General features: G+C 70.7%; 30 protein-coding genes and 2 pseudogenes. 18 read left to right on the top strand and 14 right to left on the bottom strand.

What is annotated here, in order from left to right; all coding sequences use genetic code 11:
• The first annotated feature begins 27 nt into the window (after positions 1 to 27).
• Positions 28 to 978 carry an aldo/keto reductase gene (locus ACWDSL_RS27485; protein ID WP_450489778.1) on the top strand — a complete coding sequence of 317 codons (951 nt, stop codon included), beginning with the start codon at positions 28 to 30 and terminating at the stop codon, positions 976 to 978.
• A 75-nt stretch (positions 979 to 1,053) separates the two neighbouring features.
• On the opposite strand, the gene ACWDSL_RS27480 is transcribed toward ACWDSL_RS27485, so the two are convergent.
• Entirely contained in the window at positions 1,054 to 1,830 is a 777-nt protein-coding gene (locus ACWDSL_RS27480) for an SDR family oxidoreductase (RefSeq protein WP_450489776.1), read from the bottom strand.
• 252 nt (positions 1,831 to 2,082) lie between these two features.
• Here ACWDSL_RS27480 and ACWDSL_RS27475 point away from each other — a divergent pair, with 252 nt between their 5' ends.
• Together ACWDSL_RS27475 and ACWDSL_RS27470 are read left to right on the top strand one after the other, a co-directional pair.
• Positions 2,083 to 2,433, top strand: a complete 351-nt coding sequence (locus tag ACWDSL_RS27475; protein ID WP_450489774.1) for an ArsR/SmtB family transcription factor — start codon at positions 2,083 to 2,085, stop codon at positions 2,431 to 2,433.
• A 239-nt stretch (positions 2,434 to 2,672) separates the two neighbouring features.
• Entirely contained in the window at positions 2,673 to 5,888 is a 3,216-nt protein-coding gene (locus tag ACWDSL_RS27470) for an alpha-L-rhamnosidase (protein WP_450489772.1), read from the top strand.
• A gap of 69 nt (positions 5,889 to 5,957) precedes the next feature.
• On the opposite strand, the gene ACWDSL_RS27465 is transcribed toward ACWDSL_RS27470, so the two are convergent.
• Positions 5,958 to 7,121, bottom strand: a complete 1,164-nt coding sequence (locus tag ACWDSL_RS27465; RefSeq protein WP_450489770.1) for an acyl-CoA dehydrogenase family protein — start codon at positions 7,119 to 7,121, stop codon at positions 5,958 to 5,960.
• A gap of 350 nt (positions 7,122 to 7,471) precedes the next feature.
• On the opposite strand from ACWDSL_RS27465, the gene ACWDSL_RS27460 reads away from it, so the two are divergent.
• From ACWDSL_RS27460 to ACWDSL_RS27435, 6 genes are all read left to right on the top strand, one after another.
• Complete coding sequence (locus tag ACWDSL_RS27460; RefSeq protein WP_450489768.1) at positions 7,472 to 8,425, top strand: LysR family transcriptional regulator; 954 nt, start codon at positions 7,472 to 7,474, stop codon at positions 8,423 to 8,425.
• A gap of 77 nt (positions 8,426 to 8,502) precedes the next feature.
• Positions 8,503 to 9,345, top strand: a complete 843-nt coding sequence (locus ACWDSL_RS27455; RefSeq protein WP_450489766.1) for an alpha/beta fold hydrolase — start codon at positions 8,503 to 8,505, stop codon at positions 9,343 to 9,345.
• A 30-nt stretch (positions 9,346 to 9,375) separates the two neighbouring features.
• A complete protein-coding gene (locus ACWDSL_RS27450) occupies positions 9,376 to 10,248 on the top strand; it encodes a hypothetical protein (protein ID WP_450489764.1) in 873 nt (290 codons plus the stop codon).
• Positions 10,249 to 10,517: 269 nt separating this feature from the next.
• Positions 10,518 to 11,258 (top strand): polysaccharide deacetylase family protein, encoded by a 741-nt coding sequence (locus tag ACWDSL_RS27445; RefSeq protein WP_450489762.1) that lies wholly within the window; start codon positions 10,518 to 10,520, stop codon positions 11,256 to 11,258.
• A 101-nt stretch (positions 11,259 to 11,359) separates the two neighbouring features.
• On the top strand, positions 11,360 to 11,515 hold the full coding sequence (locus ACWDSL_RS27440; protein WP_450489760.1) for a hypothetical protein: 156 nt from the start codon (positions 11,360 to 11,362) through the stop codon (positions 11,513 to 11,515).
• Between the two features lie 186 nt (positions 11,516 to 11,701).
• Positions 11,702 to 12,490: an IclR family transcriptional regulator gene (locus ACWDSL_RS27435; RefSeq protein ID WP_450489758.1), complete on the top strand. Its 789-nt coding sequence runs from the start codon at positions 11,702 to 11,704 to the stop codon at positions 12,488 to 12,490.
• A gap of 30 nt (positions 12,491 to 12,520) precedes the next feature.
• On the opposite strand, the gene ACWDSL_RS27430 is transcribed toward ACWDSL_RS27435, so the two are convergent.
• Genes ACWDSL_RS27430 through ACWDSL_RS27420 form a run of 3 tightly spaced genes read right to left on the bottom strand, consistent with a single transcriptional unit; the run spans position 12,521 to position 16,028 of the window.
• Entirely contained in the window at positions 12,521 to 13,690 is a 1,170-nt protein-coding gene (locus tag ACWDSL_RS27430; protein ID WP_450489756.1) for a mandelate racemase/muconate lactonizing enzyme family protein, read from the bottom strand.
• Positions 13,687 to 14,583 (bottom strand): SDR family NAD(P)-dependent oxidoreductase, encoded by an 897-nt coding sequence (locus ACWDSL_RS27425; RefSeq protein WP_450489754.1) that lies wholly within the window; start codon positions 14,581 to 14,583, stop codon positions 13,687 to 13,689. Before ACWDSL_RS27425 ends, ACWDSL_RS27430 begins: the two co-directional genes overlap by 4 nt.
• A complete protein-coding gene (locus ACWDSL_RS27420; RefSeq protein ID WP_450489752.1) occupies positions 14,580 to 16,028 on the bottom strand; it encodes a sugar porter family MFS transporter in 1,449 nt (482 codons plus the stop codon). The genes ACWDSL_RS27425 and ACWDSL_RS27420 overlap by 4 nt, the downstream gene beginning before the upstream one ends.
• Positions 16,029 to 16,163: 135 nt before the next feature.
• Between ACWDSL_RS27420 and ACWDSL_RS27415 the strand changes: the two genes are divergently transcribed.
• Positions 16,164 to 17,075 carry an aldose 1-epimerase family protein gene (locus ACWDSL_RS27415; protein WP_450489750.1) on the top strand — a complete coding sequence of 304 codons (912 nt, stop codon included), beginning with the start codon at positions 16,164 to 16,166 and terminating at the stop codon, positions 17,073 to 17,075.
• Here the strand turns inward: ACWDSL_RS27415 and ACWDSL_RS27410 are convergent.
• Genes ACWDSL_RS27410 through ACWDSL_RS27400 form a run of 3 tightly spaced genes read right to left on the bottom strand, consistent with a single transcriptional unit; the run spans position 17,059 to position 19,917 of the window.
• Positions 17,059 to 18,570 carry an aldehyde dehydrogenase (NADP(+)) gene (locus tag ACWDSL_RS27410; protein ID WP_450489748.1) on the bottom strand — a complete coding sequence of 504 codons (1,512 nt, stop codon included), beginning with the start codon at positions 18,568 to 18,570 and terminating at the stop codon, positions 17,059 to 17,061. The genes ACWDSL_RS27415 and ACWDSL_RS27410 overlap by 17 nt on opposite strands.
• A 28-nt stretch (positions 18,571 to 18,598) precedes the next feature.
• Positions 18,599 to 19,108: a nuclear transport factor 2 family protein gene (locus tag ACWDSL_RS27405; RefSeq protein ID WP_450489746.1), complete on the bottom strand. Its 510-nt coding sequence runs from the start codon at positions 19,106 to 19,108 to the stop codon at positions 18,599 to 18,601.
• Positions 19,105 to 19,917, bottom strand: coding sequence for an RraA family protein (locus ACWDSL_RS27400; RefSeq protein WP_450489744.1), 813 nt, complete (start codon positions 19,915 to 19,917; stop codon positions 19,105 to 19,107). The genes ACWDSL_RS27405 and ACWDSL_RS27400 overlap by 4 nt, the downstream gene beginning before the upstream one ends.
• Positions 19,918 to 20,194: 277 nt before the next feature.
• On the opposite strand from ACWDSL_RS27400, the gene ACWDSL_RS27395 reads away from it, so the two are divergent.
• The 3 genes from ACWDSL_RS27395 (at position 20,195) to ACWDSL_RS27385 (ending at position 23,709) form a co-directional block, all read left to right on the top strand.
• Positions 20,195 to 21,547, top strand: coding sequence for an MFS transporter (locus tag ACWDSL_RS27395; protein WP_450489742.1), 1,353 nt, complete (start codon positions 20,195 to 20,197; stop codon positions 21,545 to 21,547).
• A 25-nt stretch (positions 21,548 to 21,572) separates the two neighbouring features.
• The gene (locus ACWDSL_RS27390) at positions 21,573 to 22,397 is read left to right on the top strand and encodes a fumarylacetoacetate hydrolase family protein (RefSeq protein WP_450489740.1); all 825 of its coding nucleotides are present in this window, start codon (positions 21,573 to 21,575) and stop codon (positions 22,395 to 22,397) included.
• A gap of 121 nt (positions 22,398 to 22,518) precedes the next feature.
• A complete protein-coding gene (locus ACWDSL_RS27385; protein ID WP_450489738.1) occupies positions 22,519 to 23,709 on the top strand; it encodes an L-talarate/galactarate dehydratase in 1,191 nt (396 codons plus the stop codon).
• A 30-nt stretch (positions 23,710 to 23,739) separates the two neighbouring features.
• Here the strand turns inward: ACWDSL_RS27385 and gcl are convergent, their stop codons facing one another.
• The 4 genes and pseudogenes from gcl to ACWDSL_RS27365 form a co-directional block, all read right to left on the bottom strand.
• Positions 23,740 to 25,518 (bottom strand): glyoxylate carboligase, encoded by a 1,779-nt coding sequence (gene gcl, locus ACWDSL_RS27380; RefSeq protein WP_450489736.1) that lies wholly within the window; start codon positions 25,516 to 25,518, stop codon positions 23,740 to 23,742.
• A gap of 100 nt (positions 25,519 to 25,618) precedes the next feature.
• Positions 25,619 to 26,533 (bottom strand): annotated as a pseudogene (locus ACWDSL_RS27375) (2-hydroxy-3-oxopropionate reductase); the annotation flags it as partial.
• A gap of 69 nt (positions 26,534 to 26,602) precedes the next feature.
• Complete coding sequence (locus tag ACWDSL_RS27370) at positions 26,603 to 27,433, bottom strand: hydroxypyruvate isomerase family protein (protein ID WP_450489734.1); 831 nt, start codon at positions 27,431 to 27,433, stop codon at positions 26,603 to 26,605.
• Positions 27,433 to 27,822: an allophanate hydrolase-related protein gene (locus ACWDSL_RS27365; RefSeq protein WP_450489732.1), complete on the bottom strand. Its 390-nt coding sequence runs from the start codon at positions 27,820 to 27,822 to the stop codon at positions 27,433 to 27,435. The genes ACWDSL_RS27370 and ACWDSL_RS27365 overlap by 1 nt, the downstream gene beginning before the upstream one ends.
• A gap of 241 nt (positions 27,823 to 28,063) precedes the next feature.
• Between ACWDSL_RS27365 and ACWDSL_RS27360 the strand changes: the two genes are divergently transcribed.
• The 3 genes from ACWDSL_RS27360 to ACWDSL_RS27350 all read left to right on the top strand — a co-directional run bounded on the left by ACWDSL_RS27360 (position 28,064) and on the right by ACWDSL_RS27350 (position 30,416).
• Complete coding sequence (locus ACWDSL_RS27360) at positions 28,064 to 28,330, top strand: DUF3311 domain-containing protein (RefSeq protein ID WP_450489730.1); 267 nt, start codon at positions 28,064 to 28,066, stop codon at positions 28,328 to 28,330.
• Complete coding sequence (locus ACWDSL_RS27355) at positions 28,327 to 29,823, top strand: sodium:solute symporter family protein (protein ID WP_450489728.1); 1,497 nt, start codon at positions 28,327 to 28,329, stop codon at positions 29,821 to 29,823. The genes ACWDSL_RS27360 and ACWDSL_RS27355 overlap by 4 nt, the downstream gene beginning before the upstream one ends.
• A gap of 272 nt (positions 29,824 to 30,095) precedes the next feature.
• On the top strand, positions 30,096 to 30,416 hold the full coding sequence (locus tag ACWDSL_RS27350) for a class I SAM-dependent methyltransferase (protein ID WP_450489726.1): 321 nt from the start codon (positions 30,096 to 30,098) through the stop codon (positions 30,414 to 30,416).
• On the opposite strand, the gene ACWDSL_RS27345 is transcribed toward ACWDSL_RS27350, so the two are convergent.
• Positions 30,359 to 31,852 (bottom strand): MBL fold metallo-hydrolase, encoded by a 1,494-nt coding sequence (locus ACWDSL_RS27345; RefSeq protein WP_450489724.1) that lies wholly within the window; start codon positions 31,850 to 31,852, stop codon positions 30,359 to 30,361. The genes ACWDSL_RS27350 and ACWDSL_RS27345 overlap by 58 nt on opposite strands.
• Positions 31,853 to 32,084: 232 nt before the next feature.
• Positions 32,085 to 32,327, bottom strand: a pseudogene (locus ACWDSL_RS27340) (ATP-grasp domain-containing protein); the annotation flags it as partial.
• 214 nt (positions 32,328 to 32,541) lie between these two features.
• Between ACWDSL_RS27340 and ACWDSL_RS27335 the strand changes: the two are divergent.
• Together ACWDSL_RS27335 and ACWDSL_RS27330 are read left to right on the top strand one after the other, a co-directional pair.
• Entirely contained in the window at positions 32,542 to 35,406 is a 2,865-nt protein-coding gene (locus ACWDSL_RS27335) for a LuxR C-terminal-related transcriptional regulator (protein ID WP_450489722.1), read from the top strand.
• A gap of 58 nt (positions 35,407 to 35,464) precedes the next feature.
• A partial coding sequence (locus ACWDSL_RS27330; protein WP_450489720.1) for an SDR family NAD(P)-dependent oxidoreductase occupies positions 35,465 to 42,676 on the top strand: 7,212 nt, incomplete at its 3' end.

Here is a 42,676-nt window from a genome sequence, read left to right as displayed (position 1 = left end):
CCCGGCGGGCAGGCGGTCGCTCCGCCCATCCGCACACTCGGCCGCAGCGGCGTCCCGGTCACCGCGCTGTCCTTCGGGTCCGCGCCCATCGGCCACCTGTTCACACCGGTCGGCGACGAGCAGGCGTACGCCACCGTGGACGCCGCGTGGGACGCGGGCATCCGCTACTTCGACACCGCGCCCCACTACGGCGCCGGCCTGGCCGAGCGCCGCCTCGGCCGGGCCCTGCGCACCCGTGCCCGCGACGGCTATGTGATCTCCACCAAGGTCGGCCGCCTGCCGGAGCCCGCGGAGCCGGGCCGGGACGGCCTCCCCGCCCACCGCCGCGTCTGGGACTTCAGCGCGGCCGGTGTCCGCCGCTCGATCGAGGACAGCCTGAACCGCCTCGGTCTCGACCGGGTCGACATCGTCTACCTCCACGACCCCGACGACCACGCCGAGCAGGCCTTCCGCGAGGGCTATCCGGAGCTGGAGCGGCTGCGCGGGGAGGGCGTGATCGGCGCGATCGGCGCCGGGATGAACCAGGCCGGAATGCTCACCCGCTTCGTCCGGGACACCGACGTCGACGCCGTGCTGTGTGCGGGCCGCTACACCCTCCTCGACCAGCGCGCCGGCGCCGCCCTGCTGCCCGCGGCGCGGGAACGCGGCACATCCGTGGTCATCGGCGGCGTCTACAACTCCGGGGTGCTGGCCGACCCCCGCCCGGGGGCGATGTACGACTACGCGGCCGTCCCCCCGAACCTGCTGGACCGCGCCCGCCGTATGCGCGCCGCGGCCGAGCGGCACGGCACCACGCTGCGCGCCGCGGCCCTCGCCTTCTCGGCGGCGCCGGACCCGGTCGCGAGCGTACTCGTCGGCGCGCGCTCACCGGGCGAAGTCGCCGACGGGGCAGCGCAGTTCAGGGCTCCCGTGCCCGCGGACTTCTGGCGGGAGCTGCGCGCGGAGGGGCTGCTGCCCCAGGACGTACTCACCCCCTGACCGAACCGTTGTCGTCACGGTGGCGGACCAGATCCGGGAGAGCTGACCCGGGTCTCCTCCCGCGACCGGTGGCGGTCAGCTGGTCTGGGCGGTGGGCATGATGGTGACCTGCTGGAGGTTGGCGCGTGGCGGGAGGCTCGCGATGAAGCCGATGGTCTGCGCGATGTCCTGAGGGGTGAGCCATTCCACCGTCTCTTTGGAGCTCTCCAGCCATGCGAGGGCTCCGTCGTCGGTGACGTGGTTCTGCAGTTCCGTGCCGACGATGCCTGGCTCGATGGCTGAGACGCGTACGTTCTTGGGGCCCAGCTCGACCCGCAGATGGCGGGAGAGGTGGGTGACGTATGCCTTGGTGGCGGAGTAGACGGCGAAGTTCGGAAAGACGCCCTGGGCCGCGATCGACGAGGTGTTGATCAGGTCGGCCACTCCGCGCTCCCTCGCGGCTTTGACGAGCTGGGGGGTGAAGGCGCCGATGGTGTTCATCAGGCCGGTGATGTTGAGGTCGATCTGGCGCTGCCACTGGTCGGTGGCCAGCTCCTCGATCGGTGCGGGAAGCATGACGCCCGCGTTGTTGAACAGCAGATCGGCACCGCCCAGCTCGGTCGCCACCTGCTCGGCGGCCGCCCGTACCGCCGCGGTGTCGGTGACGTCGACCGTCAGGGCCAGGGCCTGGCCGCCGTTCTTCTCGATCCGGGCGACCAGGTCGTTCAGCCGCTCGGCGCGCCGGGCCAGGACGGCGACACGGGCGCCCAGCCAGGCCAGGTGTTCGGCAGACGCCTCGCCGATGCCACTGGAGGCGCCGGTGACGACCGCCACGCGGCCGGCGAGGGGACGGGCGGGAGTCTGCGTGGTCATGGTGCACACCTTTCATGAGCTTTCATGAGCTTTTTGGGATTCCATGAGCTTTCAGAGGAAGTGGCACGAGGAGCGCGGCGTCCACAGCCGCTCGCCACTTGCCTCACGGGGAAGTGGGACTCCATGAACGCATCGTCTCCGGGGAAGCGGGCCGCCGCCTCTCGGGGAGCCCGCCAAAATTTGACGCTCATCGGCATTCGACGTACGTCGTACTATGACCTGAACACGCAGAAGTCGCCCCCAGGAGTCACCATGGCCCGCCCCCGCACCTCTTCACGGACGGTGGAGCACCCTGCCATGGCGGAGGTCTCGTTGCAGCAGGTGTTGGACGCCCTGGTGGATCCGGTGCGGCGCGCCGTGGTGTCCCAACTGGCCCGCGCCGACGAGGACATCAGCTGCGGCACCTTCGACGTGTCGGTGTCCCGGTCCACGCTGACGTACCACTTCAATGTGTTGCGGGAGGCGGGGGTGATCCGGCAGTACTACGTCGGGACGACGAAGATGAACACGCTCCGCACGGACGACATGGAAGAGCGTTTCCCGGGCCTGCTGTCGGCGCTGGTGGCCGCATCCGCTCCGGAGGCAGGGGTCTCAGCCCACTGAGACATCGGGTCGCAGTCGCTTCCGGCCAGTCGCTGTGCAAAGCATTGACACGATTCAACTCTGACGCGACAGTGAACGTCGCTGCCTCCGGGCGTCAAAGGTGTCCACCATTGTCGTGTAGTACTCACATGGGTGTGCGAGCGTGAGCCGCAGTGCGCCCCATTGTTGAATCGTTTCATATCTCGGATATGTGCAGCCTGCCCTGCTCTTGCCAAGCCCTCCTCACCCGGGAGACGCATGTGATCAGCAGAAGGAACCTCCTCGGCACCGCCACCGCCGCGGGCCCCGCCCTCACCGGCCTGACCGCCCTCGCGGCAACCACCGGGAAAGCCGAGGCGGCCGAGCCCGGATACGGTGGGCTCCGGGTCGAGAAGACCACCGTGGAATACGCCGACCGCCCGCTCGGTCTGGACACCCCGCATCCTCGCCTCAGCTGGCAGCTCGGCTCGGACCGGCGCAACCAAGCGCAGAGCGCGTATCAGGTGCGCGTCGCGACCTCCCCGGGCCGGATCGGCGCCCCGGACGTCTGGGACAGCGGCAAGGTGAGCTCCCGCCAGTCCGTGTCGGTCCCGTACGACGGCCCGAAGCTGCGCGCCCGGACCCGTTACCACTGGGCGGTCCGGGTCTGGGACGGCCAGGGCAAGCCCTCGCCCTGGAGCGAGCCCACGTGGTGGGAGACCGGGCTGGGCACCGAGGACCAGGGGGCGGCGAAGTGGGTCGCCGCGCCGGACACGGTGACCCGCGGCCCCGACCTGGCCAAGGCCGACTGGGTCTGGTACCCCGAGGGCGACCCGGCCGCCGGCGCGCCCGCCGGGACCCGGTACTTCCGGGGCTCCCTCGACGTGTCCGGAAGTGTGCGGCTCGCCCGTCTGGCACTGGTCGCCGACGACGGGTTCACCGCGTGGGTCAACGGCACCGAGATCGGGGGGCGCGCTCCCGTCCAGGAGAACTGGCGCCATCCGGTGGTCGTCGATGTCACCGCCCTGCTCCGCGAAGGGGCCAACACCATCGCCGTCGCCGCGGTCAACGCCTCGTCGAGCCCCGCCGGACTGCTGGGCGTCCTGGAGCTGACCGATGCGGACGGTGTCCGTTCCCTCACCACCTCCGCCACCTGGAAGGCCACCGACGCGGAGCCGTCCGGTGACTGGCATCTGCCCGGATACGACGACGGCGGCTGGCCCGCCGCCAAGGTGCTCGCCCCATGGGGCGGCGGGCCGTGGGGCAGGGTGCGGGCGGCACAGCGGCCCGCCCTGGTACGCCGCGACTTCCGGCTCGCCGCGAAGCCCGTCGCGCGGGCGCGGCTGTACTCGACGGCACTCGGTCTTTACGAGGCCGAGATCAACGGCCACCGCGTCGGCCGGGACCAGCTGGCCCCCGGCTGGACCGACTACCGCAAGCGCGTCCAGTACCAGACGTACGACGTCACCGATCTGCTCCGGCGCGGCGCCAACGCCATCGGTGTGATCCTCGCGTCCGGCTGGTACTCCGGCAGCGTCGCCTGGTTCGGGCAGGAGCAGTACGGCGAGCGGCCCGCCCTGCGGGCGGAGCTCGAGGTCACGTACGCCGACGGCAGCGCCGACCGCATCACCACCGACGCGGACTGGCGCTGCGCCACGGGCCCGATCCTGACGGCTGACCTGATGGCCGGGGAGGAGTACGACGCCCGACTGGAAGTGGCCGGCTGGTCCTCTGCCGCGTTCGACGACGCCCTCTGGAAATCCGTCGACGCCGTACCGGCCGACACCACATCCGCCGTGTCCGTGGTGGCCCAGGCGGATGCCCCGATCCGGGTGGCGAGGGAGCTGGCCGCCGTCCGCGTCACCGAGCCCAAGCCCGGTGTGTACGTCTTCGACCTGGGCCAGAACATGGTGGGCTCGGTGCGGCTGCGGGTCCGTGGCGAGGCCGGGCGGACCGTGCGGCTGCGCCACGCCGAGGTCCTGGACAAGGACGGCATGCTCTACACCGCCAATCTGCGCACCGCCCAGGCGACCGACTCGTACACCCTGAAGGGCTCGGGGACGGAGACGTTCGAACCGCGCTTCACCTTCCACGGCTTCCGCTATGTCGAGGTCACCGGCTACCCCGGCACCCCGGACACCAAGGCCGTCACCGGGCGCGTCATGCACACCGGAGCCCCCTTCACCATGTCGTTCACGACCGATGTGCCGATGCTCAACCAGCTGCACCGCAACATCACCTGGGGCCAGCGGGGCAACTTCCTGTCCATCCCCACCGACACTCCGGCCCGCGACGAACGGCTGGGGTGGACGGGGGACATCAACGTCTTCTCCGCCACCGCCGCCTACACCATGGAATCCGCCCGCTTCCTCGCCAAGTGGCTCCGAGACATGCGCGACGGGCAGTCCGACGCCGGGGCGTTCCCCGATGTCGCGCCCCGCATCGGCAACCTCGGGGAGGGCACGGCCGGCTGGGGCGATGCCGGCGTCACCGTGCCGTGGAACCTCTACCAGGCATACGGGGACCGGCAGGTACTGGCGGACAACTTCCCCGCGATGCGCGCCTGGATCACATATCTGGAGCAGCACAGCAGCGGGTATCTGCGGCCCGCCGAAGGATACGGCGACTGGCTCAACGTGGACGACGAGACCCCCAAGGACGTCATCGCCACCGCCTACTTCGCGCACAGCACACAGCTGGTGGCCAAGGCCGCCCGGGTGCTTGGCCACGACCCCGCGCCGTACGACACGCTGGCCGCGAAGATCCGCGAGGCGTTCAACCGGGCGTATGTGTCCGCCGACGGCACCATCAAGGGCAACACCCAGACGGCATACGTTCTGGCGCTGTCCATGGACCTGCTGCCGGACAGCGCGCGAACACCCGCCGCCGACCGGCTCGTCGAGCTGATCCGGAGCAAGGACCGGCATCTGTCCACCGGCTTCCTCGGCACTCCGCGCCTGCTGCCCACGCTCACCGCCACCGGCCACACCGACGTCGCCTACCAACTGCTGGAACAGCGGACGTTCCCCTCCTGGGGATACCAGATCGACCGGGGCTCGACGACGATGTGGGAGCGCTGGGACTCCCTCAGACCCGACGGGAGCTTCCAGGACCCCGGCATGAACTCGTTCAACCACTACGCCTACGGCTCGGTCGGCGAGTGGATGTACCAGAACATCACCGGCATCGGAATGGGCGAGCCCGGCTTCCGCGGCATCGTCATCCGGCCCCGCCCCGGCGGTGACGTACACGAGGCGAACGGACGCTACGACTCTCTCTACGGCCCGATCACCACACGGTGGACGCGGGCGAGCGACGGCGCGTTCACTCTGGACGTGTCCGTGCCGGTCAATACGACCGCCGAGGTATGGCTGCCCGCCGCCACCTCCCGCGCCGCGTCCAGGATCAGCCACGCCGGGGCGACCTTCCTGCGCCTCGACGACGGCTGCGCCGTCTACGGCGTGGGCTCCGGCTCGTATCGCTTCACCGCCCCTTGATACAGCGCTCGCCCGGGCCGAGGACGGCGGCCCGGGCGAGCGCCACCTCCGAGAGCAGGCCGGCGATCCTCATCCCAGCCCCCCTCGCTTGACGAGCTGAGCCGCGATGACGTTGCGCTGAATCTCGTTGGTGCCCTCACCGACGATCATCAGGGGTGCGTCGCGGAAGTAGCGCTCCACGTCGAACTCGGTGGAGTAGCCGTAACCACCGTGGATGCGGACGGCGTTGAGCGCGATCTGCATGGCGGTCTCGGAGGCGAACAGCTTCGCCATGCCCGCCTCCATGTCCACGCGCCGGCCCGCATCGGCCTCGCGCGCCGCGTACAGGGTGAGCTGGCGTGCCGCGGTCAGCGAGGTGGCCATGTCGGCGAGGTAGTTACCGATCGACTGGTGTTTCCAGATCGGTGTGCCGAACGACTCGCGCTCCTGTGCGTAGGCCAGCGCGTCCTCGAACGCTGCCCGGCCGACCCCGAGCGCACGGGCGGCGACCTGGAGCCTGCCGGTCTCCAGCCCCTTCATCATCTGGGCGAACCCCTTGCCCTCGACACCGCCGAGCACGGCGTCGGCCGGTGCCCGGTAGCCGTCGAAGGAGAGCTCACAGCTCTCCACGCCCTTGTAGCCGAGCTTGGGCAGATCGCGGGAGACCGTCAGCCCGGGCCCGTGCTCGGCCAGCAGGATGGAGATGCCCTGGTGCGCGGGGGCGGCATCGGGGTCGGTCTTGCACAGCAGGGCGATCAGCCGGGAGCGGCGGGAGTTGGTGATCCAGGTCTTCGAACCGCTGACCACATAGCCATCCGCCTCCCTGCGGGCGACAGTGCGCATGGCCTGCAGATCGGAGCCGCCGCCCGGCTCGGTGAGCGCCATGGTGGCCCGGATCTCGCCGGTGGCCATCTTCGGCAGATAGTGGCGCTTCTGCTCCTCGGTGCCGAAGTGCAGCAGCAGCTTGGCGACGACGGTGTGGCCGCCCATCGCGCCCGCCAGGCTCATCCAGCCGCGGGCGAGTTCTTCGGTGATCAGGACGTAGCAGGGGGTGGAGACGGGGGTGCCGCCGTACTCCTCGGGGACGGCGAGCCCGAAGACGCCGAGCCGTTTCATCCGCTCGATCAGGGCCTCGGGGTAGGTGTTGGCGTGTTCGAGCGCCTGGACGACCGGTTTGACGTCCCTGTCGACGAAGTCGCGCACCGTACTGACGATGAACTGCTCGTCCTCGGAGAGGATATCGAGGGTGCTCATGCTGTGAGGCTCCTGGAAGACGGGGTGTGTGCGGGCGGACGGTTCAGATGACGCCCTCGGCCCGGAGGGTGTCGATATCGGCGGCGCTGTGTCCCAGCCCGCCGAGTCCAGCAGTTCCATCGAACACATCGGCCTCGCCCAGCAGCCGCTCCAGGATGTCCCGGCCTCGGGGCCGCCACCGCCTGCTCGACGCTGACGACGGTGATGCCGGAGAGCGGCGGCTCGGTCATGGGCGACCTCCAGACAACTGACTGACCAGGACTTGTCATCATGGACACTCATGATGTTGTTCGTGTAATAACAATCTGTGATGCGGCCATGCCGGGTCAGAATGGCAGGGAGCGCGGGCGGTGGACGTCAAACAACTCAAGGCACTCGTCACGGTCGCCGAGGTCGGCAGCGTCACCCGCGCCGCGGAGCTGCTGCATCTGGTGCAGCCCGCGGTCACCCGGCAGATCCGCACCCTGGAGCAGGAGCTGGGCGTCGCCCTCTTCGAGCGGACCCGGCAGGGCATGCGGCCGACCGAGGCCGGCGCCATCATGGTCGACCGCGCCCGCCGGGCCCTGAACGAACTGGAGCGCGCCCGTGCCGAGGTCCAGCCGACCCCGGGCGTGGTGACCGGCATCGTCACCGTGGGCCTGCTGGAGAGCACCACCGAGCTGCTGGCGGAGCCACTGGTGTCCGCGCTCGCCCGCGACCATCCCGGGATCGAGCTGCGCCTGATGACCGCGTACTCCGGACACCTCCAGCAGTGGCTGGACGGCGGTGACCTCGACCTGACGCTGCTCTACAACCTGGCCGGCACCCCGTCGCTGAACGTCCGCCCCCTGGTGCGCGAGCGTCTGTGGGTGGTCGCGCCCCCGTCCGACGGGCTGCGCGGCGAGCGCCCCGTCCCCCTCGCGCGGGTCGCCGAGCATCCGTTGGTCATGCCCGCGGCCGGACACGCCCTGCGCAGCCTGATCGACGGGGCCGCCGGCCGGGCCGCGGTCGAGATGGACATCGTCGTGCAGACCAACTCCATGCGGCTGCAGAAACAGCTCGTCCGGGCCGGCCACGGCTGGACCATCCTGCCGGGGGTGGGCATCGCCGAGGACGTGGCCGATGGCACGCTCAGCGCGGCCCCGCTGTGCGACCCGGACGTATGGCGCTCGATCGTCCTGGCCACACCACCCAACGGGCGGACACCACCCGCGGCCGAGGTCGTCGCCCGGGAGCTGGTCCGCCATATCGCCTCGGCCGTGCAGCAGGGGCGATGGCCCTCCGCGCAACCGCACGCGCAGATCGCCCGCACCGACGACATATGACGCGCGGGCCGGGGAACAGCTCGCCGGACACCCCGGTGAGAACCGGACAGCTCAACGAGGAAAGGCAAGAAACCCGCATGACACCCACCGACGGCCACCAGCCGAACGGCCACGCCCGCGCACTGGACGGCACCCTCCTCGCCTATCAGCGCCAGGGCACCGGACGGCCGCTGGTGCTCCTGGCGGGCCAGGCGAACAACCACCACTGGTGGGACGGGCAACGCGCGGACTTCCACGCCACGCACACCACCCTCACCATGGACTGGCGTGGCACGGGGGAGAGCGGCAAACCCGATGAGCCCTACTCGACACCGGGCTTCGCCGACGATGTGATCGCCGTCCTCGACCACTTGGGGATCGAGCGCGCCGACCTGTACGGGACCTCCATGGGCGGGCGGGTCGCCCAGTGGGTCGCCGCCCGCCATCCGGACCGGATCCGGCGGCTCGTCCTCGGCTGCACCTCACCCGGCGGGCCCCAGGCGCAGGAACGCGATATGGCGGTGCGGCGCTCCCTGGCCCAGGCCGACGCGCGGGCGGCGAGGGAAGCGCTGACCGACCTCATGTACACCCCGACCTGGCGGTCCGGACACCCCGGGCCCTATACGACCCTCGGCGACCCCGCCATGCCGCCGCACGCCCGGCGGCGCCACCTGGTGGCCAGCAACGAACACGACGCCTGGGACGCACTCCCGCTGATCAGCGCGCCCACGCTGATCCTGCACGGAGCGGAGGACCGGCTCACCCCCGCCGCGAACGCACCGCTGCTCGCCGCCCGCATTCCCCGGGCGCGTACCCATATCTTCGAGGGCGCCCGGCATGGATATTTCGAAGAGTGCCGCCCGGCGGCCGGGGCGATCGTGGCGTCGTTCCTGGCGGAGCCGGAAACCGCGCCGCTCACCCGCCAGGCCCCGCTCACCTGAGGGCCGCCGAGCCGCACGCAAGGACAGACCATGCCAGCCACCCCGCCCCCGATCGGCTCCTACGTCACCTCGTGGCGCCCCGCCCCGGCCACCGACGGGGACCCCCTGAACCCGGGTCCGGTCAGCGCCGTGTCCGCACTTCTCGATCTGTCCGACACGGTCGCCGGAACCGGGGATCCGCTGCCACCCCTGTGGCAGTGGTTCTACTTCCTGCACTGGCCCGCCCAGCACGAACTGGGCGCCGATGGCCATCTGCGCGACGCCCGCTTCCTGCCGCCCATCCCCGACCGGCAGCGCATGTTCGCCGGGGGACGCTGCGAGATCAGCGAACCGCTGCGCCTCGGCGAGCCCACCGAACGCGTCAGCAGCCTGCGCTCGGTGACGCCCAAGCAGGGCCGCACCGGCGAGCTGCTGTTCATCACCGAGCGCCAGGAGTTCCGGCAGTCCGGCCGCCTGTGCGTGGTCGAGGAACAGGACATCGTCTACCGCTCGGGCCGCGGCCCCGGCGGACAGCATCCGACCGCACTCGACGACCGGGCCACCGCCACGGCCGAGGGCCCGTGGCGGCTGAGCCTGCAACCGGACCCCACGCTGCTGTTCCGGTTCAGCGCCCTGACCGCCAACGCGCACCGCATCCACTACGACGCCCCGTACTGCCGTGACACGGAGGGCTATCCGGGCCTCGTCGTCCACGGCCCCCTGCTGGCCCTGCTCATGCTCGAACTGGTCCGCGGCAACGCCCCCGAGCGGCGTGTACGTGCCCTGTCCTACCGGCTGTGGCGACCGGTCTTCGCCGGTGAGCGCATCCTGGCCGACGGCACGGCCGCCGACGGGCGGGCCGAGCTCCGCATCGCCACCCACCGGGAGGCACGGCACGCCACCGCCGAGGTGACATTCGCATGAGCGCTCCGCACGGCGGCCGTGAGCAATGCGCACCGGCGCAGCGGATTACCGGAAATTTTTCGGGCCGGTCCACCTCAAGATCCTCATCGCTACCGGGTGCCTCTGACCCATGCTGAGAACACACAGTTCAGAAGGTCATCGGCGAAAGCGAGGAGGCGAGTTCCTTCCGGAATAATTCCGGAAGGAAGCGTTGACGTTGTATCGGTCTCGCAGCATACTCCGACCGCGTAACACCGCCCCTCGCCCGAACCCGCGCTCAAGGAGGAAGAATGCTCGGAAACGCGCGCAACTGCTTACGGATCGCGCTCATCGCCGCGGCCACCGCCGCGATGGCGGCGTTCTCGGTGGCTGTATCCCCGGCGACGGCCTCCCTGGCGGCCACGCCCGGGGAGGCACGCACCGACGCGGCCTGGGCCAACTGCCCCAACGGGTACGTGGGTCTGACGTACGACGACGGGCCGAACCCCGCATCGACGCAGGCCCTGCTCAACGCTCTGCGGGCAGGCGGGGTCAAGGCCACCTTCTTCATCTGGGGGCAGCACGCCGAGCAGTACCCGGACCTGCTCAAGGCCGAGCAGGCGGCGGGCATGTGGATCGCCAACCACACCGCCACCCACGCCCACCTCACCCAGATCGGCGAACCGGCCGCGTACAACGAGATCGCCACCGCCCAGAACACCATCAAGCGCATCACCGGACAGTCCCCCACCCTCTTCCGGCCGCCTTACGGGGAGACCAATGCGCAGGTCAAGGCGGACGCGGCCCGTCTCGGGCTGACCGAGGTCCTGTGGAGCGTGGATTCCCAGGACTGGAACGGCGCCAGCACCCAGCAGATCGTCCAGGCCGCCGCCACCATGCGGGCGGGCAGCATCATCCTCATGCACGACGGTGGTTACCAGACCACCGTCGGCGCCGTGCCGCAGATCCTCAGCGGCCTCGCCGCACGGGGACTGTGCCCCGGCCGGATCACCGCCGGAGCCGGCGGTGGCGCGGTCGTCACCGCTCCCTGAGTCCGTCGCCGGCCGAGCCGACACCGGGTCAGATGAACCGGTGGCCGCGGAAACCTTAACAAGCGGCCACACGTGCCGCGTTCTTGTCGTATGTTTCACAGATGAGCTCACATGACCTGGAGCCCCGAACTCCGTCCACACTGGTGGGAAAGATAGACAACGCCCTGGCGGTGCTGATCATCATCGGGATCGCCTACGGGCTTTACTGGCTGGTTTCCGCCCTCGTCTCGTCCTACATAGGATTCTTCACCAAATAGGCGTGTCGAGTCGGCCCTGGTCGCGGGGGCGAGGGTGACCTCGTATCCCTTCCGGCCAGGGCTCCGGGCGACGGCGGCGCCCGGGCGGGGGTCTGCATCGGAGGGGTCGAACGGCGGACGGTCGAACGGCGGCGCTCCGCGATGTAGTCTCATTGATTGACACCGCGTTTCACTCACGGAGGCTGTATGACCTCGCCCGCCACCACCTCCTCTGTTCTCGGGCCGGGCTCCGGCGCTCTGGACCGCGGTCTGGCCATCCTCGACCACATGGCTGTGGCCCGCACATGCTCCACCCAGGACCTCGCCGCGACGCTGGGGCTCAGCCGCAGCACCGCCTACCGGCTGGTCGACCGCCTTGTCGAGGGCGGCTGGCTCGCCGTGGAGCAGGGGAGCGGGCTGTTGCGGCTCGGACCCTCGGCCACGCGACTGGCCTCCGCCGCGGTGAGCTCGACGGATCTGACCGCCACGGCGATGCCGATCATCTCCCGGCTGATGCGGGAGACCCGGGAGACGGCCAGCCTCGGGGTGCCGAACGGTGTGAACATGGTGTTCGTCCATCGCGAGCGCGGTCCGCGCCCGGTGGCGGTGACGAGCGAACTGGGGGCGGGGCGGCCACTGCACTGCACCTCGCTGGGGCGGGCCTACCTGGCGGCTCTTCCGGAGCAGGCGCTGGAGGAGAAGCTGGCGGAGCTCGTGGCGTCGGGCGAGTCCCCGGTGGATGAGGACTCGGTCGGCGATCTGCGGAAGATCCTCCAGGAGACGCGGGACCGCGGCTGGTCGGAGGACCGGCGGGAGTTCGACGAGTCCAGTTGCTGCTGTGGGGCCGCTGTTTACGACCACACCGGTATGCCCGTCGCGGCGATCAGCGTCGCCGGAGTGGCGGAGCGCATGGAACGGATCCTGGGTGAAGTCGGTCCGCTGGTGGCCGAGGCGGCCGCCGAGATCTCAGCGGGCCTCGGCCACGTACGGCGCTGAGCGCCGGCCCGCGGCACGGGGCCATGAAGGTCAGTGCGCCCGGACCAGGACGCTGTGGTCCTCCAGCCGGCGGGCGCGTACCCATTCCTCGTCGACGGTGACCCCGATACCGGGGCCGTCAGGGATGGCCACGGTGCCGTTCTCCGGTGTGAGAGGCGTTGCGAGGACGCCCTCACGCAGCGGGTTCTCGCCCCGGTCGAATTCGAAGATCAGCGGCTCTCCGCCGGCCATGCCGAAGGGCGCCCGGGGTGTCGCCGACAGCAACTGGAGCGTCGCGGCCTGGGCGACCCCGGTGCCCCAGCAGTGCGGCGACAGCCGCAGGTTGAAGGCCGCGGCGAGCTGGCGGATGGCCTGGGCCTCGGTGAAGCCGCCGCATTTGGCCAGGTCGGGCTGGACGATATCGAAGCGGTGCTCGGCGATGGGGTCGCGGAAGCCGTAGCGGGTGTAGAGGGCTTCGCCACCGGAGAGCGGTAGATGCACATCGCGCAACTCGCGCCAGCCGACGCTGTCTTCGGGCGGCAGCGGCTCCTCCACCCAGTACGGGTCGAGGTCCCGTATCCGGGCCAGGGAGCGGCGGACGGTCGCGACGGTGCAGTTGGCGTTGTAGTCGACGATCACCAGGCCGTCGTCGCCCATGGCCGCGCGGGCGGCGGCCGTACGCTGCCGGTCCTCATCCGGCGTCAGCCCGATCTTGATCTTGACGGCGGTGAAGCCCTCGGCGGCGTGGGCGGCCATCGTGTCCCGGAATTCGCCGGGGTCGCGGGTGGCCGTGACATAGCCGGAGGAGGCGTACGCGTCGACCCGTTCGTGGAGCCGGCCACCCAGAAGGTGGGCCACCGGTACGCCGAACGCGCGGGCCTGCGCGTCCCAGAGCGCGATGTCGATACCGCTGGCGGCCGCCACATGAGGGCCACCGGCGGTGAGGTGGTAGCCGAGGGAGAGCCGGTCCAGGATGCGGTCCTCCCGGATGTCGGAGGGCTGCCCCACCAGCGCCTGGGCCTGGTCGGCGAGGAACGGGGCGATCAGCCGCGGCGGGCCGAAGGACTCGCCCCAGCCGACGGCGCCGTCCGAGGTGGTGACCTTCACCAGGGTGGCGACGCGTACCGGCAGCCGGACCTTCGAGGCGCCGTAGCCGCCGTCCGGCAGCTGCGCCTCGAGGGGGAAGGTCTCGACTTCGGTGACGACGGTTCGTGTGCTCATGCCCGCCTTTCCAGGGTGGCGTCGTAGTCGTCGATGTTCCGGGGTGTCCACACCGGGCCGTTCTCGGTCTGCGGCGGACGGGCCTGTGCCGCCATGCCGCCGTCGACGTTGAAGACCTGCCCGGTGACCCACTGCGACAGGTCGGAGGCGAGATAGACCGCGCTGGTGGCGATGTCGTCGGGGGTTCCCTCGCGGTTCAGGGGGATCTGCGCGGCCCGGAAGTGGCGGGCCTGCGGGTCGGGGTCGCTGGTGTCGACCTCAACGGAGCCGGGGCGCAGCGCGTTGACCCGGATGTTCCAGGGGGCGAGGTCGACGGCGACGGCCCGGGTGAAGGAGTCCACACCGCCCTTGACCGTGTCGTAGGGGATGTGGTTGCGGTGGGCGCGGGCGGCGGCGTGGGAGCTGATGTTGACCACGGTGCCGGGCTTTTCCGCGTCGGCGAGCGCCCTGGCCATGCGGTGGGTCGGGTGGAACAGCAGCCCCAGATTGACCCGGTGGAACTCGTCCCACACCTCCCCGGTGAGCCGCAGGAAGGGGCCGAAGGCGCGCGCGTCCACGCGTGCGTAGGCGTTGTTCACGAGGGTGTCGACGAGGCCGAAGTGGCTCTCGGCGGCGGCGAACGCCTCTTCGGCGCCGGCTGCCGTGCACAGGTCGGTGACGACGGCGAGGGCGTCTCCGCCACTCGCGCGGATGTGTTCCACTGTGGCGTCCGCCGCGTCGGCCGCGGTGTCCGCGACCACGACCCGTGCGCCCTCGGCGGCGAAGCGCAGGGCGATACCCCGACCGATGTTGCGGGCGCCCCCGGTGACCAGCGCCGTCCGCCCGCGCAGCAGGCCGTATCCGCGGGGCGGGCCGCCGCTGTGCCCGGCCTTGGGATCGAGGGGGTGGTTCATGAGGTGCTTCCGTTCTCGCTCTGAGCGCTCTTGTCCTGCTGCTTGCGGTCGTACCGCTCGCGCAAGTCTTCCTCGATCTCCTCCAGGGTGCGGCCCCGGGTCTCGTGCACGAAGAACTTGCAGAAGAGGAGGCCGAGGACGTTGCCGCCGACGAAGAAGATCATGGTGTTGGTCAGGCCCCAGGCGTCACGCATGACGGGGAAGCCGAAGGTGATGCCGAGGGTGGCCAGCCAGGTGACCATGCCGGCGACACCCATCGCCGCGCCCCGGACCCGCAGCGGGAAGATCTCGCCGAGGACCACCCAGTTCACCGGCCCCCACGTCAGGGAGTAGCTGACGAACATGATGCTCATCGCGGTGAGCATGGCGCCCGGACTCATGGCGTCGCCGTGCGAGGCCTCGTACGCCATCCAGCTCATGCTCGCGGCCATCGCCGCGCTTCCGGCGAGGAACAGGAAGCGGCGGCCGAGCCGGTCGATCAGCTGAAGGCCGACCATGACGGAGAGGACCTTCACGGTGCCCAGGATGATCGTGAAGTAGAGGGCGTTCTCATGCGGCAGGCCAAGGCTCTCGAAGATCGTGGGAGCGTAGTAGGTGACGATGTTGAGCCCGGTGTACTGGGTCAGGATCGGGATGCCGATGCCGATGATCATCGCCGGCCGGATCCAGTCGGCCAGCAGTTCGCGGCGGTGCGGGGTGTGCGTGGTCACCTCGCGGATGGCCGCGATATCGCGGTCCGCCTCCTCGGCCGAGCGGGTGCCGGCGAGCAGCGCCCGTGCTTCCTCTTCGCGGCCGTGGAGGATCAGCCAGCGGGGGCTCTCCGGCAGCAGCTTCAGCCCCGCGATCAGGACGACGGCCGGGGCGGCTCCCGTGGCCAGCATCGTCCGCCAGTCACCGCTGCCGGACAGGGCGAGGTTGGTGAGATAGCCGAGCAGCAGCCCGGTCACGATCATCAGCTGGTTCAGTCCGGCGAGCCGGCCCCGGGTGCGGGCCGGCGCCATCTCCGACAGATAGACCGGCACCAGGGAGGAAGAGCCGCCCACCGCGAGCCCCAGGAAGATCCGGGCGGCGATGAGCCAGGCGTTGCTCTGGGCCACCGCGCAGGCGAGGGAGCCGACGATGTAGATCAGGCCGATCACGAAGATCACGGGTCGGCGGCCGAAGCGGTCGGCGAGCCGCCCGGCGACAAGGGCGCCGAACACGGCGCCGCCCGCGATGCCACCGACGATCAGCCCCGTGGTGACGGCGCTGGCGGGGAAGCCCGGTGTCTTCTGGATGTAGGTCAGGGCGCCCGCGATGACGCCTGTTTCGTAGCCGAACAGAATGCCGCCGAGGGCGCCGAAGAAGTAGATCACCGCAGGGCGCGGGGAGCGCGGACGCGGTGTTCTCGCTTCGTTCGTCGGCTGGTCTGCGGCTCTGGCAGCGGCGCTGACTGAGTTCGTCATGGTCGCCTCCTTGCGACGCCCACCCTATCGTCCCAGTGATTGGGAATAGGCGTCATTCAGTGGGAAGTAGTGTGTTGAAGGTAGGGCAGGACGCCCCCGGCCGCAATGGCTGGTTCATGTCGTAGGGAGCTACAGATGTCACGGATTCGCATCGGCACCGGCCGGGTGGCAGCCGAGATCGACGAGCAGGGCGCCGAGTTGTGCTCGCTGCGATACCGCACGGAGGGGCAGCCCGAGGCAACGGAACTGCTCTGGCAGGCGGAACGGGCCTGGCCCTGGCACGCGCCGCTGCTCTTCCCCGTCATCGGCCGGATGAACGGCGACCGGCTGCGGCACGACGGCACGTACTACGCCATGCCCAAGCACGGATTCGCCCGCGACCGGCGGTTCACGGTCGAGCGCCACGACGCCACCACCGCCGTCCTCACGCTGAGGGACGACGCGGCATCTCGCCGGCTCTTCCCGTTCCCCTTCCACCTCACGGTCGGCTACGCGGTCGAGGGCAGCCGTCTCACGGTGTCGTACACCGTGCACAACCCGGGCCCAGGGGCGCTGTCGGCGTCACTGGGCGTCCACCCGGGCTTCCGCTGGCCACTGCCCGGCGCTGCCGACAAGCGTGGCCATACGGTGCTCTTCGAACGGCCGGAACCCGCGCCCGTACGACGGGTCGAGGACGTGCTGCTGCTCCCCGAGCGGCACCACACGCCGGTGCGCGATCGGACAGTCCGCCTGGACGGGGCCCTGTTCGCCGACGGCGCCGTGATCCTCGAAGCGCTCAACAGCTCGAGCCTCGGCTACAGCGCCCCCGGTTCGCCCAGGGTGACCCTGAGCTGGCACGGATTCCGGCAGCTGGCCCTGTGGTCGCCGCCCGAGGCCGATCTGCTGTGCATCGAGCCGTGGTACGGCCTGCCCTCCCCGATCGGATCCGACGGCGACAGCGAGCCCGGCGCGTACGGCGAATACGCGGCGAAGCCCGGCCAGTTCCACCTCGCCGCGGGCCGGTCACGGACGTTCGGCTTCGGCGTCGAGATCAGTCCGGCACGGTGAGCCGCCCGTCGACGCGCCGGGGAATCCCGGCGAAGCCGTCCCGCAGCTCTTCGGGAAGCACCTCCTGCGGCGCGTTCTGCCAGGTGACAGGGCGCAGAAAGCGCCGCACCGCGTACGGACCCACCGAGGTGTGCAGGCTGTTCGTCGACGGCCAGGGGCCACCGTGGTGCTGCGCCCAGGAGACCAGGACGCCGGTGGGGAAGCCGTTGTAGAGCAGACGGCCGGCCAGGGGCCGCAGCACGTCGGTGAGACGGCGCACCGTCTCCGTCTCATCGGCCTCGGCATGAATGGTCCCCGTCAGCGATGCGGGCAGCGCCCGTAGAACGGCCTCCGCCCGGCCTGGCGCATAGCGGACCACGACGGCGGCCGGACCGAAGCACTCGCCGACGGCCTCGTCCCCGAGCGTTTCGGAGTCGATCTCGAACAGCCGCGGCGTCACCGAGAACCCGGACCCGGACGGGGCCCCGCCCTCGGCGGCCGCCGTCCCGCCGGTACGGTGGCGCAACTCCTCCGTGCCGGCCTCGTACGCGGCGGCGATACGGGAGTTGAGCAACGTGGTGGCCGACGCCTGGTCGATGAGCCGGGCGGCCTCGGCGACCAGCGAGTTCCCCGCTTCCCCGGCGGGGACGAGGACAAGTCCGGGCTTGGTGCACAGTTGCCCGGCCGAACCCGTCACCGAGGCGACGAGTCCCGCCGCGATCTCGGCCGCCCGCGCCCGCGCCGCGCCCTCGGTGACGACCACCGGGTTCAGACCGGCCAGCTCACCGTAGAACGGGATCGGATCCGGGCGCGCATTGACGATGTCGAGCAGCGCCCGGCCGCCCGTGAGGGAGCCGGTGAACCCCACGGCCCTGATGCCCGGATGGGCGACCAGGGCGGTGCCGGCCTCCCGGCCGAACACCAGCCCCAGCAGCCCGTCCGGACCGCCGGCCGTCGCGACGGCCGAGACCATCGTCTCGAAGACCAGCCGCGACAGGGCCGGGTGGGAGTCGTGGGCCTTGACCACGACGGGACACCCGGCGGCCAGCGCCGACACCGTGTCCCCGCCCGGTACGGAGAACGCCAGGGGGAAGTTGCTCGCCCCGAAGACCGCGACCGGCCCGAGCGGGACCAGCATGCGGCGCAGATCGGGCCCGGCGCCCATCGGTGTCTCGCCCGCGTGGTCGATCGTCGCCTCCAGGAAGCCGCCGTCCTCGACGACCTCGGCGAACAGACGGGCCTGGTAGACGGTGCGGGTCAGCTCGCCGCCAAGGCGCGCCTCGGGCAGCGCGGTCTCCCGCATCCCGAGGGCGACGATCTCCGGCCGCCGGGCCTCCAGCCCGTCGGCGACGGCCCGCAGGACCGCGGCGCGCAGCGGGCGGCCACCGGCCTCGTACGGAACGGATGCGGCGGTGGCGCGTTCGACGACGGCGTCGAGTTCCTTGGGGGTGGTCGCGGTCGCGACGCCGTCGACGGCGCGGCCGGTGCTCGGGTCGATGCTCTGTATGACGTTCACGGGATGTCCCTGGCCAGGTGTGGTGCGGTCAGTGTTCGGTGGCGGCGTATTCGGCATCGGGATGGGGGCGCTTCACGGGCGGCTCCATCTGGTGGCCGCCCGCGGCGTAGTCGTAGCCGTCCAGCGTTACCTCGGATCGTCCGTCGGACGCCGAGGCGTAGAAGGCGCGGATCTCGGTGATCAAGCCCGTGTCGGGGTCGAAGCGGTACCACTCGTCACCTCGGAGGTATCCGCCGGGCCTGGTCTTCCAGTGCGTCCACTCGATGACGGCCTGGAAGGTCTCGGGCTCGACGACGAGGCGTTCGATGGACCAGGCGGAGCCGACGGTGAGGACGAGCCGGCGCCAGTTCTCGGCGATCGTCGTATTGCCGACCCATGGCCCTTCCAGGCCGGGCGGGAAGTAGTGGACCGCGTCGGGTGTGAACTGGGCGGCCATCTTGGCCACGTCGGCCTCGTTGCAGCCGTCGAAGTACGTACGGATCGTGGACTCCAGCCGGGCGCGTTGCGCGGCCGGGGGAAGATCGGCGAACCGGCTCATGCGCGGGCCTCCTGGGTCTGGTGTTCCGGGCGTTCTGGGTGCTCTGCGCTTTCTTGGTGTGCTTGGTGTGCTTGGTGTTCTTGGTGGGCGGACTTCCACTCCTCGTATTCCTTCAAGGTCTCGGGGCTGGGCGGGTAGGTGCCCCACAACGGCTGCCCGTCCCGCACCCGCTGCTGGAGCCACCCCTCAAGCCGCTCCTGCTCGACGGAGGGCTCGGCGATCTCCGCGGCGAGGGACCGTGGCACGACGATGACCCCGTCGCGGTCGCCCACGAGGATGTCTCCCGGGTAGACCGCGACCCCCGCGCAGGCGATGGGCACGTTGAGGTCGGCGACGTGGAACGCCGCGGGCCGGGTGGTGGCCGTGGTGGCACGCGCATAGGCCGGGAAGCCGAGTTCGGCGATCGCGGCGCCGTCACGGAAGGCGCCGTCGGTGACGAAGCCGGCGGCGCCGCGCTTCATGGCCCGCGTCACGAGCATGTCGCCGGCCGACGCCGCCGATGTGTCGTTCCGGCTGTCGACGACCATCACCTGGCGGGGGCCCAGGCTCTCCACCGCCTCCCACTGAAGGACGTTTCCGGTCCGGTAGGGGTCACCCACCGGGTCGGTGTCCTCTCGGGACGGGATGAAGCGCATGGTGAACGCCTCGCCCACGAACCCGTCGAAACCCCCGCCGACGGGGGAGAGGCCGACGAGGAACGGCTGCCGTATCCCGCGTTTGTACAGCTGGGTGGCGAGGGTCGCGGTGCTCACCTGGCCGAGTTGGTCGAGGACGGCGCCGTCCAAGGGCGCCGATGCGTCTGGGGACACCTGATCGTCCTTTCTGACCGCTGTGGCGCGTACGTCCGTCGGATGGGAGGAGCGGCCACGCGATCGCGACTGGTGTGTCGGAACGCTAACACCGCAACGCCCAAGATTCCCAGTGGAAGAAACTAGTTCCTAATCAATGGGAATCTGGCGTCGTCCTTGACGCCGCTCTGGGGTGAACCTACGGTGTGTCCCGCCAGTCGATACGCAATCTCAATGATTGGGACATCGAGGCGTCTTGCTGGTTCCTGTCAATGACGACGGAAGAGACGGCTGCACCATGACACCCTCAAAAGCGACACCCCTCACCAGTGCCGTCGCCAAGATCATGCGCAGAGTCATTCCGCTGTTCGCCATCATGATGATGTGCAATCAGCTCAACCGCTCCAATATCGGCTACGCGGAAAGCCATCTCGAAGCCGATCTCGGCATAGGCGCTACCGCCTATGGACTCGGAGCGGGACTCTTCTTCATCGCCTACTTCATCTTCGAAGTGCCGAGCAATCTGCTGATGAAGCGATTCGGCCCCAAGATATGGCTGTCCAGAATCTGCGTCAGCTGGGGCATCGTCTCGGCGTGCATGCTCTTCGCACAAGGGCCCACCAGCTTCTACGTTCTGCGTTTCCTTCTCGGAATGGCCGAAGCCGGTTTCGTACCCGCCGTTCTGTACTACCTGGCGACATGGCTGCCCAACGCCTACCGGGGCCGGGCCAACGCCCGGTACGCCGTCGGCGCGCTCGTGGCGTTCTCCCTCTCAGGTCCCCTGTCGGGTCCGCTGCTGGGGATGGACGGCACCCTCGGACTCCGGGGCTGGCAGTGGATGTTCCTGGTCGAAGGGGCCATGTCGGTCGCCATCGGCGTCTTCGCCTTCTTCCGTCTCGACTCCCGGGTCGAGGACGCGCGCTGGCTCACCACCGACGAGAAGCGCGAGCTCACCGCCACCATCGACGCGGAGGACGCGGAGTACATGAACCGGCACGGCGATGACCGCCCGACCTTCTGGTCCGTGCTGCGCGACCCGAAGATCCTGCTGTTCGTCTTCGTCTACTTCTCGGTCCAGATGTCGATCTACGCCAACACCTTCTGGCTGCCGTCGATCGTCCGGGACATCAAGGGCACCAACGACGTCACCGTGGGCCTGCTCTCCTCCGTGCCGTGGGTCTTCGCCATGGTCGCCATGTTCCTGCTCGCCCGGATCGGAGACCGCACCGACCGGCGCAAGCCGCTGCTCATCGGAGCCCTCGTCGCCGCGGCCGTCGGCTCCTACCTCGCCGCCGTCGCCTCCCCCTGGCTCGCCCTGGCCATGCTCACCATCGCCGCCATGGGCTTCAAGAGCATCAGCCCGATCTTCTGGCCCATCGTCCAGCGCACTGTCCACCCGATGGCGATCGGCGTCGCCATCGCCGTCATCAACTCGATAGCGAATCTCGGTGGCTTTGTCGCGCCCTACGGATTCGGGGTCGTCAAACAGCAGACGGGGAGCGCGCAGTGGGGCCTGATCGGCCTCGCCGTCTTCTCCCTCCTCGCCGCACTCGCCTCCCTTTTCATCCGTGAAAAGGAGGACGAGAAGCCTGGCCTCTCCCGGACAAAGGACTCCGTAAAGGCCGCACAGCAAGTCCCGCACCCCAGCTGAAAAATCGATCCGGGAGGGTTCACCCTTGCATCTGAGTACCATCGTCCACGACGGCCGTCGAACGCTCGCCATCGCCGAAGGGCCCGGCGACACATGGCGCCTCGCCCCCGGCCACCTCCGCCTGGAAGACATTATCGCCGGCGCCCCCGTCCCGGCCGGCGGCGCATCGCTGACCGCCGACGAGGTCGTGCCCGCACTGCCCCACCGGCCCGGCACGATCTTCGGTATCGGCCTCAACTACCTCGACACCATCACCGAGATGGGCTGGCCGCGTCCCAAGGCGCCGTATCTCTTCACCAAACTCTCCTCAAGCGCCATCGGCACGGGCGAGGCCATCGTCGTCGACGCCGCGGTCACCCGGCGCGTCGACTGGGAGACCGAACTCGCGGTCGTCATCGGCACCGAGGCCCGCGACATCCCCGAGGACAAGGCGCTCGACGTCGTGTTCGGCTACACCGTCGCCAACGACGTGTCGGCCCGCGACCTCCAAGCCGACGACGGCCAGTGGGTGCGCGGCAAAGGACTCGACACCTTCTGCCCGCTCGGCCCCGTCGTCGTCACGGCCGACGAGATCAAGGATCCGCAGGCGCTCGCCGTACGGACGTGGGTCAACGGAGAGAAGGTGCAGGATGGCACCACCGCCGACATGCTCTTCCCGGTCCGCTCGCTCATCGCCTACCTCAGCCGCTACTTCACGCTCCGGCCCGGCGATGTGATCCTTACCGGCACCCCCTCGGGATGCGGCGACTTCATGGACCCGCCGCGCGCCCTGAGCCCCGGGGACACGGTGATGTCGGAGGTGGAGGGCATCGGCCGCCTCGTCAACCCGGTGCGGGCGGCGGGGGAGTAGGGCGCACCGCACCGCACCGTCCCACCGCCGATCCATCCTCGCTCGCGTATCGAGCATCAATGCCGCAGGCATCAACGCAGGCATCAGCACAGGCATCGATCCAGGCAACAAGGAGCACCCCATGAGCATCGCCCCCAGCGAGTCGGTCGTCTTCAAGCCCTGGGCGTCCGCCCCGGGCGTGGCGACCACCGACCGTATCCAGTCGGTCCGTCTTTCCCTCGTCAATCTGCCCCTCCACGCGCCCATCAGCGATGCCAAGGTATTGACCGGCCGCCAGAAGCCGCTCACCGAAATCGCCTTCCTCTTCGCCGAGATCAGGACCGAAGGCGGCCATGAGGGTCTGGGCTTCAGCTACTCCAAGCGCGCCGGCGGGCCCGCCATCTACGCCCACGCCAAGGAGATCGCCCCCGAGCTGATCGGCGAGGACCCGAGCGACACCGGCAGGCTGTGGAGCAAGCTGGTGTGGGCCGGCGCGTCCATGGGACGCAGCGGTGTGGCCGTCCAGGGCATCGCGGCCCTCGACATCGCCCTGTGGGACCTCAAGGCGCGGCGGGCGGGTCTGCCGCTCGCCAAACTGCTGGGTGCACACCGCGACTCGGTGGACGTCTACAACACCAGTGGCGGCTATCTGTCGATGCCGATCAAGGAGGTGCTGGAGAACATCGACCTGGCCCGGGCCCGTGGCGTAGGTGGTATCAAGCTCAAGGTCGGCTCCCCGGACCCGTCGGTCGACCTCAAGCGCGTCGAGGCGGTGCGGGAACACCTCGGTGACGACGTCCCGCTGATGGTCGACGCCAACCAGCAGTGGGACCGGATCACGGCGACCCGGGTCGGCCGTGTTCTGGAGAACTTCAACCTCACCTGGATCGAGGAACCGCTCGACGCATACGACGCCGAGGGACACGCCGCCCTCGCGGCCACACTCGACACCCCCATCGCCACCGGCGAGATGCTGACCAGCGTGGGCGAACACGCGGCGCTCATCGAGGCGGGATCGTCCGACTTCGTCCAGCCCGACGCGCCCCGGGTGGGCGGCATCACCCCGTTCCTGCGGATCGCGGCGCTCGCCGACCACAAGGGCCGGGCTCTCGCACCGCACTTCGTGATGGAGATCCACGTCCATCTGTCCGCGGCCTATCCGCGTACGGCGTGGGTTGAGCACTTCGAATGGCTCGAGCCGATGTTCAACGAGCGCCTTGAACTCAAGGACGGCCGCATGATCATCCCGAACCGCGCCGGACTCGGCCTCTCCCTCAGCGAGCAGGCCGCCGCATGGACCGCGGAGTCGGCGGTGTTCGGCAGCGGCGCCTGAGAAACGTGAGGACGTCGGGCCACCCGAGGGTCACCCCAGGGCCGTGCGGAGCGCCGTCGGGGCGTGGCCGGGGCTGGTGGCCAGCTCCTCGAACTCGGTGATGTTGTCCAGTTCGGTGCCCATCGAGACGTTGGTGACGCGTTCGAGGATGACCTCGACGACCACCGGCACCCGGTACTCGGCCATCAGCTTCTTGGCCTCTTCCAGCGCGGACGCGATGCGGTCGGGCTCGAAGACGCGGATGGCCTTGCACCCCAGCCCTTCGGCGACCTTGACGTGGTCGACGCCGTAGCCGCCCACCTCGGGGGCGTTGATGTTGTCGAAGGACAGCTGGACGCAGTAGTCCATGTCGAAGCCGCGCTGGGCCTGCCGGATCAGGCCGAGGTAGGCGTTGTTGACCACCACATGGAGGTAGGGGATGCGGAACTGGGCACCGACGGCCAGCTCCTCGATCATGAACTGGAAGTCGTAGTCGCCGGAGAGGGCGACGACGGTGGCGTCCGGCTCGGCCGTCGCGACCCCCAGGGCGGCCGGCACGGTCCAGCCCAGCGGCCCGGCCTGGCCGGCGTTGATCCAGTGCCGGGGACGGTAGACATGGAGCAGCTGTGCGGCCTGGATCTGGGAGAGCCCGATCGTGGAGACGTAGCGCGTATCGGGCCCGAAGGCCCTGTTCATCTCCTCGTAGACCCGCTGCGGCTTGACCGGCACCTGGTCGAAGTGGGTCCTGCGGAGCAGGGTGCCCTTGCGCTGCCGGCAGCTGTCGGCCCAGTCGCCGCGGTCCCTGAGGGCTCCGGCGGCCCGCAGCTCCCTCGCCGCCTGGACGAACAGTTCCAGCGCGGGCTTGGCGTCCGAGACGATGCCCAGGTGCGGGGCGAAGACCCGGCCGATCTGGGTGGGTTCGATGTCGACGTGGACGAAGGTGCGGCCCTGGGTGTACGTGTCGAGGCCGCCGGTGTGGCGGTTGGCCCAGCGGTTGCCGATGCCGAGGACGAAGTCGGACTCCAGAAGCGTGGCGTTGCCGTAGCGGTGCGAGGTCTGCAGACCGACCATGCCCGCCATGAGGGGATGGTCGTCGGGGATGCTGCCCCAGCCCATCAGCGTGGGCACCACCGGCACCCCGGTCAGCTGGGCGAACTCCACCAGCAACTCGCTCGCGTCGGCGTTGATGACCCCGCCCCCGGCGACGATCAGCGGCCGCTCGGCGGCCTGGAGCAGTGCGATGGCCTTGTCGATCTGTGCTCGGGTGGCCGACGGCTTGTACACCGGCAGCGGCTCGTACGTCTCCGGGTCGAACTCGATCTCGGCCATCTGGACGTCGATGGGCAGATCGATCAGTACCGGCCCGGGCCGGCCCGAGCGCATGAGGTGGAAGGCCTGCTGGAACGCGCCGGGCACCTGGGCGGGTTCGAGGACGGTCATCGCCATCTTGGTCAGCGGCGCCGCGATCGAGGCGATGTCGACGGCCTGGAAGTCCTCCTTGTGCAGCTTGGCCACCGGCGCCTGGCCGGTGATGCACAGGATCGGGATGGAATCGGCGCTCGCCGAGTACAGCCCGGTGATCATGTCGGTGCCGGCGGGGCCGCTGGTGCCCACGCAGACCCCGACGTTCCCGGCCCTGGCGCGGGTGTAGCCCTCGGCCATGTGTGAGGCGCCCTCCACATGCCGGGCGAGGACATGGGTCAGGCCACCGTTCATACGCATCGCGGAGTAGAACGGATTGATCGCCGCACCGGGCAGGCCGAAGACATGGGTGGTGCCCTCACGCTTGAGGATCTCCACCGCCGCCTGGGCCGCGGTCATACGGGCCATGAGGATGCTCCTGTCGGTCGGTACCTCGAAGTCGGTACATCGTCGGTACGTCGGTAGATCGTCGGTACGTCGAAGAGGCGTGGGTTGTGCCGGTGCGGGTTCAGCGCGGGTCGCGGCCGGCCAGCCGCTCGACCCCGCGCAGCAGCGCGGAGTGGTCGAGGCCGCCGTCGCCGCAGGCACGGGCCGAGGCGACGAGCTGGGCGACCACGGCGCCCACGGGCAGCGGCGCACCCACCGCGCGTGCGGCGTCGGTGACGATGCCCATGTCCTTGTGGTGCAGATCGATCCGGAAGCCGGGCTTGAAATCACGGCCCAGCACCGCGTCCCGCTTGCGGGCCAGGACGGTGGAGCCGGCCAGGCCGCCGCCGAGGACTTCCAGCGCCGCCTCCAGGTCGACTCCGGCGTTCTCCAGGAACACCACGGCCTCGGCCAGGGCCTGGAGGTGGATGGCGACCATCAGCTGGTTGGCGGCCTTGACCGTCTGTCCGGCCCCGTGCGGGCCCACATGCACGATGGTGGTGCCCAGCGCCGCGAACACCGGCCCGGCGTCGGCGAAGTCGTCCGGATCGCCGCCGACCATGATGGACAGCACGCCCTCGATGGCGCCCGCCTCGCCGCCGGACACCGGGGCGTCGAGCGTACGCAGGCCCTTGTCCCGCGCGGCGGCCGCCACCTCCAGCGAGGTCTGCGGGGTGATGCTGCTCATGTCGATCAGCAGGGTGCCGGGCGCGGCGTGTTCCAGGACGCCGCCCTCGCCGAGGACGACCTCCTTGACCTGTTGATCGGCCGGGACCATGGTGATCACGACCTCGGCGTCGGACACCGCCTCGGCGATGCTGTCGGCGCCCCGGCCACCGGTCGCGACCAGGGTCTCGATGGCCGTGCGGCTACGGTTGTATCCGGTGACGGTGTGTCCGGCCCGTACCAGGTTGGCGGCCATCGGGCCGCCCATGATGCCCAGGCCGATGAAGGCGATCTTCCGGGAAGTGGCACTCATCGCAGGTTCCTTCGTGTCATGGGTGTGTGGTCGGGGTTGTCCGGGTGGTCGGCGTTGTCTGTGTGATCGCCGGTGTCCCGATCCCGGTCAGGCGTGGCGGTCGCTGCCGCGCCGTTCGCGCGGGAGCCAGTCGAAGCTGTCCGCGCTCGGGCGCTCGGACTTGTACTCCAGGCCCACCCAGCCGGCGTAGCCCACGGTCTGGAGGTCGGCCAGCAGCCCGTCGAGGTCCAGCTCTCCCGTACCGGGCGCTCCCCGCCCGGGCGCGTCCGCGATCTGTACGTGTCCGATGCGGTCGGCGTGGGCGGCGATGACACCGGCCGCATCGTCTCCGTTGACGGCGAGGTGGTAGAGGTCGGCCAGGAGGCGGAGGTTGCGGCTGCCGGACTCGGCCGCCACCCGGTCGATGACGGCGAGCGCGTCCGTGGCGGTGCGCAGCGGATACGCGGGGGCGCCACTGACCGGCTCCACCAGGACCGTGCCGCCGATGCGCTCGACGGCCTTGGCCGCCAGCGCCAGATTCTCCACCGCGAGGTCGTCCTGTTCCGCCGGGGCGATGCCGTCGAGCCGGTTTCCGTACAGGGCGTTGAACGACCGGCAGCCCAGTTGCTCACCGATCGCCACGGTGACATCGATGTTGTCGCGGAACTCCGCCACCCGGGCCGGCCAGGACACCAGACCACGGTCGCCCCCGGGCATGTCCCCGGCGAAGAAGTTCAGCCCGGTCAGCCGGACACCGGCAGCACGCACCGCCCGGACGAAGGCGTCGACCTCCGCGTCCGCCGGCACCGCCGTCGCGTAGGGCCACCAGAACTCGACCGCGTCGAACCCGGCGGCCTTCGCGGCGGCCGGACGCTCCAGCAGCGGCAGTTCGGTGAAGAGGATCGACGTATTGACGGTGTAGGGAAGTCGGTGCTTCATCAGTTCTCCCGGCCGAGGGTCTTGAGGTACGGGTGCCAGCCGCCGAAGGCGGTGATCTCCTTGTGGATGCCACGCTCCAGCTCGCCCCGCCGAAGAACCATCGAGAAGGACGACGAACCGTCCTGGAGCCGGATGATGCCGAACTCCAGCTCAGGCGGTTCGGAGGGCAGCAGATGGTCGCGCAGCACCTCATCGGGGACGTCGTAGACCTCGCCGTCCATCGCGGTGCCGACGCCGGGGTCGGGCAGCAGCCCGGGGCAGGTGTCCCGGATCGAGAAGATGCGGTAGCCGGAAGCGGTACGGGTCCGCGCCACGAGCGGGGCTCCGCGCAGGTGGTGATGGAAGGGGCCGCCCTCCATCGCCTGACCGCTGAGGAACATGCGTGCCATGGGGATCTCCTTCGGGAGACGGGTGGCTTCTGCGATGCGGATATTATTTTCTGCATCGCGGAATAACAACCCCCCTCGGTGGCGGTGAAAACCCTTGACAGGCCCTTGAGGTGGACCTATACATCTGCCAACTGAAAAATTGTTTCCGCATGATGAAAAGCCTGCCTCGTCTCCTCTGTTGGCGAGGCATGTGTTGGCAAGGCATGGCCATGTGTGGCGTCCTGGCGGCACCGCGCGAGACGTGCCACCCACCCCAGACGGCCTCGCCCCATCGGCGGTGTACGGCCCGGCCCAGGAGGTTCTCGACGTGAAACCCATCCATCTGCTCGGCGCGATCCCGTTCATCGGGATCCTCGGCGGGATCTTCTTCGCGAACCGGGTGACGCCCTACGTCCTCGGTATGCCGTTCATCCTCTTCTGGCTGGTCATGTGGGTCGTGCTGATCTCGGCAACCATGGCCGTCATCTACCGTCTGGACCCGGCGAACCGGGAGGAGCAGAGCTCATGATCGCCCTCGCAGTCATCTTCGTCTTCCTCCTCGCGGCCATGGGCCTGGGCCTGCGCGCCCGCCGCGGCAGGGACATGGATCTCGAACAGTGGTCGGTGGGCGGCCGCGGCTTCGGGACGGTCTTCGTCTTCCTGCTGCTGGCCGGCGAGATCTACACGACCTTCACCTTCCTGGGCGCCTCGGGATGGGCCTACGGCAAGGGCGCACCCGCCTACTACATCCTCTGTTACGCCTCACTGGCCTACGTCCTGTCGTACTGGCTGCTGCCGGCCGTATGGCGCTACGCCAAGCAGCACCGGCTGATCTCGCAGTCCGACTTCTTCGTCGCCAAATACAACAGCCCGCTGCTCGGCGCACTGGTGGCCCTGGTCGGAGTCGTCGCGATGGTGCCCTACCTCGTGCTGCAGCTGAAGGGGCTGGGGATCATCGTGTCCGTCTCCTCCGACGGCCGTATCTCCTCCCACTGGGCCATTGTGATCGGCACGGTGGCGCTGACCCTGTACGTGACCATCTCCGGCATCCACGGTTCGGCCTGGACCTCGGTGTTCAAGGACGTCGCGATCCTCGCGGTCGTGCTGATTCTGGGCATCTACCTGCCGATGCACTACTACGGCGGCATCGGGGAGATGTTCCGGGCAGTGGACCAGGCCCACCCCAACACCCTCACCCTGCCCTCGAGCGGCATGAGCACATCGTGGTTCGCATCCACCGTGCTGCTGTCGGCGGTCGGCTTCTATATGTGGCCGCACACCTTCAGCGCCGCATACAGCGCCCAGAACGAACGAGTCTTCCGCCGCAACGCCATCTTCATGCCGCTCTACCAACTCATCCTGCTCTTCGTCTTCTTCGTCGGCTTCACCGCCATCCTGGTCGTGCCCGGCCTCAAGGGTGCCGACGCGGACCTGTCCCTGCTGCGCATCACCACCGCCACCTTCCCCTCGTGGTTCGTCGGCATCGTCGGTGGCGCCGGACTGCTCACCGCGCTGGTCCCCGGGTCCCTGCTGCTCATGACCTCCGCGACCTGCCTGGCGAAGAACGTCTACCGCCTCGCCCGGCCCCACACCAGCGATAAGCACATCGGCCGTCTCGCCCAGCTGCTCGTGCCCGCGCTCGCCCTCATCGCCCTCTACTTCACCTTCAACGGCGGCAGCTCGATCGTCTCGCTGCTGCTCATGGGCTACGCACTGGTCACCCAGCTCTTCCCCGCCCTGCTGGCGAGCCTCGCGGCACGGCAGATCGTCACCAAACAGGGAGCGGCCGCGGGCATCGTCGTCGGCGTCACCACGGTCGCCGTCGTCACCCTCTCCGGCGTCACGGTGGGCAGCCTGCTGCCGGGGCTGCCCCAGGCGGTGAAGGACCTCAACGTAGGTGTCATCGCCCTCGTCCTCAACATCGTGACGATGGCCGCCGTCTCCGCCGTCACCCGCACCGCGAGCCCGGCCACCACCGTCCGCCTCCGGCCCGAATCCGAAGCCACGGCCGGCACCGGCTGACCCGACCCAACCCTCGGGCCGGGACCGCGTGCGGGCGGTCCCGGCTCGGCGGCCCCTCGGAAACCCGTCGGCCCGCCGGCCCGCGCACAGGCCGTACGGACGTACGGACGTACGCTGAGCGCACAGCCATGATCGGGAGAAAGCCGTGACGGACAACGGCCGGGACCTGCCGAATGCGCAGCGGGCGCACTGGGAACACACCTACGCCGCCCACCCCGGCATGTACGGTCAGGAGCCCTCGGCCCCCGCCGTTCACACGGCCGCCGTCTTCTATGCGGCCGGAGCGGGCGACGTGCTGGAGCGCGGCGGCACGAGCCCAAGGTGTCGCCGAGCGGGTCACCACCTCCGTACTCGATGTCCGGGCGCCACTTCCGCTGCCGGATGCCTCGGTGGACGCGGTGTTCGCGCACATGCTGCTGTGCATGGCCCTGTCGACCGAGGAGATCCACGCGCTGGTGGGCGAGGGCCCTGCCGCGCTGACCAGGGCCGGTGCGGGCCTGCGGCGGGGGCCTATTGCCCTCACGTCATGGGCCCGTCAGGGGCCCATCATGGACCCGGCGTGTTCGAATGCGTCGTCGACGAGTACGACCTGACGGCCCGCGGCGGCCAGCAGGGATGCCGCGATCGCGGCCCGGAAGCCGGTGTGACAGTGCACCCAGATCTCGGTGTCCGGCAGGGCCGGAAGGGTGTGGGGCAGTTCGGGCAGCGGTATGTGCCGGGCCCCGGGCAGATGTCCGCGCCGCCACTCGCCGCCGTTTCTGACGTCCAGGATCTCCATCGGCCGCCCGGCCAGGGCGGCGGCCAGGGTGGTGAAGTCCGTGCGCGGGTAGGAGGCCAGCCACCGCGGGCCCGCCCATTCCAGCGGGTTTCCGGTGGCGACGGCCGCGGGATGGTCGAAGCCGATCCGCAGGAGCTCCGTCCTGACGGCTGCCAGCTGTTCGTCGTCGGCCGCCAGCAAGGTGAGCGGGGCGTCGAACGGCACCAGCCAGCCCAGATAGGTGGCGAGGGCCCCGCACGCGTCGATGTTCACGGTGCCCCGCAGATGGGTGTGCGCGAATTCCGCTCGCGGTCGTACATCCACCACCCACTCCCCGGCCGCGACACGGTCGGCCAGCTCGGTCAGGTGGGCGGAGCGGGGCGCGCCGAGGTCGGCCAGGAGTGTCGGCCCGGTGGCATTGATCGTGGCCATCCGGCGGTAGTACGCGGGGTAGGGCTCGAGGCCGGACAGGGCACTGGATACGAAGGCGTCCTCGTCCAAGGTGAAGACGGGATTGGTGGCACGTTCGTGGCAGATCGTCGAACGCTCGACCGCGCCGGCCGTTGCCGCCGCCGCACAGAAGCTCCCGAAGCCATGGGTCGGCAGGACCACGGTGTCATCGGGCAGCACCTCGGCCAGACGTCGGGCCGACCGGTACTGCCGACGGGCCAGCGGCTCGGCCATCCCCACCCCCATCAGATCGGTGCGCCCGGTCGTCCCGTACAGCACCGACCCCCCGGTGCATACGAGCCGCGGCACGCCACCGCGGAGCGCGAACGCATACGCCAGGTGATGGTCGGTGTGCCCGGGCGTGGCGATCACCTGGATGCTCAAGTCCCCGGCCGGGAGCTCGTCCCCGTCGCCGGTCCGTGCGGCGTCGAAGCCCAGCTCGGGACCGGCCGGCACCACGTAGACCGCGTCCAAGCGACGGGCCAGTTCCAGACCGCCCGTGACGTAGTCGTTGTGCACATGGGTCTCCACCACCGCGCCGAGCCGCCACGCCCGCGAGTCGAGCACGGCGGTGATCCGCTCGATGTCACGCTGAGGGTCCACCGCGACCGCGACCGTGCCATCCGAGATCAGGTAGCTGCGATTCCCCAGGCTGAGCGTGGCCAGCTGGACGACTTCCAGATCTTCGGGCGGCGCCGCCGACAGCCGCGGCTCGCCCGCCATGCCCCGACGGGACGCCTCGGCCCGCACCGAGGTGCCGCGCTCCGGCACGGCGGCCCCGTGGCGTCGACCGTCCGCCTCAGCCGCTGAGCTCCCGGACACTTCCGCTCCCTATTGACGTTCGGCAATAGGTGATTCCAGGACAACTCTCGACGCCTCGGCAGTCAACTCCGCGCGGGGCCGCTCATGCGTCGAGCCGGGCGGCCGGCGGTGGGGATCATCATCGGCCGTCGTCAGCCACGCGTACGCCTTCTGCGCGCCGCCGGCAAGTTGCGCTCGAAATCCTTTGGGGGGCGGATGGCGCACTCGCCGAAAGCCTGCCCCGATTCTTCCGCAGGACGCCCCCCTGTACGGCACTGAGCGGTGAAATGTGGTTACGGCTGATGGACGACCACCGGAGGTCACCGTTCTTCCAGATGCCGTCAATATAGACTTCCGGGGCGTCGATGAAGGACTCGGCCACGATCTCGACATCTGACTGGCCTGAGAACAGCTTCAAGGCCCGCGCATACTCCTCCGGCGAGCGGATGATGTTCGTACGGAGGGCACCGGCACCGGTCGTCGGCTTGATCACAAACGGGCAGCAGAAGAGCAAGTTGCCGCCTCAGATCAACGCCCATCTCATGGACGGTCGGCATTACTGCATACCTGGGCGTATTCGCCCGGCCCGGCGGAGGGTGGCAGGTGGGGCTCCGCCGACATACGAGGGTGACTCCGCCGGGACTCGAGCGAACCCGCACACACTGCGGTCCGGAACCAGTCATGATCCGTGACAGCAGTCCTGGAGGGCCATGCTCATTGACCGGAGCGCTCACATAGAGCTGGCGGAGGCGACGCTTCTTGCGTGTGCGGCAGGCGATTTCCGGCTGCTGGTCGCCGAGGGCGGGCCGGGGTGCGGCAAGAGCGAATTCCTGAAGCGGTTCCTGGGGATCGCGACCGAATCCGGTGCCGTGGTCCTCGACGCGCCCGGTCTGCCCGGCGAGAGCGGCACCACGCTCGGCCTCGTACGACGGCTGGCCGAGCACCCGGCGCTGCCGGACCGGACCCGCGAGCGGCTGCGCCTCGCCCCGGCACAGGACGGGCCCCGGGCGGTGGAGCGGCTGTGTGGGGCTCTGTGCGCGCTCTCCGCGTCCGCACCGCTGGTGATCGCGGTCGACGATCTGCACCACGCGGACCAGGCGTCGCTCCGGCAACTGCTGCATATCGCCCACCACGCCCGCACGGCCAGGATCCTGCTGATCGCCACGGAGAGCCCGTACGGCATGGACCGCCCGTACGGTGGTACGGAGCGCCCGTACAGCACGGAGCGCCCGTACGGCCGGGGCGGCGACCCGCTGCTCGGCGCCGAACTGCTGCGCCACCCCGGCTTCCGGCGCATCACACTCGACTCCCTCAGCCCCGAAGGCGTGGCCAGGCTGGCCGCCACGTTCGGCAACCAGCCGGTGGACGGCCGGCTCGGTGCCGAGTGCTACGCACTGACCGGCGGCAATCCGCTATTGCTGCGGGCCCTGCTGCAGGATCGGTGGGCGGTGCCGGACATCGGTGGCCGGGTGCCGCGGCCCACCGCCGGGGGACCCTTCCACCAGGCGGTGGTGGCCTGCCTGGCCCGCACCGGGACGCCCATCCGGGACGTCGCCGGTGCACTGGCCGTACTCGGGCCGTCCGCCACACCCGCGCTGCTGAGCCGACTGCTCGGACTGGACACGACAGCGGTCGACCGCGCCCTCCAGGTACTGGAGCTCAGCGGATTGACGGATTCACACCGCTACCGGCACCCGGTCGTCGCCGCGGCCGCTCTGGACCATCTGGACGCCGCCGACCGGCGGTCGCTGCACGAGTGCAGCGCCCTGCTGCTGCACGAACAGGGCGCCCGGGCCACCGAGGTCGCCGACCACCTGCTGGCCGCCGAGCCCACGATTCCCTCCTGGGCAGTCGCCGTGCTGCGTGACGCCGCCACCCAGGCCCTGGTCGACGACGACGCGCCCGCGGCGATCCGGTATCTGGACCTCGCCTGCCGCGCCTGCCAGGAGCCGCCCCAGCGGGCCGCGACCCGGATCGCGCTCGCCGCCGCCACCTGGCGGGTCAACCCCTCCGCCGCCGAACACCACCTCGGCGACACGCTCGCGGACCTGCACACCTGCGCGCCGACGGGCAGTGACGCGGCCCTGCTCGTACGGCTGCTGATCAGCTGTGGCCGACTGGAGGAGGCGGGCCGGGCACGGGCCCGGCTGCAGACGGCGGACCACCCCGGCAAGGACCCCAGCAGCGACCCCGGCTCGGGCACGGACGCGGGCGCGGATACGGACCCGGGCGCGGTGCGGCCGTCGGTGGTGCACCCCTGCCCCTGGCCCATCGCGTCCGACGAGAGCCGGCCGCGCCCCTCGTCCGACACCGTCGCCCCCCGCGAGCCCTGGGACGAGACTCCCGGCCCCGGCGCGGCCGCCGCCATCTGGGGCATTCCCGGCCCCGGCACCAGCGAGGCCGCCGCGGACGAGGCCGAACGGCGGCTGCGCGCGTGCCCGCTGCTGGACGGCACGCTGGCGGTGGTGGCCAACGCCGTACGGACCCTGCTACGGGCCGGCCGTATGGCCGATGCCGACGAGTGGTGCCATCGGTTGCTCAAAGAGGCGACGGCCCGGCGCTCGCCCGGCTGGCGGGCGGAGTTCCTTGCCATCCTCGCCGAGATCGCCCTGCGCAAGGGCGTCCTGACGGACGCCGAGGAGTGCGCCCGGCAAGCCCTGGCCTGCCTGCCCGGCCGCGGTGGCAGCGTGCTCGTCGGAGGTCCGCTCGCCTGCCAGGTCCACGCGTACACCGCCATGGGCCGGTACGACGACGCGACCCGTGTGCTGCACCACCCGGTGCCGGGCGCGCTGTTCCAGAGCGTGTACGGCCTGGCGTATCTGCGCGCCCGCGGCCACTACCACCTGGCCACCGACCACTGCCGCGCCGCACTCGGCGACTTCCTGGCCGCCGGCCGTATGGCACAGCGCTGGGGCCTGGACCACCCCGCCGTGCTGCCCTGGCGCACCGACACCGCCCAGGCGTTCCTGCGCCTCGGCGAGCGCGCCAGGGCGGCGCGGATGATCACGGAACAGCTGTCCTGCGCCCACCTGTGGAGCGACCCGCACACCCGGGGCGTCTCGCTCAGACTCCGGGCCCGGGTCGCCGCCGCGCCGGAGCGCCCGCATCTGCTCACCCAGGCAGTCGAGGTGCTGCAGCGGTGCGGGGACCGGCTCGAACTCGCCCGGGCGCTCGCCGACCTGGGGGCCGCCTACCGGAGCATCGGCGAGTCGGCCCGGGCCAACAACGTACGGCGCAGGGCTTGGCGGATGGCCGAGGAGTGCGGCGCCAAGGCGCTGTGCGATGCCATTCTGCCCTGGCAGGCGATGTGCGGCGGGGACCGTCCTGACCTCCCCGGCCGTGACCAGGGGGCGGGGCTGAGCGAGTCGGAAATGCGCGTGGCCATCCTCGCCGCGAACGGCAATTCGAACCGTGAGATATCGCTACAGCTGTGCGTGACGATGAGCACGGTCGAACAGCATCTGACGCGCGTGTACCGCAAGCTGCGCATCAGCCGCCGCCAGCAACTGCCGAAGAGTCTGATCGGTCCGGTGGGGACACCGGCGACGGACCGCAGAGAGCTGTCCTCGCTCTGACGAGCCGTCCGAACACACCATCCGTGATGCCACGGAGGTCCACAGGTTGGAGATGCCGATGGCCGCTGGCCACGACAAGGTGATCGAGGCGCTGCGGGCGTCCCTCAAGACCAACGAGCGGCTGAGGGAACAGATCCACGGGCTCACCACAGCGGCGCGGGAACCCATCGCCATCATCGGCATGGCCTGCCGCTATCCGGGCGGGGTGGGATCGCCGGAGGACCTGTGGGAGCTGGTGGCCGCCGGCCGGGACGCCATCGGCACCTTCCCCGAGGACCGGGGCTGGGACGTGGAGCGGCTGTACGACCCCGACCCGGAGCGGGCCGGCACCTCGTACACCCAGCACGGCGGATTCCTGTACCAGGCAGGGGAGTTCGACCCGGGTTTCTTCGGGATCAGCCCGCGCGAGGCGCTGGCGATGGACCCGCAGCAGCGGCTGCTGCTGGAGATCTCCTGGGAGGCGTTCGAGCGGGCCGGGATCGACCCGGCCTCGGTGCGCGGCAGCCGCACCGGGGTCTTCGCGGGCGTGATGTACCACGACTACGGCTCCCGGCTGCACACCGTCCCCGAAGGCTTCGAGGGCTATGTCGGCAACGGCAGCGGCGGCGGCGTGGCATCCGGCCGGGTCGCCTACACCCTCGGCCTCGAAGGCCCGGCCGTGACCGTGGACACCGCCTGTTCCTCCTCACTGGTCGCCCTGCACCTGGCCTGCCAGGCGCTGCGGGCCGGCGAGTGCTCACTCGCCCTGGTGGGCGGGGTGACGGTGATGTCCACCCCCAGCCTGTTCGTCGAGTACTCCCGGCAGCGCGCGCTCGCGGCGGACGGCCGGTGCAAGGCGTACGGGGCGGGGGCGGACGGCACCGGCTGGGCAGAAGGCGCCGGAATGCTGCTGGTGGAACGGCTCACGGACGCACAGCGACTCGGCCACCGGGTGCTGGCGGTGGTCCGGGGCAGCGCGGTCAACCAGGACGGTGCGAGCAACGGCCTTACCGCCCCCAACGGCCCCGCGCAGCAGCGGGTCATCCGGCAGGCGCTGGCGAGCGCCGGGGTGGCGGCGTCCGAGGTCGACGCGGTGGAGGGGCATGGGACGGGGACGCGGCTGGGCGATCCGATCGAGGCGCAGGCGTTGCTGGCGACCTACGGTCAGGAGCGGCCCGCGGACCGGCCGCTGTGGCTCGGGTCGATGAAGTCCAACGTCGGCCATGCGCAGGCGGCCGCAGGCGTGGGTGGGATCATCAAGATGGTGATGGCCATGCGGAGCGGGACGCTGCCGCGCACATTGCACGCGGACGACCCGTCGCCGCACATCGACTGGGACTCGGGCGCGGTACGGCTGCTGACCGAGTCGGTCGTCTGGCCGGAGTGCGACCGGCCCCGCCGCGCCGCGGTGTCCTCCTTCGGGGTGAGCGGCACCAACGCCCATGTGATCCTCGAGACGGTGGCGCAGACGGAGGCCGCGCCGCAGACGGAGGCCGCTTTGCGGACGGAAGCCGACAACGCTCCCGCGCCGCAGCACGCCCCCGGCCATGCCGTGGCGGGGCCGCTGCCCTGGCCCCTGTCGGGCGCGACGGCCGAGGCGCTGCGGGCCCAGGCCGGGGAGCTGCGCCGCTTCGTGGCGGCCGACGAGCGGCTGCGCCCCGCCGACATCGGGCACACCCTGGTCTTCGGCCGCTCGGACCTCGCCCACCGCGCCGTCGTCCTCGGCTCCGACCGGGAAACCCTGCTGCGCGGGCTGGACACCCTTGCGGGGGAGGGGCCGGCCGACGGCTCGGTCGTACGGGGCGGGGCGGCGGCCGGCGTCGGTGCGGGCGTGGTGTTCGTCTTCCCGGGACAGGGCGGCCAGTGGGCCGGCATGGGGCTGCGGCTGCTGGAGACCTCGTCCTTCTTCGCCGAGCGGATGGCGGAGTGCGAGGCGGCGCTGGCACCGTATGCCGACTGGTCGCTGCTGGACGTTCTGCTCCGGGACCCCGGGGACCCAGTGTGGGAGCGGGCCGATGTCGTCCAGCCGATGCTGTTCTCGGTGATGGTGTCGCTGGCACAACTGTGGCGCTCGTACGGTGTCGAACCGGACGCCGTACTCGGTCACTCCCAGGGCGAGATCGCCGCCGCCCACATCTGCGGCGCGCTGACCCTGGACGACGCCGCGAAGGTTGTCGCCCTGCGCAGCCGGGCCCTGCAGACCCTGCGCGGTTCGGGCGGTATGGCCTCCGTACCACTGCCGGCGGAGGAGGTCACCGGGCTGCTGCGGACCACCTGGCCGGACCGGCTCTGGGTGGCCGCCGTCAACGCTCCCACGGCCACGGTGATCTCCGGCGACGCGGAATCCTTGGCGGAGGCGCTGGAACACTACCGGGACCAGGGCGTCGACGCGAAGCGGATCCCGGTCGACTATGCCTCCCACTGCCCGCATATCGAAGCTGTGGAGCGGGAGCTGTTGGGCCTGTTGCGGGGGATCGCCCCACGGGCCGCCGACATCCCCTTCTACTCCACCGTGGACAACCAGTGGGCCGACACTGTGGGACTCGACGCCCGGTACTGGTACCGCAATCTGCGCCGACCCGTACGCTTCGCCGAGGCGGTCCGCGCCCTCGGCGCCGCCGAGTACCGGACGTATGTCGAGGTCGGCCCGCACCCCACCCTCAGCCTCGCCATCGAGGACACCGCCGAGGCCGACGGCGCCGCGGCCACCGTCGTCGGCTCCCTGCGGCGCGGCGAGGACGACGCCCACCGCATCCTGACCTCGCTGGCACGCGCCCACATTTATGGCCTGCCCGTGGCCTGGGACCGCCACTACCGGGCGGTTGCCCCCGAGGCGAGCCATGTCGACCTGCCCACCTACGCTTTCCAGCGCCGCCGCTACTGGCTTGACGCCCCGGCGACCACCGGGGACGTGACGGCCGCCGGGCTGGCCCCGGTCGGACACCCACTGCTCGGCGCGGCGGTCGGGCTCGCCGAGGGCGACGGATATCTGCTCACCGGCCGGCTCGCCCCGCACACCCACCCCTGGCTCACCGACCACGCGGTCGCCGGTACCGTCCTGCTGCCGGGCACCGCGTACGTGGAACTGGCCGTACACGTCGGCGAACACCTCGGCTGCCCCCGGCTGGAAGAGCTCACCCTGCACGCCCCGCTCGTCCTCCCCGACACCGGCGGCGTGGCGCTCCAGGTGGCCGTCGGCGCACCGGACGAGACCGGCCGCCGCGTACTGAGTGTCTACGCGCAGCGCGACGACCCCGCGCGGGAGGGGGCGGCCCAAGGCGCATGGACACGGCATGCGACCGGCACCCTGGCGGCCGAGAGCGCAGCCGACGACACCGACGACAGCGACGGCGCCGGGCGTTTGGCTGAGGCGTGGCCTCCGTCGGGCGCCGAGCCCGTGGACATCAGCGGCCTCTACGACACGCTGGCCGCCGCCGACTTCGGCTACGGCCCGGCCTTCCAGGGGCTGCGCGCCGTATGGCGGCACGGCGAGGAGACCTACGCCGAGGTGCGGCTCCCCGACCAGGTGGCCGCCGACGCGCCACACTTCTGCCTCCACCCCGCCCTGCTCGACGCCGCGCTCCACCCGCTGGCGCTCGACAGCGGTCGGCAGGAGGAGAACGCATCGGGACACGGCCTGCTGCCCTTCGCCTGGCGCGGCGTCAGCCTGCGGACCCCGGGCACGCCGACGCTGCGCGTACGGCTGCGGCCACAAGGGCCGGACGCGGTGGCCGTAGACGTGGCCGACGAGACGGGCGCGCCGGTGGCCTCGGCCGAATCGCTCACGCTGCGACCGGTGGCCCTGGAGGGTCTGCGGGCCCTCGGCAGCCAGGCGGGCGACACCCTCTACGCCCTGGACTGGACCGCCGCGTCCGAGCCGCCGACGACGGACCCCGGGCGGTGCGCCGTGCTCGGCCACGCCATGCCTGGATGGGCCGCCGGGTTGGAGACGGCGGCAGCGGAGCCCGTACGGCGGTACCCGGACCTCGCCGGACTGACGGCGGCCCTGGACGCGGGCGATCCGCCCCCGGACCTGGTGTTCGTGCGCTGCCCTCCGGCTGCGGCCGGGCTCGACGACACGACGGCCGCCGAGGCACACACCCGTACCCGTATCCGTACCGGACAAGCGCTGGATCTGCTTCGGGGATGGCTCGGCGAAGCGCGGCTGACCGGCGCGCGGCTGGTGCTGATCACCTGCGGCGCGGTGGCCACCGGGCCGGCTGACGGAGTCACGGACCTGGCGGGCGCGGCGATCTGCGGACTGGTGCGGTCCGCGCAGGCCGAGGAGCCCGACCGCATCCTCCTGGTGGACCTGGACCCGGCCGAGGAGTCGTGGGCGGCGCTGCCGCAGGCGGTCGCGCTGGGCGAACCGCAGGTGGCCATCCGGGCCGGCCAGCCGCATGTGGCCCGGCTGGTTCGAGCCGACACCGAGGGGGACGCCCCTCTCACGCCGCCACAGAGGAGCCGCGGCTGGCGGCTCGACTGCGTCGAGGCGGGCACGCTCCAGGGGCTGACGCCGGTGGCCTCCTCGGCCGACACCGACCCGCTTGGCCCGCACCAGGTACGGATCGAGGTGCGTGCGGCCGGGCTGAACTTCCGCGATGTGCTGGTGGCCCTGGGGATGGTCCCTGGGCAGCGAGGGCTGGGCAGCGAAGGCGCCGGGGTGGTGCTCGAAGTCGGGCCGGAGGTGGCCGACCTGGTGCCTGGGAACCGGGTGATGGGCGTGTTCGCGGACGCGTTCGGCCCGTTCGCGGTCGCCGACCGGGCCACCGTGATCCGCGTCCCCGACCACTGGTCCTTCGCCCAGGCCGCCGCCGTCCCCGTCGTGTTCGCCACCGCCTACTACGGACTGGTGGACCTGGCGGGACTGCGCCCGGGCGAGTCCGTACTGGTGCACGCCGCGGCCGGCGGAGTGGGACTGGCCGCCGTCCAACTGGCCCGCCACCTGGGCGCCGAGGTCTACGCCACGGCGAGCCCCGGCAAATGGGACACCCTCCGCACCCACGGCATCGCCCCGGAGCGCATCGCCTCGTCCCGCACCCTCGACTTCGAGAGCCGGTTCACCGGCCGGAACATCGACGTCGTCCTCAACTCTCTGGCCCATGAGTACGTCGACGCCTCGCTGCGCCTGGTGTCCGGGGACGGCGGCCGGTTCCTGGAGATGGGCAAGACCGACCTCCGCGACCCGGAAGAGGTGGTGCGGGCGTACCCCGGTGTCGCCTACCGGGCGTACGACCTGATGGAGGCCGGACCCGAGCGCATCGGGGAGATCCTGCGCACCGTGCTGCGGCTGTTCGACGAGGGCGTGCTGACCCCGCTGCCGCTCACCTGCTGGGACATCCGGCAGGCCAGGGCCGCCTTCCGCCAACTCCAGCAGGGCCGCACCGTCGGAAAGAACGTGCTCACGCTGGACCGCACCCCCGACCCCGACGGCACCGTCCTCATCACCGGCGGCACCGGCACCCTCGGCGCCGCACTCGCCCGCCACCTTGCCGCCACCGGCCGAGCACGGCATCTGCTGCTGATCAGCCGCCATGGCCGCAATGCACCAGGCGCGATCGAACTCATCGCTGAGATCGACGAGTTGGGGGCGACGGCGACCGTCGCCAGCTGCGACGTCGGCGACCGCGCCGCACTCGCCGAACTGCTCAGGCAGATCCCCGCCGAACACCCGCTGACCGCCGTCGTCCACGCCGCGGGCACACTTGACGACGCCACGCTCGGCTCCCTCACCGCGCGCCACCTCGACTCCGTTCTGCCCGCGAAGGCCGATGCCGCCTGGCATCTGCACGAGCTGACCCGCCGGCTGGATCTGGCCGCGTTCGTGCTGTTCTCGTCCGCCGCGGGTGTCCTGGGCTCGCCGGGGCAGGGCAACTACGCCGCCGCCAACGCCTTTCTCGACGCGCTCGCCTTCCAGCGGCGGGCGATGGGACTCCCCGCCGTGTCCCTGGCATGGGGGCTGTGGGAGGAGGCCAGCGGAATGACCGGCCACCTCGACCAGGCCGACCGCACCCGCATGGTCCGCGTCGGCCTCCGGCCACTGGCCACGGACGAGGCTCTGGCGCTGTTCGACAACGCCCTCGTCGACGGCCCACCGCTGCTGCTCCCGGCCCGAATCGACACCAAGGCGCTACGGGGCACCACCGCGCCTCCCTTGTTCCAAGCCCTGGTACGCCCCACCACCGGCCACCGGCCACGCCCCCCGGCCCCCGACGGCCGCTCCGCCCTGCGTGCCCGGCTGGCCGGGCTCGACCCCGCCGCACAGCATGAGGTCCTGCTCACCCTCGTCCGCGGCCACGCCGCCACGGTCCTCGGCCACCCGAGCCCCGACGCCATCGCCCCCGAGGCGGCCTTCCGAGACCTCGGTTTCGACTCCCTCACCGCCGTGGAGCTCCGCAACCGCCTCAAAGAGGCGACGGGTTTGCGGCTCCCCGCCACCCTCGTCTTCGACCACCCCACTCCTGCTGCTCTCGCCCAGCACCTGCTGGACGGACTCCTCGGCGGCGCCGATACGGCCACCCTGGCTTCGGCTCCTGCTCCGAGCGAGGTGGTGACGGGGGCGGATGAGGCCATCGCGATCATCGGCATGGCCTGCCGGTATCCGGGGGGTGTGCGATCGGCCGAGGGGCTGTGGGATCTGGTCGCCTCCGGCACCGATGCCATGAGCGGATTCCCCACCGACCGCGGCTGGGACCTCGACCGCCTCTACGCCCCCCAGGACCAGGACCGGCCGGGCACCACGTACACCCGCCACGGGGGCTTCCTCCACGACGCGGGCAAGTTCGACGCGGGATTCTTCGGCATCGGCCCACGCGAGGCGCTGGCGATGGACCCGCAGCAGCGGTTGCTGCTGGAGACCTCATGGGAGGTTTTCGAGCACGCAGGAATCGACCCTTCGTCGGTGCGGCGGAGCCGGACCGGAGTCTTCGCCGGTGTGATGCCGACGGACTACGGCCCCCGGCTGCAAGACACCGTGGCCGAGGTCGAGGGCTATGTCCTCACCGGAAACTCCGGCAGCGTCGCCTCGGGCCGTATCGCCTACACCTTCGGCCTGGAAGGCCCCGCTGTGTCGGTGGACACGGCGTGTTCGTCGTCTCTGGTGGCGTTGCATCTGGCCTGCCAGGCACTGCGGGCGGGGGAGTGCACCATGGCGCTGGCCGGCGGGGTGACGGTGATGGCGACGCCTGGTGCCTTCGTGGAGTTTGCGCGGCAGCGGGGGTTGTCGGTGGATGGGCGGTGCAAGGCGTTTGGGGTGGGTGCGGATGGTACGGGGTGGGCTGAGGGTGTGGGG

It is taken from the genome of Streptomyces sp. NPDC000941, assembly GCF_053599555.1.
Note: the sequence above shows the minus strand (reverse complement) of the source record. Positions and strands in the feature narration are given on the sequence as shown.

What these genes read in the sequence shown, in the direction of transcription:
- ACWDSL_RS27480 (WP_450489776.1), bottom strand. Translation starts at nt 1,830, where the DNA reads ATGACCACGCAGACTCCCGCCCGTCCCCTCGCCGGCCGCGTGGCGGTC.
- ACWDSL_RS27475 (WP_450489774.1), top strand. Translation starts at nt 2,083, where the DNA reads ATGGCCCGCCCCCGCACCTCTTCACGGACGGTGGAGCACCCTGCCATG.
- ACWDSL_RS27465 (WP_450489770.1), bottom strand. Translation starts at nt 7,121, where the DNA reads ATGAGCACCCTCGATATCCTCTCCGAGGACGAGCAGTTCATCGTCAGT.
- ACWDSL_RS27455 (WP_450489766.1), top strand. Translation starts at nt 8,503, where the DNA reads ATGACACCCACCGACGGCCACCAGCCGAACGGCCACGCCCGCGCACTG.
- ACWDSL_RS27450 (WP_450489764.1), top strand. Translation starts at nt 9,376, where the DNA reads ATGCCAGCCACCCCGCCCCCGATCGGCTCCTACGTCACCTCGTGGCGC.
- ACWDSL_RS27445 (WP_450489762.1), top strand. Translation starts at nt 10,518, where the DNA reads ATGCTCGGAAACGCGCGCAACTGCTTACGGATCGCGCTCATCGCCGCG.
- ACWDSL_RS27440 (WP_450489760.1), top strand. Translation starts at nt 11,360, where the DNA reads ATGAGCTCACATGACCTGGAGCCCCGAACTCCGTCCACACTGGTGGGA.
- ACWDSL_RS27435 (WP_450489758.1), top strand. Translation starts at nt 11,702, where the DNA reads ATGACCTCGCCCGCCACCACCTCCTCTGTTCTCGGGCCGGGCTCCGGC.
- ACWDSL_RS27430 (WP_450489756.1), bottom strand. Translation starts at nt 13,690, where the DNA reads ATGAGCACACGAACCGTCGTCACCGAAGTCGAGACCTTCCCCCTCGAG.
- ACWDSL_RS27425 (WP_450489754.1), bottom strand. Translation starts at nt 14,583, where the DNA reads ATGAACCACCCCCTCGATCCCAAGGCCGGGCACAGCGGCGGCCCGCCC.
- ACWDSL_RS27420 (WP_450489752.1), bottom strand. Translation starts at nt 16,028, where the DNA reads ATGACGAACTCAGTCAGCGCCGCTGCCAGAGCCGCAGACCAGCCGACG.
- ACWDSL_RS27415 (WP_450489750.1), top strand. Translation starts at nt 16,164, where the DNA reads ATGTCACGGATTCGCATCGGCACCGGCCGGGTGGCAGCCGAGATCGAC.
- ACWDSL_RS27405 (WP_450489746.1), bottom strand. Translation starts at nt 19,108, where the DNA reads ATGAGCCGGTTCGCCGATCTTCCCCCGGCCGCGCAACGCGCCCGGCTG.
- ACWDSL_RS27395 (WP_450489742.1), top strand. Translation starts at nt 20,195, where the DNA reads ATGACACCCTCAAAAGCGACACCCCTCACCAGTGCCGTCGCCAAGATC.
- ACWDSL_RS27385 (WP_450489738.1), top strand. Translation starts at nt 22,519, where the DNA reads ATGAGCATCGCCCCCAGCGAGTCGGTCGTCTTCAAGCCCTGGGCGTCC.
- gcl (WP_450489736.1), bottom strand. Translation starts at nt 25,518, where the DNA reads ATGGCCCGTATGACCGCGGCCCAGGCGGCGGTGGAGATCCTCAAGCGT.
- ACWDSL_RS27370 (WP_450489734.1), bottom strand. Translation starts at nt 27,433, where the DNA reads ATGAAGCACCGACTTCCCTACACCGTCAATACGTCGATCCTCTTCACC.
- ACWDSL_RS27365 (WP_450489732.1), bottom strand. Translation starts at nt 27,822, where the DNA reads ATGGCACGCATGTTCCTCAGCGGTCAGGCGATGGAGGGCGGCCCCTTC.
- ACWDSL_RS27355 (WP_450489728.1), top strand. Translation starts at nt 28,327, where the DNA reads ATGATCGCCCTCGCAGTCATCTTCGTCTTCCTCCTCGCGGCCATGGGC.
- ACWDSL_RS27350 (WP_450489726.1), top strand. Translation starts at nt 30,096, where the DNA reads ATGCGGCCGGAGCGGGCGACGTGCTGGAGCGCGGCGGCACGAGCCCAA.
- ACWDSL_RS27335 (WP_450489722.1), top strand. Translation starts at nt 32,542, where the DNA reads ATGCTCATTGACCGGAGCGCTCACATAGAGCTGGCGGAGGCGACGCTT.